Below are 55481 nucleotides of genomic sequence, written 5' to 3' on the forward strand. Positions count from 1 at the left end.
CCACGTTTCCGAGCACCGGCAGGTAGAAGAACACCAGCAGGAACAGCACGCCGGGGATCATCAGCAGCACCATCTGCCAGTCCCGGGCCCACTTCGCCTTCAGCGGCAGGCCGTTCTTGGCCTGCCGCTTCGGGGTACTCGACTTCAGCATCACGAGCCGGTGACCGGAACGCTCGCCGGCAGTACGGCCGCGAACTCGTCGCGCATCTTGTCACCGCCGCCGGACTTCCAGCGCTTCAGCGCCTCGTCGTACGCGTCGATCTTCTGCCGGCCGGTGACGATGTCCACGATCGTGTCCCGGAACGCCGCGGTCAGCTTCGGACCGACCTTGCTGCTGGTGTCGGAGTACGTGCCCGCGGTCGGGTTGCGCATCGCGAACTTCAGCAGCTGCTGCTCGGTCGCGTAGATCTTCTTGGTGTCCTCGGGGAACGCCGGGTTGAAGATCACGCTCTCCGGCGAGTTCATGATCTGCAGCGCGCTGACCAGACCGGGCGCCTGCTGCTGGCCGGCCTTCGTCAGCACCGGGTTGCCCTGCCCGTCGAGCTGGTACTGCTGCCCCTCGACGCCGAAGTTCTTGACCAGGTACTCCTTGGTGCCGAACGGCGCGGACAGGTAGTCCATCAGCGCGAGCAGCTCGCGGATCCGGCCCTCGTCGGTCTTCTTGAACGGCGTGAACCCGACCGTGCCGTAGCCCATGTCGTAGACCGGCTTGGCCTTGCCGTCGTGGCCGAACGGGATCATCGTGTCGACGAACAGCGTCGGGTCCAGGTTGCGGAAGTCGGCGGTCGCCCGCGGGCCGACCGTGACCTGCGCGGCGATCTGGCCGTTCACGGTCTTCGGCGTGGCGTCGGCCAGGTTCAGGTCCGGGTAGAACACCTTGGCGGCCCAGAGCTTGGCGGCGTACTCGACGGCGGCCTTGTAGTTGTCGGTCTCGTACAGGTGGGTCAGCGACCGGTCCTGGTTGACCCGCCAGCCGTTCGGGGCGCCGAACCACTCGCCGAACATGTGCAGCATGTTGATGATCGCCGGCTCGAGCGCGTAGTTCGTGCCGTTGGTCAGCTCCTTGCACTTGGCGAAGAACTCGTCGGCGGTCGAGCACTGCAGGCCGCCGACCTTCGCCCAGGTCTTCGGGTTGCCCATCATCACCTGGCCGAACGGCGTCGACGGGATCGGGGCGCCCCAGATCTTCCCGTTCACCACCGCGGTCCGCCAGGAGGCCGGCTTCAGCGCGGCCAGGTTCGGGTACTCCAGCACGGCGTCCCCGGACAGGTACTTGGTCAGGTCCTGGAACTTCGCCTCGAGCATCGGGCCGATGTTCGGGATGCCCTGGTTCGGCGGCAGCCACATCAGGTCCGGCAGCGAGTCGCTGGCCAGCAGCGTGGCGAACTTCTCCGGGTAGCCCGGGTCGGTGCCGATGGTCAGCCGGAGCTCACCACCGAGCGCGGAGTTCAGCGCCTGCCACATCGGGTTGCTGCCCATCGGCGGCGGCGGCGTCGCGAACGTCTCGGTCAGCGCGGTGACCGGGCCTTTCAGCGGCGGCGCCTTGACGCTGGCGACCGCGTCCGCCGGGAACTTCAGGAACCCGGGCTCGAGACCGGACTCGGCACCCGGCAGCTCCGGGTGCAGCCCCTCGAACGGCTTGTACGTCGGCAGCTTGAGCTCGCCCGACGCCTTCGCACCACCGTTCGACGCTCCGCCGTCACCACAGGCCGCGAGCGAGGAGGTGGCAATCGCCGCACCGGTCACCTGCAGGAACCGCCGCCGACTGATCATAGTTGCTCCAAGTTTCGAAGAAGTGCTCACTAACACTCACTTAAACGTTAACCCGGACCGTAAACCTCACCCACCCCTCGATGCAAGACGTGGACAGCAAAAGAGCCGGCGGCCGCGGGGACTCGAGAACCCGCGGCCGCCGGCCGTCGCAGAAACCTCAGTGCTGTGTCAGCAGCGGACGATCAGCCCCGTCACGGCGCTGCAGCTGCGCGTCGCCTTGTCGTTGGCCGCCACCGGGTCGGTCGGCGAGCTCGCCGTACGCTGCGCCGTCGCGGTCAGCGTGCCGGCCGTGAGCATCCCGGTGTTCGCCGTCAGCGTCCGGGTCACGGTCTCGCCGCTGGCCAGCGTGGCGAAGTCGCAGTTCACCGACCGGGTGGTGCCGACCCGCGTGCAGGTGCTCGCGTAGTACGCCGTCGCGGCCGGAGCCGTCGCGACCACCCGGACACCGGTCGCCGGGTTCGGCCCGTTGTTCTTGACCGTGATCGTGTACGTGATCCGCGCCGTCCGCACCATCTGCACCGAGGCACTCAGCGCGACGGAGACGTCGGCGAACTGCGGCGCCTCCTTGATCTCGAGCGGCGGCCCGTCGAAGGTCTCGAACGCGTAGTTCTCACCGATGAACTGGTGCTGCAGCGTGATCGTCCCGAGCGGGGCGTCGTCCTTGACCCGCAACGTGAAGACCACGGTCCTGGACTCGCCCGGCGGCACGTCGGCGACGCCGCCGCGGACGCTGCTGCCGAGCGTGTCACACGCGAACGCACCAGGACACGACACCAGCTCGACCATCGCCGGCAGCGATGTCTCCTTCGCGTACAGCCCGGCCTTGCCGCCGGTGATCGTGAAGTCCCGGTCGTTGTAGACGGTCTGCGTGACCGTGAAGGTCGCGCCCCGGGCCACCGACGTCGCGCCGACCTCGATCGCGCTGGTCGGCGGTACAGCATCGGCGGTCGCCGGAACCGCCACCAAGGTTGCGCCGGCGACCGCCGTCACCAGCGCAGCACGAAGTAACTTCCAGGCATGCATAGCAAGCCCCCCATCCCCATGTGAAAAACCCCAGAAAACTGCCCCCAAACCGCCCACGGCGGTGAGAGAAGTATGGAGTTACCACTATCCGTGGTCAACCATTCGAAAGCCGTAGCACCGGGCCCTCAGAGCGACACGCGGGCGAGCAGTTCCTCGACGCGCTGGGTGCGGCCGGACTGCCGGTGGCGGTCCCAGTCCTCGCGCGGCAGCGTGTCGCCGACGAGGTCCAGGGCCTCCGCGAGCTCCTCCTCCCGGTAAGGGTTGGGGATCTCGAGCCGCTCGCTCATCGCCTCCTCCGCGCCGAACAGCTCGGCGGCGCGGACCGGGTCGCCGCGCCGGATCAGGAGGTTCATCACGGTGTTCGAGAACGCCATCGTGAGAGTCGGGCTGCCGAGCGCCACCACGGTAGGAACCAGATCACGGGCCAGCTCGCCGGCCTCGTCGAGACGGCCGGCGAGTGTCAGCAGGTAGGCCAGGTTCTGCCCCACGACGGCGAGCTCGTGCACGTCCCCGTGCGACTCGGTGATCCTCAGCGACTCACGGAGCAGCTCCTCGGCGTGCTCGAAGTTGCCGAGGTCCTCCTCGATCCCGCCCAGGTGGTTGAGCACCCGGGCCAACCGCCACTGGTCGTCCAAGGGGCGGAGCCGCTCCACGGCCTCGGTCAGCGTCGCCCGCGCCGCGCGTGTGTCCCCTCGCTGGCCTTGCATCGAGCCGAGCACGGTCATTCCGTACGCGATGCCGGCCGGATCGCCGAGGCTCCGGGCCATCTCGACGCTGCGGGCCGCCACCTCTTCGGCGTGCTCCGCCTCCCCCTGGATGAGCAAGACGTTGCTGAGTCCGCGCAGACAGGCAGCCAGCTCCGGCGAGGGCGTCGTACCGGCGGCGGCGACGACCTGCTCGTGCCACGCGCGGCTCTCGGCCAGGTAGCCGCCGACGATCCAGACCCAGGCCAGGGCCGAACAGAGCCGGAGAGCGGTCCGTACGTCGTGGCCGGTCGCCCAGGTGAGCGCGGCACGGAAGTTGTCGAGGTCGATCTCGGCACGATCGCGCGGCAGGTCGGACGTGGTCTTCTTGGTGTCCTCGATGATCTCGGCAAGGTCGGCGTAGTAGCCGGCGTGGATACCGCGGACGCCGGCATCCTCGTCCGCGGCTCGCAGCTCGTCGGCGGCGTACCGGCGGATCGTCTCCAGCATCCGTACGCGGGTCCCCTCCGGTCCGTCGTACACCGTGATCAGGTTGGCGTCGTGCAGCTCGGCGACCGCATCGAGCAGGTCGATGCCGGTAGCAACTTTCTCGACCGCGGCCAGGTCGGCGCCGCCGGAGAACACCGCGAGCCGGCGGAACGTACGGCGATGCTCGGGGCCGAGCAGCTCGTACGACCAGGCGATGGTGTCGCGCAGCGTCCGCTGGCGCTCCGGGGTCGTCGTACTGGTGGACGCGATGTCGAGCGACTGGTCGATCCGGGCGAGCAGCTCCTTGACGTTGAGCAGCCGGATCCGCGGTGCGCACAGCTCGATCGCCAGCGGGAGCCCGTCGAGCCGGCGGCAGATCGCGACCACATCCGCGGTGTTCTCGGCGGTCAGCGTGAAGGCCGGCCGGACGGCCTGGGCTCGTTGCACGAAGAGCTGGACGGCGGCCGAGTCCGCGTCGTCCGCGACCGGCAGCGGCAGCACCGGATGCTGGTACTCGCCGGTGAGTCCCAGCGCTCGTCTCGAGGTGGCGATCAGCTGGACGTGCGGCGCGCCCTCGATAATCTCGGCGACGACCTTCCCGGCGTCGGGCAACTGCTCGAGGTTGTCGAGGACGAGCAGCAGCGTCCGCTGCGCCAGGTAGGCGACGACCCGGCCGCGCTCCCGCGGCGGGATGTCGAGAACCTCGGCGATCGTCGTCCACAGCACCGGCGCGGACGTGACCGCCGCGAGCGGGACGAAATACACCCCGCCCGGGAACCTGGTGGTCAGCTCCGCGGCCGCACCGATCGCCAGGCGGGTCTTGCCCGCTCCGCCCGGTCCGGTCAGCGTGACCAGCCGTACGTCGGGCCGGCCGAGCAGCTCGGCGATGCGGCCGAGATCCGGCTCGCGCCCGAGCAGCGGCGTGGCCGGCGACGGCAGGCTCGTCGACGTACCGAGCGTGCGGGGCGGCGGGAACTCGGGCTGCAGGCCGTCGACGGTGACCTGGAAGAGGTGCTCAGGCTCCGGGATGTCCTTCAGGTGATGCGTGCCGAGATCGCGCAGCGTGACGCCGTCGGGCAGTTGGGTGAGCTGACCGGTGACCGCCGACACCACGATCTGCCCGCCGTGCGCGGCCGCCCCGATCCGCGCGGCGAGATGGACGTCCATCCCCCAGAAGTCGCCGTCGTACACGCCCGGCGCACCGGTGTGGATGCCCATCCGCACGCGGAGCCGCTCGTTGTCCGGCCACTGGTGCTCGTCGAGCTGTCGCTGCCCGTCGACCGCGGCCCGGATCGCGTCCCCGGCGGTGCCGAACACAACGAAGAAGCTGTCGCCCTCGGTCCCCATCTCGGTTCCGCCGTACGCCGTCCACACGGCGCGCAGGATCCGCCGATGGTCCTCCAGCGCATCGAGGTACCGGTCCCCCAACCGGCGCAGCAGCAGCGTCGATCCTTCGATGTCCGAGAACAGCATGGCCACCATTCCCCCACCCATGCCGCCAGTCTCGGGTGCGCGCGGGAGATGCGCCAGTGTCAACCGATGCCGGTGGTGCTCTCCCGGACGACGAGACTGAACGGAGCCTGGCGGCGGACGGGTTCGGCGTCGGGGCGCTGGTCCTTGAGCGCCTGCAGGGCCAGCCGCGCGATGGCGACCCGGTCGGGCGCGACCGTGGTCAGGGTCGGCAGCGTCGCGAGGTCGTACGGGATGTCGTCGAAGCCGACCACGGCCACGTCCTGCGGCACCCGCAGTCCGCGCAGGACGAGCGCGCGGATCGCGCCCATCGCCAGCCAGTCGGTGGCCGCGAAGACCGCGTCCGGCGGTGCGTGTCCGGAGTCGAGCCACTCGCCGAGGGTGCGCTCGGCGTCCTGGCCGCGCAGGCCCCCGGTCGGGAGCACGACGTCCTCGTCGACCGGCAGCCCGGCGGCGGTCAGCGCGTCGCGGTAGCCGTTGATCCGCTCGTCGTCCATCCGCGGCCCCGGCGCGAGCGCCATCACCTGCCGGCGGCCGAGCTCGAGCAGATGCTCGGTCGCGACCTTGCCGGCCTCGCGGTTGTCGATGCCGACGTGGTCCGCGTGGTGCTCGACGCCGGCCTTCTCGCCGAGCAGGACGAGCGGCAGCGCCGGGTCCCGGCCCTGCACGTCCTCCGGGGTGAGACCGAGCGGACTCATCACGATCCCGTCGAGCCGGGCCGGGTGCCGCTCGGTCAGCAGCGCGAGCTCGGCCTCGCGTCGGCCGCCGGTCTGGTGGAACTGGACGATCCAGCCGAACGACTCCGCCTCGTCGAGCATCCGGGCCGCGAGCGAGGCGAAGTACGGCCGGTCGAGCTGCGGTACGGCGAGCGCGATCACGCCGCTGCGGCCCTGGGCCAGGTTGCGGGCCGCGATGTTCGGCCGGTACCCGAGCTTGTCGATCGCGGCGAGCACCCGTTGCCGGGTCTCCTCGCGGACGTGCTCGGCGCCGTTGACGACGTTCGACACCGTCTTCATCGACACACCGGCCGCCTCGGCGACGTCGGTCAGGCGCGGCCTCATAGCTGGCAGGATCTCATTTGAGGCCGGTGTGGGCCATTCCGGCCAGGATCCGCCGCTGGAACACCACGAACACCACGACCACCGGCACCAGCGTGACCACGCTCATCGCGAACAACGCTCCCCACTCCGAGCTGCCGGTGGCGTCCAGGAACCCGCGCAACGCGACCGGCACGGTCAGCCGGGTCCTGGTCGACAGGTAGATCAGCTGGCTGAAGAAGTTGTTCCAGGTCCAGATGAACGAGAAGATCGCCGTCGTCACCAGCGCCGGCGACAGCAGCGGCAGGATGATCCGCCGGTAGATGCCCCAGGCGCCGCAGCCGTCGATCCGGGCCGCGTCGTCGAGCTCGACCGGGATCGAGCGGATGAACTGCACCATCAGGAACACGAAGAACGCGTCGGTGGCCAGGAAACTCGGCACGATCATCGGCCAGAACGTGTCGATCCAGTTCAGGTTCCGGAAAATCGAGTACTGCGCGATCAGCGTCACGTGACCGGGCAGCATGATCGTTGCCAGCATCAACCCGAACAACGTTTTCCGGCCCACGAAGGTGAGCCGCGCGAACGCGTACGCGGTCAGCGAGCAGGTCAGCACGTTGCCGATCACGACCGCCGCGCAGATGATCAGCGAGTTCATCAGGTAGATGCCGAAACTGGTCCCGGTCGAGGACCAGCCGAGCGCGTAGTTCCCGAGCGTCGGGTGCTCGGGGATCAGCCCGGGACGCTCGAAGATCTCGGTGTTCGGCCGCAGCGAGGCGCTGATCATCCACAGCAGCGGGTAGAGCATCACCAGTGCCCCGGCCGCCAGCCCCGCGTGCGCCAGTACGCGTTTCATCGCCGTACCCCTTCGTCTCCGTAGAACACCCAGGTGCGGCCGAGGACGAAGTTCAGCCCGGTGAAGACCGCGATGATCAGCAGCAGCACCCAGGCCATCGCGGCGGCGTAGCCCATCCGGAAGTTCCCGAACGCCTGCTGGTACAGGTAGAGCGTGTAGAATAGCGTCGAGTCCGACGGGCCGCCCTTGCCGCCGCTGATCACGAACGCCGGCGTGAACGCCTGGAACGCGCCGATGATCTGCAGCACCAGGTTGAAGAACACCACCGGCGAGAGCAGCGGCAGCGTCACCCGCCAGAATCGTTGCCAGCGGCCCGCACCGTCCACCTCGGCGGCCTCGAGCACCTCGTCCGGGATCTGCCGCAGACCGGCCAGGAAGATCACCATCGGGGCGCCGAACTGCCAGACCCGCAGCACGATCAGGGTCCACAACGCGGTGCCGGGCTCGGAGATCCAGCCGCGGCCGTGGATGCCGAAGACGCCGAGGATGTCGTTCAGCAGGCCGTCGCTGCCGAAGATCTGCTGCCACAGCAGCGCGATCGCGACACTTCCGCCGAGCAGGCTGGGGACGTAGTACAGCGCCCGGTAGACGGCCAGGCCCTTGAGTCCGCGATTCAGGAGTACGGCGACCGCCAGCGCGAACGCCATCTCGAGCGGCACCGAGACGCCGACGTAGATGAAGGTGACCTTGAGCGACTGCAGGTACCGCGAGTCCTGGAACAGGGCCGTGTAGTTGTGCAGCCCCGTCCACTCGGGGGTGTTGAGCAGCGCATAGTCGGTGAACGAGTAGTACAGCGACAGCACCATCGGGCCGATCGTCAGCCCGAGCAACCCGATCAGCCAGGGCAGCAGGAACAGGTACGCCGGAACGCTCTGCCGGAGCCGGGCGATCACTGCCCGAGCGTCTTTCCGGCCAGGTCCACGAACTCCTGGGCACCGGCGGCGGGCGTGGTCTTTCCGAAACCGATGTTCTCCGCGATCCGGCCGAACCCGGTCAGCAGCTCGCCGTACCCCTTGGGCCACGGCTTCGGGGACGGACCGACCTTGCCCGTCAGGCTCTCGACGTACTTGATCGCCCGGGCACCGGCCGACCCGGCGTCCGCGGACACGAGATCACGCGCTTTCTTCGACGGCGGGACCCCCAGCAGGATGCCGATCGCCTTGATCGCCTGCTCGTCGTTGAGCAGGAACCCGATCAGTTTCGCGGCGTCCTCGGGGTGCTTGCTCGCGGCCGAGACGCACCACAGGTCGAGCCCCTTGACGAACTGGCCGGACAGGTCGCCGGCCTTGCCCTGCGGAACCGGCAGCACGCTCAGCGGGCCCTTCACCAGCGGCTGGTAGAACGTGACCTGCTGGACCCAGCCGAACTGGAGCGGCGCCTTGCCCTTGGCCACCAGCGACTTCTCGATCGCGGTCGTCTCCGCGCTGACGTTCTGCGGCGGGGCGGCCTTCGCGGTCCGCAGCCCGGACCAGTACTGGAACCATTCCTCGACGGTGTCCTTGCTGGCGGCAAGCTTTCCGCCGTCGTCGGAGAACAGGTCCGTGCCGTGCTGGCGCGCGTACACCTCGAACAGCTGGAAGTTTCCGGCCTGGTCGGTGGAGCCGTACGAGCCCTGGACCGATCCGCTGTAGTCCCGGGCGAACTCGGCGAACGCGTCCCACGTCCAGCCCTGCGCCGGAACCGTGCCGCCGGCGCGCTTGATCGCGGCCTCGTCGACGTACATCGCGTAGCTGATCGAGCTCTGCCCGATCCCGTAGTCCTTGCCGTCCTTCTCGCCGCTGCTCGCGACGTCCTTGTCCAGGCTCGAGGTATCGATGTTTGCCGATCCGAGGTCCTTCAGCGCTCCCCGGCCCGCGTAGTCGCTGAAGTAGCTCATCGACATCCGCAGGACGTCGGGTGCGTTGTTGCCGGAGGTCTGCGTGGCCAGCTTGTCCCAGTAGTCGTCGAACGGGGCGCTCTCCGCGGCGTACTCCGCGCCGCCGCTCGACTTCCAGGCGTCGAGCGCCTTGTTCAGTGCCTTGGTGACCGGGTCGGGGCCGTACCAGGAAACTCGCATCGGACCGGATTTCCCGGAGCAGCCGGGGAGCGTGATCGCGGCGGCGGTGGCGGCGCCGAGGCCGAACAGGGTGCGGCGGCTAAACGTGTTCATGGTGGTTCTCCTTGGGAGCCCAGCGCCAGTTGTGGGGCAGGCGGAGGGAGGTGTAGTTGCCGTTCGGGAGGTCGTCGGTCAGCCGTGCCTGCCAGCGGGCGAGCTGGTGCAGGAGGCGTGCCCGGACGGCCAGGTGGGCGTCGTCGTCGAAGAGGTTGGCGAGCTCGGCCGGGTCGGTGTCCAGGTCGTAGAGCTCGCCTCGGAGATCCGCGTGCACGACGAGCTTCCAGTTGCCGCTGCGCAGCATCCGGGCGGCGCCGGACTGCGTGACGGTGTTGAGTTCGTCGAACGTCGGGCCGTCGTACCCGAAGTGCAGCGGTGGCCGGGCCGTCACGTCGTACGCGCGGCCGCCGAAGCCCTGCTCGGCGACGATGCTCTGGAACTCTTCGGGCGGCGCCTCCTCGCCGTGGGCGAGTGGAAGCAGGCTGCGGCCCTGGACGCCGTCGGGGATGGGACGGCCGACGGCTTCGCAGACGGTGGGGAGGACGTCGACGATCGACACCGGTTCGTCGCGCCGCTGTCCCTCGATGCCGTCGCCGGTGACGATCAGCGGGATCCGCATCAGGAACTCCGACAGGCCGGCGCCCTTGCGCTGCAGTCCGTACTCGCCGACGTAGTCGCCGTGGTCGGCGAGCACGATCGTCAGCCGCGGCCGGTTCCGCCGGGCCAGCCCGTCGTGCAGACGGCGGATCTGGTCGTCGAGCAGGCGGAGCATGCCGAGGTAGTTGGCGGTGTAGCGGCGCCAGTTGTCGTCGTACCCGGGGCGTTTGTCTTCCTGGAGCCTGCGCAGCCAGGCGTAGCTGCCGCCCTTGATCTCGGTTGCCTCCGGCCCCGTTGTACGGTCCGGGACGTCCTCGGGTCTCACCAGGTCGAAGTACGGCTGCGGGACCTGGTACGGGTTGTGGGGCTCGGGGTAGGAGACCCAGAACAGGCCCGGCCGGTCCGGGTCCGCGTCGTGCACGGCTCGCAGCGCGTCGGTGGTGATCCGGTACGGCAGCTGCGTCTCCACCGGGTGCGGTGTCGGCTCGTCGGCGACCCCGTGGTCGAGGCGCTCGAGCCAGTCGTCGAAAGCGTGTTCCGCCGCGTTCCGCTCCGGTCCTTGGGTGTGGAAGTACGGTCCGGCGAAGGTGTCGAAGTCCTGCGCGCCGCGATGCATGTGCGGCTTGCCCGCGAAGTGCAGCTGGTAGTCGGCGGCCCGGAGGACGTCGAGCAGGTCCTGCTGGTAGCTGGCGTGCTGCGCGTTGCTGTTCTGCCGGACCTGGTGGACGCTCGGGAACCGCCCGGTCAGCAGGCTGGTCCGCGCCGGAACGCAGGCCGGCGCGGCCGTGTACGCGTTCCGGAAATCCGTTCCGCGTTCGGCCAGGCCGTCGACGAACGGCATGGTGTCCACCGGGTACCCGCTGCGCCGCGTCAGCCCCACGCGTTGCTGATCGGTCATCACGATGACGATGTCGGGACGCATCGACCTGCTCTCTGCTCGACGGATTTACAGCGCTGTACTACAGCGCTGTAAACAGTGCCGCAGGCGGCCGCGTGCCGTCAAGAGGTGAACTTGCGGCGCGATAGCCTCGCGGTCGTGATCTACGAGCCGATGAGCCGCCGCCTGGTCGTGACCTTCGCAGTGACCGGCGGCGTCCTGTTCGTCGCCGGACTGATCGCGCGACCGGCGAACATCACCGTCGCGGTGGTGCTGTTCCTGGTGGCCGTCGCCGTCCTCGGCCTCGCCGGCTACGGCGTGCTGGACCGCTTCGTCGACGCTCGCAAGCGGTCCCGGCGCGCTTCCTGACTACAGGAGGTTCTCCGCCAGCCGGCGGACGCCGCGTTCGGGGCTGGTGAGGATCGGGACGGGGAGGGCGAGACCCTCGGCCGCCGACGCCATCGACGCCTGCGCGAGCACCACCACGTCGCCGGTCGCCGCCGTGATCGCGTCCGCCACCAGCGTGTCGTGGCGAGCGCGGTCACCCGCGACGGCAGCCTCGAAGGCGCCCGGTACGACGACCTCGTCGATCTGGACGTCACGGCCGTGGAGCTCGGCGCGCTCCCGCAGGAGCGCCGCGGTCGGCTGCACCGTGGTGGGCAGGGTCGCGATGACGCTGATGCGATCGCCGGCGCGCACCGCCTCGTCCGCCATCGCCTCGTCGACGCGATACACCGGCACGCCGAGACGATCGGCGAGCGGTCCGGCGTACTGCGAGATCGACGAGCAGGTGAACAGCACTGCGTCAGCCCCGGCAGCCACTGCGGCGTCGCCCAGGTCGGCCAGGCGCTGCGCGACCTGCTCGGTCGGCACGCCCCGCCCCAGGTCGGCCACGATCTTGTCGTCGAGCAGGTTCTGCACCTCGACGCCGGGCAGATGCTCCGCGGCGAGGGCGGCGAACGTGGGGATGACGACGGCCCCGGTGTGCAGGAAAGCGATGCGCGCCACTGCTACTCCTTACGTTTCAATGCAGGATCCTGCTCTGGCAGCGGCAGTTTGATCACCGGCTGGCGATCCAGATTGACACGTTTCATTCCACCCGGCAACCGCGCTGGGTGTCGGGTTCCGCCGGACCGCGGTTACGCGGTCAGGCGGAGGTAGTCGAGGTTGAAGCCACCGGTCTCGCAGTACACCGTGATCGTCTGGTCTCCGGCGGGAAGCGTGACCTGGGTGCTGATCGACTGGTAGTTGCCCCATCCACCGGTGTCGGGGACGGTGACCTTGGCGAGGACGGTGCCGTCGGCGTCGCGGATCGAGATCGCGTCCGGGGCGGGCGCGCCGGTGCCGTTCGCGACCCGGAGTTCGAGGTTGTAGACGCCCTGGGCCACGTCGACGCGGTACTGGAGCCAGTTCCCCGCCGCGGTCCAGCCGACGTTCTTCCCTCCACTCGCCGCGGGGTTGCTCTCGACGAAGTTCGCGCCGCCGTCGGTCCAGCCGTGCTGAGCGACGTACGACTCCGCTTCGACCTTCGCGCCGACCGGTGCGCCGTGCGGCCGTACGGTGACGTGCACCGTGACCTCGTCGTGCGCGGCGCCGTCGGTGACGCGGAACTTGAGGTCCTGCTCCCCTACGACGGTCGGTTGCAGGCTGACCGTCCCGGTGTTCGCGTCGAGGCTGACGCCGGCCGGTAGGTCCGTCGCGTAGTACGCGAGCCGGTCCTTGTCACCGTCGGTCGCCTGCAACTGGAACTGCGTGGTCCGGTACTGATCAGCGACGACATTCGGTACGTCGCCGAACTGCGGCGCGTGGTTGTGGCGCGCCGGCGGCACGTCGCCGTGCCAGCGGTACGTCGCGTACGCGTTGGCCGGCACCGTCACGGTGAACGACTTGCCCGCCAGCGTGACGCGTACCGCGCTCGGCGTGGCGTTGGCGTTCCCAACGATCGCGACGAAGTTGTCGCCACGGTCCTTGTAGACCACGTTGCTGATCCCGTTCGCGGCGCCGCTCGACTCGACGCGGGTGTGCTCCGGTCCGAGGTACTTCGCGAACTGGCCCATCGCGTAGAGCTCGGAGCGCACCGAAAACGTTTTCGTCGTCGTGTCGACCTTCACCAGCCGGTTCGGCCATTTGGTCGTCCGGCCGACTTCCTCCCAGTCGACGTTGTTGTCACGCGCCGGCGTCCAGTGCAGGGTGCCGCCGTCCTGGTCGGTGGTCTGCGCCCAGAGGACGTACGACGCCGCGTCGAGCCGGAAATAGTTCAGGATCGTGGCCGGGTCGAGGTCGCTCGTTTCCGTCATGTGCACGGGTTTTCCGAACTCCTCGTACGCGTCCCGCATCACCGCCGGGTCGCCCCAGTACGGGTGGAACGCGATCGCGTCCGCCGCTTTCCGGGTCGCCGGATCGTTGAAGATCCGGTAGTAGTTCTTCGTTTCCGTGCTGTTCGGGTCGCGCCAGTCCCAGAAGTTGAAGTCGTGCACGTACAGCTCGGTCCGCAGCCCGGCCCGCCGTACCTCGCGCTTGATCGCGACGGCGAGTTTCTGCTGCTGTTCGACGCTGATGTCCATCGCCGGGTACACCACGTCGATCCCGGGCTCGTTGAGCAGCGTCAGCGCGTCGACCGTGATGCCGTGCTTCGCATACGCCTGCAGGTACTTGACGTAGTACCGCGCGAACACGTCGATGCGGTCGTCGCGGAGCTTGCCGACCTGGTGGTACGACGTCGTGCTGCCCGGCTTCAGCGCGACCTCGCCGGTGAACCGGTTGTTGGTCTTCATCCAGGCCGGTGCGCTCCACGCGGAGGCGAAGAACGTCGCGCGCGGGTTGTACTTCTGGATCAGCTTCACCGTGTCGACGATGTGCGCGTCGACGTCGCGCTTGATCGAGAAGTACTTCAGCGCCGGGTCCTCGGTGACCCCGGCCGGCAACTCGTCGTACGACCAGAACGGCAGGTGCTCGATCAGGTCCGGGCTGCCGATCGTCAACCGGAACCGGTCGAACCCGGCGCCGGTCCGCGGATCCACCAGCAGCCGGATCGCTCGCTCGCGCTCCGCCGGTGTCAGCTTCCACAGGTTCGACACGCTGGTCTCGTCGAGCGAGAAGCCGACACCCGTGTACTGCTGGCGGCTGACGCTCGGGTCGATGACCACCGTCGCGTCCGCGGCACCGGTGTCGTTCCCGACGTACGTCGGGGGCAGCGACTGCCAGGCGTGCTCCGGTCCGCTCGAGTACGTGCCGCTGACCACCGCCCCGCGCTGCGCCGCGGCCGGTCCACCGCCGGCCGCGAGCCCCGCCGCCACAATCCCCACCGTCACCGCGAGCCCAAGTGTGCGCCTCACAAACCCTCCACCGTCGACCGGAAAGCCCTTTCAAGCAGGCCGACTCTAAGTTCGGAAACACCCCTGCCAACACCCCCTGCCGGTTCCGGAACTGGTTCCGGAACTTTCCGGAGCGTTCCGCGCGACACTTGACCAGTACTCGACGAGAGGACAGGCGATGGACGCCGACGCGAAGTTGCGGGTCAGGGAGGCTCTGCTGGCGCATCTCGAGGCGCAGCAACGGGTGACGGGGACGGCGGTGGGGCGCGAGGACTCGGCGGCGAGGCTCGACCAGGACTCGTCGTTCTCGGTCGACGACCAGTCGCAGGCGGCCGTGGCCGGTGATCTGGGCGGACTGTACGCGCAGGTCGAAGAGCGGCAGCACAGCACCGTGGCCAACGCGGAGAGCATCGACTTCACCCCCACCAGCGAGGTCCGGCCGGGCGCGATCGTCGTCCTCGACGGCGACCACTACGTCGTCGGGGTGGTCAGCTCGCCGTTCGAGTGCGACGGTGTCACGTACGAGGGGATGACCACCGGCGCGCCGCTCTTCGCCGCGATCAAGGGCCTGCACGCGGGCGGCACCTTCACGTTCGCGGGGGCGGAGCATCGCGTCGACTCGGTGGCCTAGAGTCGGCGCATGCGGCGGAGGACGGGACTGGCGATCGCCGGGGCTGCGGTGCTCGCGTGGGGCGAGTGGTTGAACTGGCGCTGGTCACGCACCCTCGTGGGCAACGGCGACGGCGCCACCGAGGCGGTGGTCGTGCTGGGCTTCCGCAACCCCCAGCCGACGGCGAACTTCATCAACCGCTGGCGGGTCCGAGCCGCTTTGCGCTCCGTCGCGGCTGACCGTGAGCACGACGCCTGCGTGATCTTCAGCGGCGGTACGACGACTCGCGCGGCGTCGGAGGCCAGCGTGATGGCCGACTATGCGCGCTCGGTGTCCGGGTTCGGCGGCGCCGTCCTGCTGGAGGAGAAGAGCGCGACGACCTGGGAGAACGTCACCAACGTGATCCCGCTGCTCGAGGACGTCGATCGGATCAAGATCGCGTCCCAGCCGGCGCATGCGCTGAAGGCACGCGCGTACCTGCGCCGGCAGCGCCCCGATCTCGCCGGGAAACTGGTCCGGGCCGGCGACTACCGGCCGGGCGAGTGGATCGTCGCGAAGCCTCTCCTGGCGCTGTACGGGCTCTGGACGCTCCGCAACCTCCGGCCGGACGAACGCAGGTCGTGACCGCCTCAGTGCAACGCGACCGACAGCAACAGCACTGACGCGGCCCGCGCGTGTACGTCGTGACGCTGCGGCGGCACCGCGACCAGATCGCCCGTCCGCAGCTCGACCTCGTCCTCACCCGCCCGAAGCACCACGTCGCCCTCCAGGCACATCAGCGACGCATCGCCCGGGCTCTGGTGCTCGCCGAGCGTCTGCCCGGCTTCCAGGGCGATCAACGTCTGCCGCAGGCGGGCCCCGGCCCGGCCGTACAACGTCGTCGCACTCCGCCCGCTGCCGTTCTCGCCCGCCAGCCCCAGGTGGACCGCCGCCAACTCCTCGACTCGCAAGACGTCCATCACCCGATCGTCGCACCGGGCCGCCGAAGACTCCACCCCCGGCGTACGACCGTGGTCGGAGACGCCGTCAGGGTGCCGGCCCGGCTCGTCCCCGATGCGGAGGGCAACAGTGCGTCGGTAGGTTCGCCGGCGTGATGACGTTCGAGATCCGCATCGAAGGCTTCGCCGGGACCGACGAGGCGCTGGCGATGCAAGAGCCGGTGGCGCGCCTGCTGTGCCCGGAGCCGGAGCATGACGGCCCGTGCCGGGTTCCGTGGGGCTTCTCGCTGACCGACGACAACGCGCTTGTCCTCGGGGTCTACACGACCCGGGAGACCGCCGCCGACCTGACGGCCGAGGTGCGCCGGCTCACCGCTCGCCCCGCGACGCTGGCCGAAGCATCCCCCGGGCACTTCGAGGAACTGGCCGAGCAGTACCGGATCGAGCACCCGGCGCGCTAGCTGACGCTCACGGGTGGGAGGAAGCGACGGCGGCTGGTGAACGGGCCCACGCCGGAGCGCCACCAGCGCAGCCAGGTTCGCGGGCGGCGGAGAAGCGCCGTGGCCGGGAGGACCGGGTCGAAGAAGGACTCCCGGAACAGCAGCCGGCCTTCCGGGGAGAGCTTCAACAGGTCGACTGCCTCCCAGGTCAGCGGTCGTCCGCCTGCGGTCGCCGAGAAGCGGATGTGGACGAACACGTTTTCCCCGGCTCCGGCCCAGCGCAGCACCTCGACCCGCAGGTCGGGCAGCAGGGCCTGGATCCTGGCGAACTCCTCCCACCACAGCGCCGGACCGACCCCGTCCCGCACCAGCGGCTGCACGAACCGCACAGAATCGTCGAGGAATCCGTCCCACGCATGCGGCTCAGGCTCTTCCCACGCCACCCGAAACTGCCGGACAACGCTTTCGTGAATTTCCGCCCAGTCCGTCATCCGAACCGCTCCTCGGCTCTGCGGATCGCGCGTTCCATGCCGAGGCGCCACAGCAGACCGGCCCGGGAGGATCGCCGTAGGTCGGCTTCCTCGCGCATCGAAGCGCAGAAGTGGTCGGCGAATCCCGCCCGGGGTGCCTGCGCCAACACGTCGGCGACCGTGCTCGGTGCCATCTCCAGCAACCGCTGCCCGACAACGTCAGCATGCGTACCCGCGTGCAGAAGATGCGCTTCGGCACCCCACGACAGCGGTACGGCGACGTTGAAATGCGCCGCGATCGCAGCAGCCACGTCGTCGGCGAAGGCACCACCCGCGCCCGCGGCGATCACGACACCACGAGCGACCTGCGCCCCATGGACGGCGAAGCACGCCGCATCCGGCCCCGGCCGGTGCGGATCGACGAGCGCGACGTCGTGCAGCAGCGCAGCGACGTAAAGCCGCTCGTCGTCGTACGAGATCTGGTCGAGGTCGGCGAGCATGCATGCCCACAGCCAGGACCGCACGCTGTGCTGGAGCAACGGCGCAGGCAGAGCGTCCCGCGCGAACTCGGTGACCTGTTGAGCAAGAGCAGTAGCCGGTGGAGTCCGATCGACAACCAGCACCGCTCCGTCGCCGCGATGACGCCGGGGCGCGAGCTCCCGAAGGATCGCCTGCGCAACGAACCGCACCTGATCCCGAAAACCCAAGGCGCCGTTGGTCTCCGCGACCCAGGCCCGCGAACCTATGGCTGCCATCGCGCCAGCTCCTGCTCATCTCGCGATCCGCTCTTATAATCATTGCAAGAAGTGCTCGCACACTAACACCGCCCACCGGCACCCGCAATCGAGCAGGGTCAGTCGGACCTGACCAGCAGACCGTGCGCGAAGGCGTCCGTCGCCGCCCGCAGCAGGCGCTTGAGCTGTCGCGGATCACGCCGCAGACGATCCTGCCGCCACGCCAGGCTGATGATCCCGTTCCACGAGGACCACAGCACCGTCGCCATCTCCTGCGCGTTGACCTTGCGGATCGTGCCGGCCTTGATCCCACGCTTGATCGCGTCGACCATCCGCCGGTTCTGCTCGTCCACCGAGTCCGCCAGCCGCTCGGCGAGCTCCTGCCCCGCGGCGTAGCTCCCGGGTTCGGCCGGAAACGCGAGCATCCGGAAGTACTCCGGATTCGCGAGGTAGAACGCCAGATACTCGTCGGCCGCCGCGTACAGCTGCTCGATCGGCCCGCGCCCCTCGACGTACGCGAGATCCATGAACTGCCGGTCCACCACGAGCGCCCGCTCGACCAGCGCGGCGTACAACCCGCTCTTCGAGCCGAAATGGTTGTAGACCGACCCGACCGCGACCCCCGCGGTGGCGGCGATCTCCTCGACCGTCACGTCGGCAACGGACCGGGCAGCGAACAACTGCTCAGCAGCCGTCAGCAATGCCTCGACAGTCCGCTGCGCCCGGGGATCCACCCCCCGACCCTACTTCCTGCAACCGTTACAGGAAGACCCCAGGACGGCTCAGGTCGGCTCGTGCTGGGCCTTCCGGACGATCTTGCGCGCCTGGCGTTCCGGAATGAGCAGGGTCGTCAGAACGGTGAGCAGGAAAGCGTCACGGCCGTCGGGCGTGTCCGGCGCCGGATGACTGATCTCCGGCACCATGCGACCCCCGACGCGGACGAACCCGACGCTGCGGAAACACGCTCCGGTCACGTCGTACTCGTACATCAACGGAAGGGCGGTCGATCGGTCGATGGTCAGTACCACTGCGCGGAACATTCCCATCCGCCAATTGTTCCCTGTCCGCGCCGACCGCGCAGGGACACGCTGCCGGCCTCAACGGCGCCGGCGGCCGAACAGCGAGCGCCGGCCGGACAGCGCGCGGATCACCTGGCTGAGGTCCATCGCATCCGTCAACGGACCGCTGAACGCCCGCGGCTGCCGCGCAGCCAATCGGCGGTAGCGCCAGGCCGACTCGTCAACGGCACGCCGAGCTTCCTTCCACCGATCCACCGCACCGAGCCGCACACACAACGCCGCGAACCCGAACAACGAGCGCGCAAGATCGGCATCGTGCGCAGAACGCCGCCGCAGCTCCACCGACCGGGCGATCGCGTCGAGCGCCTCGTCCGCCCGCTCCACAGCGGCGTACCGGAAGGCCAGGTTGAACAGCGCTCTGGCCAGATCCGCGCGGAAGACGTCCGGATCGTTCGTCGCCAGTTCCTCGAAGATCTCCACGGCCGAGGCGCAGGCCCCGAGTGCCTCCGACGGCCGGTCGACGGCGGCCAGCCGGATGCCGAGGTTGTCGAGGGCCTTGGCCAGATCCACGTCGTGCCGCGCCGGATTGTCCGCGACGAGTCGCCGGAAGACCTCGACGGCCTCCCGTCCTGCGGCGAGGGCTTCGTCCGGGCGGTCCACCAGGGCGAGCTGATCGCCGAGGTGATCGAGCGCCGCGGCCAGCTCGACCTGGTGGGCTGACAGGTTGCCCGCCGAGAGACGCCGCAGGATCGCCACGCATTCGGTCGTGACGATCACCGCTTCGTCCGGCTCACCGAGCTGACGATGGCAGACGCCGAGGTGGTTGAGGCTCTTCGCCAGTTCCGGTTCGAAGGCCACCGGGTTCAGATCGACCAACTCTCGCCACAGTGTCACCACGCGCGCGGCGACCGTCGCGGCCTCTTCCCAGCGGCCGACGCCGATCAGTCGAAGATGCAGATTGCCCAAGCGTCTGGCGGCGTCGGGCCGATGCTTCGCCGGATCGCTCAGGTCGACAGCGCGGCGCGCGGCAGCGAGCGCTTCGTCCGCCCGGCCGACGTCTGCCAATCGGCTGCCCAGGTTGTCCACTGCGAACGCAAGATCCTCCGGAAGCGACCCGTGCAGCGCGACCGCCTCCTGCGCGGTCGCGAGTGCCCGCTCCCGTTCACCCGCTGCGGCGAGGTTCATGCTCAGATTGGTGAGCGCTTCGGCGAGCAGACGCCCGAAGCGCGGGCTCGTGCCGGCCAACCGACGGAACATCCCCGCCGTACGCTCGCTCGCCGACAGCGCCTCGCGTCGACGCCCCAGCCGCGACAACGGCCGCGTCAAACTCCCGAGTGCACCGGCCAGCAACACCTCGTAACTCGCTGGATCGTCGCCGGCCAGACGCTCGCACAACGAGGCAGCCTGCTCGCCCGCCTCCAGCGCTTCCCCATGCCGTCCCGCGTTGTCGAGCCTGGCGCCGAGCCCCAGCAGCAACACGACCCGATCAGCGTCGGTCGCCGCGCCGGCCAGCCGCAGTTCCGTCAGCCGTACGGCGATATCGGCGATCCCCACGTCGAGGTCAGGCTGCGAATCCGCGGGCAGCTGCGGCTCGATCGCCTCCAGCACCTCCAGGCCTACCCCCGGAACCGCGGCGAGCGCGGACAACGCGGCGCTCCCCGCGCGCACCGCCGTACGAGGTCGCTCGAGCAACATCGGGAAGAGGTGATCGGGCCCCACATGCGACCAGCGCGCGGCGGCCGACGCGAGAAAGATGACGGCCCGCGACGGATCCGAGGCGTTGTCCAGTACGGCGCTCGCGGTGCCGCCGGACCAGTCCTGCGCGGGATAGTCGGCCTGATGACCGGCCATGCTCAAGGCCAGGAAGTCTTCGGCCAGCCGGTCCGGGTACAACGGCTCCAGCACGGTTCCCGGCGCCGGCGGATAGCAGACCGCGTGGTCGCTCAAGACCTGTGCCGTCGGCAACGAAAGGGCCAGCTCGTCCAGCACCGCAGTCCCGGTCGCGGGCGGTACGGCGCCGGTCAGCGCGGCGGTGAACACGGCGCGATTCATGACGTCCGGCGGCGTCCGGTAGTTCGATGCGGCCGGCCCGAGGCGGTGCGCCCGGTCGCCGTATCGCCGTGTCCAGTGCAACTGCTCGCGATCCAGCAGGTAACACGTCAGACCGGCGACGCCGGTCGGCGCGCGCTGCCGACCCGCATGGGCGTCCACGGCAACGAGCGCCGCCATGTGGAGTGCGAGCGGCAGACCGAAATCGTCGTGATCCACGGGTGGAAGAACGACGGAGTCCGGCTCGTCGATCTCGTAGACGGTCGCGTACCCGTCACGCGCGGACCGGAGCATCTCCGACCGGGACCCGTCGTTCACCGGCGGCAGGAGCTGCGCGGACGTCTCCGCCTGATAGTCGACCAGCGCCGCACGGACCGGCGGCCAACTGTCCAACGTGCGCCCGAGCAGCAGGACCCGCACCGGCACGCCAGGCCTGTGCAGCAAGGCGTTGCTGAACAGCCAGGTCAGATGCGTCAGCGGCCATCGGTCGGCGTAATCGACCACAAGCAGCAGCCCCTCAGCGCCGTCGAGCCGCAGGTCTTCCTGACGGTCCGAGGGCAACACAGCACCCGGACCGTGGACGGCGACGACGACCTTCCAGCCTGCCGCACGCGACTCGTCCGCGAACCGCGCCGCCAGGCGGGACTTCCCCTGCCCGGCCGGACCGTGCAGCCAGCGCACCGCCATCCGAGGGTTGCTCTCCCGCCATCGATGCAGCTCGGCCAGCTCGTCGGCGCGACCGGTGAACTCCGACACCGCGAAGCGGGCGTTGAGCATCCGGCTCGGCATCTCGCGCAACCAGCCCGGATCCGGCGCCGGGCCAGGTTCCCAGCCGAGCAGGAGATACAGCGGTACGCCGTCGCCGAAGACGTGCAGATCCGCGCCGACAACGCCGTACCCGACGCCGCTCTCGACGCGGACGACCTGGCGATCCACGATCAGCTCTCGCGGTCGGTCGCCGGCCGGTGCTCGTGGTAGTGCATATCCCCGCCCTGGACGCCGAACGCCCGACCGCCGTCCCGTGCGACGACGTTCTGCACGTACTTCGGCTCGTCGAGCACGCGCTGCAGCTCGTCGGCGGCGGACGGATCCGCGCCGAGCAACTCGTCGAGCCTGAGCCGCCACCGCTCGATCAGCTCCCGCTGCACCTGCTCGCGATCGTCCTCGCCGGCATCCTCGAGCTGCTGGGCGTCCGCCTCGAGCTCCGCGAGGACGGCGTCCCGCTCACCGCGCCGGCCGAACAGCTTGGCGATGCCGTCGCGCGTGACGCGCCAGGCATCGGTCGCCATCGCGCCGACCACCGCGGCCCCGCCGGCGGCTGCCAACTCGACCAAACCCACCATCGACCCCTCTCGCCGGCCCGAATCACCACCCCAAGCTCAGCACGTCCTGGGGTGCACGGCTCAGCGTTCCGGCAGGTTGAGGCGTTTCAGTCGCTCGTATGCCCCGAGGATGTGCTTGTCGATGCCGTCCTGGGCGGCCTGCGGGTCACCGAGGGCCAAGGCGTCGCGCAGCTCCTTGTGCTCGCTGTAGCCGACCTCGAGGAAGTCGGGGAAGCTCGCGTTCCGGGCGCGCAGGAAGACCGTGACCTGCCCGCGGATCGACTCCCAGACGCGCTGCACCCGGCCGTGATCGCAGTACGCGTAGATGATGTCGTGGAACTGCAGGTCCAGCCGGACCGCGTCCTCCGGGGCGATCCGGGTGTCGACGCTCTTCATCTGCTCCAGCACGGCGTCCATCTCGGCGAACCCGGCGCCCTGCATCCGCGTGCAGGCGCGGCCGGCGGCCAGTCGCTCGATGGCGCCGCGCAGGGTGTGCACCTCCTCGACGTCGGTCTTGGTCAGCGTGCTGACGAACGCCCCGCGGTGCCGCCGGAGCTCGACATGGCCTTCCTCCTCGAGCCGGGCCAGCGCCTGCCGGATCGGCCCGCGACTGACCTTCAGCGCCTCGGCCAGCTCGGTCTCCTTGAGATGCTGGCCGGGCTGGAACTTCCCGCCGGTGATCATCTCCCGGAGCACATCGGTGACCAGATCACCGAGGGCGCGCTGCGACGGCAGCGACACGACGTCGTCGGGCATCATGCCGACCACCTCCTCCACGCAGTTTCCACGGATCGAACCTTAACCCGAACCCAGGTCTCTCTGTAGATTGTAAACAGTAAGTCATTGACAGTAAATCAATGGCAAGAGCAGACTCGGAACCTCCCACCCCAGGCAGAGCGGCACCGCGCCGACGCCGCAGTCGGCCGACCGTGAGGCAGCCCGATCCCCCCGGGCAGAGAGAGGTCACGACGACGATGACCACCGAAACTGTGGTTCACACCGGACGCACCGCACTCGGCCCGTTCCCGCCGGCCGCTCCGCACGATCCCGAGGCACCGCACGTCGCCACCGCCGCGATCGACGTCGACGCCGGACAGGTCCAGGGCCCGCTGGCCAGGGTCTGGGAGAGCTTCGGCTACGACGAGTTCAACTGGACCTACACCCCGACCGGCAAGCGGCTGCTGCAGACCTTCACCGACTTCTCCGGCGGCGGCTACTTCGTCCGGCCGCACTACATGTACTGCTCCGGCAGCGGTTTCGGCATCCCGCACTGGAGCTCCGGCAACGTCTACCACGAGGACGCCGACGGCACTCCGTACTACGACTTCACGCTGCTCGACCAGGCGTACGACGCGATCGTGGGCGCCGGCCATCACCTCCTGGTGGAGCTCGGCTTCACGCCGCGGGACCTGCTGCCGCCCGAGGCCGCCGAGCTGACCGTCGTACCGAGCCCCACGGCGTACACCAGCTACGAGGCGGGCGCCTGGGGATACCCGCCCAGCGACTACGCGAAGTGGGGCGGGCTGATCAGTGCGACCGTCCAGCACTGCATCGACCGGTACGGCGTTGCGGAGGTGAAGACCTGGCTCTGGGAGCTGTGGAACGAGCCGGACATCTTCTACTGGCGCGGCACGCTCGAGCAGTACAACGAGCTCTACACCGCGACCGTCGAGGCGATCCGGGCCGTGCTGCCGGAGGCCAAGGTCGGCGGGCCCGCGGTCACCAGTGGCGGCCTGAACTTCCTGCGCGGCTTCCTGGACTACACGTCGCGGCGGGGTGAGCCGCTGGACTTCATCTCGTACCACACCAAGGGCTGCCACTTCCCGACCCGCGACTACAAGCCGTTCGACGAGGCGCCGGCCGAGCTGCTCAGCCCGTCGTCGACGAAGATGCTGTACGACCTGCGCGAGTTCAACCGGCTGATCGGTTCGTACGAGGCGTACGCCGACCTGCCGGTGATCGTCGACGAGTGCGACGCTGCCGTACCGGCGCATTTCGGGCGCTACGACAACCGGAACTACAGCTTCCAGAACACCGAGTACTACCCGGTCTTCCAGGCGAAGCTGATGAAGAAGATCCTCGACCTGAACGCCACGGAGACGGCACAGGTCGCCTACGCGACGTCGTGGAGCTTCTACTTCGAGGCCGAACGCTACTTCGAAGGCACGCGATCCTTCCTGACCGCCGGTGGCGTCGAGAAGCCGTTCCTGAACGCGTACCGGATGCTGTCGCTGCTCGGCCGCGACCGGCTGCAGGTGACGTCGGACGCTGCCTGGGAGGTCGGCGACCTCGAGAACACCGACGGCAGCAGCATGCCCGAGGAAGTCGACGCACTCGCATCGCGTGCCGAGGACGGAAGCGTCGCCGTGCTGATCTGGCGGCACATCGACGACCAGTGGCAGACCAGCGAAGAGCTGACGCCGACCACGGTGACCGTACGCAACCTGCCGGCCGGGTCGTACCGGCTGCGACACCTGCGGATCGACGGCGACCACAGCAACGCGTTCACCGTCTGGCAGAAGCTCGGCTCGCCGCAGGACCCGACGGCCGAGCAGCTTGCCGAGATCACCAGCCGGCAAGGGCTGGAGGAGTTCGAACCGGAGCGGACCGTCACCGTCGACGGCGACCTCGCCCTGGAGACCGCTCTGCCGTTGCCCTCGGCATCGTTGCTGATTCTGACGCCGAGCAGCTGATGACTGTGCTCACGCTCAACAACGGCGTACGGATTCCGCAGCGCGGCTTCGGTGTCTTCCAGGTGCCGCCGGGCGACACCCAGGCCGCGGTCGAGCAGGCGCTCGAGATCGGCTACCGGCACATCGACACCGCCGCGGCGTACAACAACGAGGCCGGCGTGGGTGCCGCCGTCCGGGCGAGTGGGCTGCCCCGCGAGGAGCTGTTCGTCACGACCAAGCTGCGCAACGGCGAACACGGGTACGAGTCGGCGCTGACGGCGTACGGCGAAACCCTGCAGCGCCTCGGCCTGGACTACGCCGACCTGTATCTCGTGCACTGGCCCAACCCGACCGTCGACCTGTACGTCGACAGCTGGCGCGCGCTGGAGCGGATCTACACCGACGGGCGGGTGCGGGCCATCGGGGTGTCCAACTTCCTCGCCGAGCACCTGGACCGGTTGGCGAAGGAGACCGACGTCGTTCCGGCGGTCAACCAGATCGAGCTGCACCCGACGTACCAGCAGCACGAGCTGACCGAGCTGTGTGCCGAGCGGTCGATCGCGGTCACGGCGTACTCGCCGCTCGGCCAGGGCGGTGACCTCGGCCATCCCGTGCCGGCGGCGATCGCCGACGCTCATCAGGTGACGCCGGCGCAAGCGATTCTCCGGTGGCACCTGCAGCGCGGGCACATCGTCATCCCCAAGTCGGTGAACCCGGAGCGGATCCGGGCCAACTTCGCGCTCGACGGCTTCGAGCTGACCGACGACGAGGTCGCCGCCGTCACGGCGCTGGACAGCGGCAACCGGCTCGGCAGCGATCCGCGCACGTTCGCGATCAGCCAGATCAGGTAGGCCGATCATGTCGATCAGATCCGTCCAACTCACCCGGCGCCGGACCCGCCGGATCGAAGCCCTCGACCACCCCCGGTCCGGCTGGAAGAAGACCACCTGGATCTGGATCTTCCTGCTGCCGACCGTGGTGCTGTACGGGCTCTACACGATCTACCCGATCATCGCGAGCTACTGGTACTCGCTGGTCGAGTGGAACGGGTTCGACGCCGACCAGCGCTTCGTTGGCCTGAGCAACTACCGGGCCGTCTTCGCGGATCCGCTGTTCTGGAACTCGTTCAAGGTCACGCTGCTCTTCATGCTGCTCGTGGTGCCGGCCCGGGTCCTGCTGACGCTGCTGCTCGCGATCGTCCTCAACTCACCGAAACTGCCGCTGATCGGCGTACTGCGCTCGGCGTTCTTCATCCCGGTGGTGACCACGACGGCGATCATCGGCGTGGTGATGCGCTTCGTCCTCGATCCGTCGAGCGGGCCGATCACTTCGCTGCTGTCCAAGGTCGGCATCAGCGGCGTCGACTTCCTGGGCGATCAGCACCTGGCGCTGCCGACGGCGGCCGTCCTGTACATCTGGAAGTTCTTCGGCGTCACGATGATCTACTGGCTCGCGGCGCTGCAGACCATCCCGTACGAGCTGTACGAGGCGGCGCGGATCGACGGCGCCGGCACCTGGCAGGTCGTCCGTCACATCACCGTGCCGATGCTCCGGCCGTTCCTGATCATCATCACCGTGCTGACGGTCGAGGAGACGTTCCACAACTTCGACCTGATGTACACGCTGACCGGCGGCGGTCCGTACTTCCACACCGAGATCATCGAGATCTACATCTACCGCTGGGCCTTCGGCGCGTCGATCCCGCAGCTCGGGCAGGCGTCCGCGGCCGCGGTGTTCTTCGGGCTGCTGGTCGCGGTCGTCGGCGCGCTCCAGTTGTGGGGCGTGTACGCCGGGCGCCGGCTGAGAGGAGAACAGCGATGACGACCGTCGTCGAACGTTCCGAGCGGCACCGGCGGATGCTGCGCCGGCTGCCCTGGTGGACCGCCGCGATCTGCCTGGTGGGCATCGCGGTGCTGTGGATCTTCCCGTTCCTGTGGATGCTGTCGGCGTCGCTCAAGGACAACATGGAGATGTTCACCGGAGGCCTCAAGCTGTGGCCCTCGGAGTTCGTCTGGGACAACTACGCGCGGGCGTGGAACGACGCGCACTTCGGCCGGTACCTGATCAACACCGTCGTGGTCACGCTGATCACCGTCGTCCTCGTCACCATCCGCTGCGCGACCGCCGGGTACGTCCTGGCCCGCTACAAGTTCCGTGGGTCCAAGATCTTCCTGGGCGTCCTGGTCGCGACGCTGTTCGTCCCGACCGGCTACACGATCATCCCGGTGGTCAAGATCTCGATGCAGCTGGGCCTGATCGACTCGCTCGGCGGGATGATCCTGGCGCTCAGCGGCGGCGCCTACGTGTCCGCGATCCTCATCTACTACGGGTATTTCCGGCAGATTCCGCGCGAGCTCGAGGAGGCCGCGGTCGTCGACGGCGCCGGCTTCGTCCGGACGTTCTTCTCGGTGATGCTGCCGCTCGCGATGCCCGTCACGGCGACGGTCGCCGTACTCACCTTCATCACCACCTGGAACGCCTTCTTCCTGCCGCTGGTGTTCACCTTCAGCCGGCCCGACCTGCGGACGGTGAGCGTCGGCATGCAGGCGTTCGTCGGCGAGACCGCCACCGACTGGTCCGGGATGGCCGCGGCCGGCGTGATCTCGATCGTCCCGGTCGTGGTCCTTTTCATCTTCCTGCAGCGCTACTTCGTCGAGGGAATCTCCGGAGCAGTCAAGTCGTAACCCGTGAGGAGCAGAAACATGCCTGGTATGACACGTCGCAGCCTGCTCGGCGCATCGGTACTCGCCGTCGCCGGCGCCGCGACCGGATGCAGCAGCAACTCCAGCTCCCAGACCGGAAGCGCGAGCGGCGGCGCCACCGGATCCTTGGACTGGTGGGACCACTTCAGCTCGTTCAAGCGCCTCAACGACGACTGGGCCAAGTCGCAGTCCTCGCCGTTGAAGACCAATGTCGCCCATACGTACTACGACGCGTCCAAGGCGACGCAGGCGTTCCAGCTGGCGCATCAGGCCAACAAGATGCCGGACGTGTACTCCAACGTGATCGGGTTGCCGCTGCCCGCTTTGGTCACCGGGAAATGGGTCCACGAGATGGTGATCCCGGCCGACATCAAGGCCAAGCTGCCGAAGGACGCCTTCACCGAAGGCATCACCCAGCTGGACGGCAAGCTGTACGGGTTCCCGATGCTCAGCTTCCGGCAGAGCTCGACGCTGGTGTGGGTGAACAAGGACCACTGGTCCAAGGCCGGGCTCGACCCGGACAACGTGCCGTCGGACTACATGGCGTTCAAAGATGCCCTGGGCAAGCTGAAGTCGGCCGGGATCCAGCCGCTCACCTTGGCGATCGGCGCGGACGGCGGCCGGATCCGCGACCAGGTGGACGACATGGCGCAGGCGGCGGGCTTCCCCGGGTACCAGGGGCTGCGGTTCGACACCGGTGAGTACGCCTACCATCACGACAGCTATGTCGGCGTGATCGAGTTCCTGAAGCAGTTGAACGACGACAAGCTGATCATGCCGGGCTCGAACAACTTCGGCGTCGTCGACGCCCGCACCCGGTACGCCTCCGGCGCGGTCGGGACGTTCATCGACGGCATCTGGTGCGCCGGCGGGTCGAAGTCGCTGGCGCCGACGATCGTCGACAAGCTCGCGTCCGGGCGCATCCTGACGCCGACGTCCGGTATGAACCCCTGGTGCTACCGGGGCCGGCCGTCGTCGACGTACTTCGTCTCCGCGGACAGCAAGAACCCCGACGCCGCCGGGAAGCTGATCGCGTCCTTCATGTCCGACGAGTACCAGACCGGCATGATCGAGGCGATGGACCAGCCGCCGCTGAACCTCGACCTCGTCGCGTCCTCGAAGGCGGTCGACGCCTACAAGAAGGGCGTCGAGTTCTGCAAGACCAACGTCTTCCTGATGCCGCAGGCGATCGTGAAGAACCCCGCCATCGCGCGCGTCGACGCTCTGCGCAAGCCCGTCACACCGCATGTCGGCAATATCGTCCAGGGCTACCTGGGCGGATCGATCAAGGACCTCAAGGCCGAGCTGAAGAAGCTCAGCGACGCTGTCAGCGCTGACCGCGCCCAGGCCCTGCAGAAGGCGAAGACGGCCGGGGCGAAGGTGTCCGAGTCCGACTACGTCTTCAGCGACTGGAAGCCCGGCCAGGACTACGGAGCCGCCAAATGAACCGCACCGCCGTCGTGACCGGCGCCGCGTCCCCCCGCGGCATCGGCCGCGCCACCGCCCTCCTCCTCGCGTCCCAGGGCTGGAACATCGGCCTCCTCGACATCGACCCGTGCGACACCCTCGCCGCGGAGATCGTCGCCACCCACGGCGTCAAAGCCTTCGCCGTCACCGCCGACGTCACTGACGAGCCGGCCGTACGCACCGCGATCGACGACCTCGAATCCGCCCTCCCACCCCTGGCCGCCCTCGCCAACATCGCCGGCGTCAGCTCCCCCGTCCCCTACCTCGACCTCACCGCGGACGAGTGGCACCGAGTCATCAACACCAACCTGAACGGCGTCCACTACGTCACCCGCCGCGTCGCCGAAACCATGGTCGCCCACGGTTACGGCCGAATAGTCAGCATCTCCTCCACCTCGGCCCAACGAGGCGGCGGCACCTACAGCAAAACCCCCTACTCCGTAGCCAAAGCCGGCGTAATAGGCCTGACCCGAGCCCTGGCCCGAGAACTGGGCCCCTTCGGCATCACGGTCAACGCAGTAGCCCCCGGCCCCATAGACACCGACATCATGGGCGGCCCCCTAACCCCCGCCCGCCGAACCACCATGGCCGCCGACCTCCTGGTCAACCGAATCGGCGACCCCCACGACGTCGCCGCCGCCATCGCCTTCCTCATGTCCGAGGAAAGCGGCTACATCTCCGGCCACACTCTGAACGTCGACGGCGGCCTATACATGCACTGACTCCACGACCAGGTTCGCGGAGCGCCGGGCCGAGCTCCTTGGTGTGCGGAGCACGTCGCGGGTTTCGGTCCGGCGCTACATCAGCTGCCGCTTGGTCAGGCGACCTGCTCCGGCAGCCCGGTGCCTCCGGCGCCGCTGTACCGTGCTTGTCACTTTGATGCCCCAAGGCGGGGATCAAGCTCGGACCCAGCAGACTCGCGGGCCCCCGACCAGCCGGGCCGGTCTCCGCAGATGCGGGCGACCAAGCATTCACCGCGAGCGCCAGCTCGCCGCTCGCCGGCGGCAGCCGGCAACAAATGCTCCGGGCGCTAGCCCCGGGGGTGGGTGGGAGCGCGCGGAGCAGGCGCGGGAGGAGCGGAGCGACGGAGTGCCTGCGTAGCGTGCGTGGGGCTGTTTCAGTCCTCCGCGCACGACGTTCAGTTGGAGCCGGTGAGGGGACTCGAACCCCTAACCACCGCTTTACAAGAGCGGTGCGCTGCCAATTGCGCCACACCGGCGTGGTGTCGGTACATAGTAGTGGATTGTGTGGGGAGTGCTGCGGGGGTCGGGTGGGTTTCGGGGGCTGTGGGTCGCTCGGGTGGTGTCTGTGTTGGGGGACTCGCTCGGGCTGGTGGCCCTGCTGTTGTATGTGCAGCGGGAGACGGGGGCGGCGCTGGCGGTGGCTCTGTTGTTGTTGGCGGGGGACTTTGTGCCGGGGTTGTTCGGGGCGGTCGCGGGGGCGGTGGGTGATCGGTTCGATCTTCGGCGGGTGATGGTGGGGTGTGATGTCATCCAGGGGGTCTTGACTGTTGTGATGGCGGTTGCGCTTCCGCCGTTGCCGGTGTTGCTCGGGTTGGTGGCGGTGCGGAGCGTTACGGCTCAGGTGTTTCTGGCTGGGTCGCGGAGTGCGATGCCGCGGCTCGTGCGGGACGATCAGTTGGAGGCTGCCAACTCGGCGCTGGGCGCGGGGACGAACGGGTTGGAGGCCGTCGGGCCGCTGATCGCGGCGGGGCTGTTCCTGGTGACCGACGTGCGGGGGATTCTGTACATCGATGCGGCGACGTTCTTCGTGTCGGCGGTCGTGCTGAGCCGGTTGCCCAGCATCCAGGCGGAGCGGTCGGGGCACAGTCTGTTGAAGGATGCGCGGGACGGGTTGGGGTACATCCTCAGGACCCGTCCGATCCGGGTGATCGGGATGGGGTTCTTCGCGGTCGTCGCGTTCAACGGGGTGGATGACGTGGCGATGGTGTTCCTCGCGAAGGACGAGCTGCGCGGTAGTGACTCGGCTGCGGCGGCGCTGTACGCCGGGGTGGGGATCGGGCTGATCGTCGGGTTCGCGCTCCTCGCGCAGTACGCCCCGCGCTTCAAGATGATCACCCTCATGCTCGTGGGCTTCGCGGTGAGCAGCGTGGGGAACCTGGTCACGGGCCTCGCGTGGGCGATCTGGGCGGCGCTCGCGTTGCAGGTGATTCGCGGGCTGGGGATCGCGGGGATCGATGTCGGCGTCAACACGCATCTGCAGCGGGTCGTACCGCCGCAGCTGCTGGGTCGCGTGTTCGGGAACCTGTACGGCGCCATCGGGCTGGCGGCCGGGATCTCGTACGTCGGGGGTGGTCTGCTGCTGCAGCACACCGATGCCCGTACGACGTTCGTGGCGGCCGGTGCGGGTGGATTGATCGCTACAGCTGCGACTGCGATCGCATGGCGGCGATCGGGCGACGGAGGGAGCGAGCCCCCGGTACGGCGATGAGGGCGATCGCGGCCATCACCAGGAAGGCCGCCGATGGGTGGTCGACGAGCAGGCCGACGACCACGGCCACGATCAGGCCGCCGAGGTTGCCGGCCATCCAGATCAGGCCGGCGGCGGTGCCTTCGGCTTCGCCGGTGCGGCGCTCGACGAGCTCGAGCACGATCGGGAGGGCCGGGAGCAGCAGGAGGCCGATCAGGGTGATCGCGACGAAGCCGGTGACGACGCCTGGGGCGAGCGCGAGCAGGATGCAGGCGGCGGCTGTGATGGTCAGGCTGATGGCCAGGTGGGTGGATTCGGCGCGGTGCCGGGCGACCAGGATCGGGATGGTGGCGCTGCCGAGGACGCCGGCGACGACCTGGATCAGGAGGATCGTGCTCGCGGTGCCGCCGCTGACGCCTGCCGGTTGCAGGAGCGCCTGGGCGAAGGTGCTCATGGCAACGAAGACGCCGAAGGGGAAGATCGCGAGTACGCACAGCCGGCGGATCAGCGGGTCGCCCCAGGAGACGGCGAGGTTACCCCTGCCGGGGCGGTCCGGCGGAGCGCCCGAAGCGGCGTGGGGCGGGGTGGATGAGCCGGCGACGGTCGGAGGTGCGTCGGACGGGGTGACGGCGGTCGACGGGTTGGCCGCGTCGGCCAGGCCGGCGTCTTGAGACGCGGTGTACGACGGAGTGGCGGCGTCGGGCCGGATGGCGGTGTCAGGCGTGATGGCTCGCGCGGCGAGGGGCGAGGTCTGCGGGGCGGCCGGCAAGCCCGCGGCCGAGTCCGGGCCGGCGGTGGGGGCCGTCGAGGCGGTGGGGGTTGTGGTGGGGTGGAGGGCGGCGGGGTGGAAGGGGGCCTTGGAGCGGAGGGTTGCCATCAGGATCAGGGCTGATGCGGTGCAGAAGATGGCTGTGAGTACGAGCATCGTGGGGAGGGATGACTCGGTGGTGAAGATCGCGGAGAGGAGGAAGGCGATGACCATGCCGGCGAAGATGCTGGCGGTGCCGATCGCGATGCCGGTGGGGCGGTGTTTCGGGGACAGGTAGCGGCCGGTGATGCCGGTGACGGCGTTCAGGACGAGGGGTTGGGCTATGGAGGCGAGGATCTGGCCGGCGAGGAGCCAGGCGAAGTCGTCGCCGATCAGCCGGACTGCCGCCCCTGCCGCTGTCAGTACGGCGCCCGCGAGCAAAGCGGCGCGGAACCAGCGGTCCAGTGCCAGGCCGCACGGGATCGCGAGGACGACGTACAGCAGGGGGAAGACCTGGGCCAGCCAGCCGATCGCGCTCTCGGAGACGCCGTAGCGCGCGGCGGCCACAGTGGTGACGCCGGCGAAGTTGAGCCAGACGAGCTGGGTGGCCGCGCCGACCAGGGAATAGCCGACGATCGCGGACCACCGGCTGCTGCTTTGCATGGGCGAAGCGTACAAAGGAGACATGGTCGATTGGGAGGGACCGCTCACAGAGGCCTATGAGCGGGCGACGGCATATCTGGACGGTCTACCGGAGCGGCGGGTCGGGCCGCGCGCGAGTGCCAGTGAGCTCCGCGAAGCGCTCGGCGGGCCGCTACCGGCCGGGCCGACGGATCCGCGGAAGGTTGTGGCGCGGCTGGCGGAGGGGGTCGAGGACGGGCTATTGCCGAGCGGTAGCGGACGGTTCTTCGGCTTCGTGTTCGGCGGCGCGACGCCCGCGTCGCTCGCGGCGGACTGGCTGACGGCGACCTGGGACCAGAACGCCGGGCTGTACGCCGCCTCGCCGGCCGCCGCGGTGGTCGAGGAGGTCGCGGCCGCCTGGCTGGTCGAGCTGTACGGGCTGCCGACGGGTACGTCGGTGGGCTTCGTGACCGGCGCGCAGATGGCGAACTTCACCGGGCTCGCCGCCGCGCGCCACGAAGTACTGCGCAGGGCCGGCTGGGACGTCGAGCGGGACGGGCTGGTCGGCGCCCCGCCGATCCGGGTGCTGGCCGGAGCGGAACGGCACGACACGATCGATCGGGCGCTGCGCTTCCTGGGCCTGGGAACGAACTGCATCGTCCCGATCGCGGTGGACGACCAGGGCCGGATGCGCGTCGATGCGCTCGATGAAGCCCTTACCGACGACGTGCCGCAGATCGTGTGCGCACAGGTCGGCAACGTGAACACCGGCGCGATCGACCCGCTCCCGCAGATCTGTGCACGCGCACACGAGCATGGGGCCTGGGTCCACGTCGACGGCGCGTTCGGTCTCTGGGCCGCGGTCAGCGAGCAGTTGAGCCCCCTCGTCGACGGGATCGAGCTGGCCGACTCGTGGGCGTCCGACGCGCACAAGTGGCTCAACGTGCCGTACGACTCCGGCCTGGTCCTCTGCGCCCATCCCGAGCCGCACCGCGCGGCGATGTCGATCCGCGCCGCCTACCTGATCCAGGACGAGAACGGCGAGCGGGACCCGCTGGACTACAACCCGGAGTTCTCGCGGCGCGCTCGCGGGATCCCGGTGTACGCCGCCATCCGGGCGCTCGGGCGGTCCGGGATCGCGGAGATCGTCGACCGCAGTCACGCGATGGCGCTCCGGTTCGCCGGCGCGCTCCGTACCGAGGGCGTCGAGGTCCTCAACGAGGTCGTCCTCAACCAGGTCCTGGTGCGGTTCGGCGACGACGAGCTCACCCGGCGGGTGGTGACCGCGGTCCAGCGGGAAGGGACCTGCTGGATGTCCGGCACCACGTGGCAGGGCCGCGCCGCGATGCGGATCTCGGTCACGAACTGGACCACCGACGAGGCGGACATCGACCGTTCCGCCGCGGCGGTGATCCGGTGCCTGCGCGATCAGTGACGGAAATGTTCGGCCGCGTGTCGATTTCCGCGGTGGCCGTCCGACGCAGTGGTGTACGACGACCACTCAGGAGGAAACCATGTCGTTCCAGGCGTACTTGGACAAGATCGAGGAGAAGACCGGAAAGACCCCGCGGGCGCTGGTCGACGAGGCGAAGAGCCACGGGTACGACGCGCCGCAGGTGAAGACCGGGACCATCCTCGACTGGCTCAAGGCCGACTACGACCTCGGCCGCGGCCACGGGATGGCGCTGGTGCACGTGATCAAGAACGGGCCGCAGATCAGCGACAAGCACGTCGGCCGCCCGGGCCCGCACGGCGACCCGAGCAACATGCTCTGGCTGGACGGGAAGGCCACCAACCCGGCGCTACGGTAGGCGGGTGGAATCGAAGAAGTCGCCGCGCGACCGATGGATCACGGTCTACGGGCGCAAGCCTGTCCTGGAGGCGTTGCACGATCCGAAGCTCTCCGTCGCGAAGGTGGTCCTCGCGGACAACGCGACCGGGAACTCCATGCAGGAGATCCTGCGAGCGGCGGAAAAGTACGGAACGCCGGTCGAGCGGGCGACCGCGAGCCGGGTGAAGTGGCTGGCCGGCAACGGCAAGCACGACCAGGGCGTGGTCGCGGACGTGGACGCGCCGCGGATGACGCCGCTGGAGGAGTTCGTGCGGGCCCGCGGAAAGCGGCCGACCAACGTCTTCCTGCTCGATGGCGTGACCAACCCCGGAAACGTCGGAATGATTCTGCGGACCGCGACCGGCGCCGGGTTCGACGGGGTGATCCTCCCCCGGGCCGGGACGCCGCACGTCGGGCCGCTCGTCATCAAGGCGTCGGCGGGCGTCGCGTTCCAGGCGCCGATCGTGAACACCTCGACGGCGAAGGCCGCGGTCGACGTCCTGCGGACCGCCGGGTACCACGTGTACGGGTTGTCGGCGCGGTCGCAGGACTCGCTGTTCAAGGCCGAGCTCGCGCCGCGCGCGGTGTACGTGCTCGGCGGCGAGACCAACGGCGTCACGGTGGCCACCGACTCGGACCTGCAGATCCCGCTGCACTCCGGCGTCGAGTCGCTGAACGTCGCCGTCGCCGCCGCGATCGTCGCGTTCGAGGTCACGAACCGCTGATGCAACCGAATCCCGCGCCGGCGCGTTCATTGCGCAGCGCGAGATGAGGAGGCCGGGTTGGACAGCGACGCAGAGGCGGACTACACCGCCTTCGTGACCCATCACGCCAACGCCATGTGGCGCACGGCGTACCTGCTCTGCGGTGACCGGCGGCGTGCGGAGGACGCGACCCAGGAGGCGCTGCTGCGGCTCTACCGGCGCTGGCCGAAGATCCGCAAGGGCGGCGTGGTCGCGTACGCACGGAAAGTGGTCGTTTCCGCGACCCTCGACGCGCTCCGCCGCCGGTCGAGCACCGAACTCGTCGGCGGCGACACCTACTTCGCGGCCGAGGCGGATCCGACCGATCACGTCCGGCGGGCCGAGCACCGGCTGGTGATCACGCAGGCGCTCGCCGAGCTCCCCGACCGGCAGCGGGCGTGCGTCGTGCTGCGGTACTTCGACGACCTGTCCGTCGACGAGACCGCCGACGTCCTGGGCTGCCGGCCCGGGACCGTGAAGAGCCAGACGATGCGCGCGCTCGACAAGCTTCGGCAGCACCCCGCCCTCGCCGGGCTGGACCTCGCGGAACTGGGAGGCTGATATGACGACCCACCTCAAGGAACTGATGACCGAGGCCGTCGACGCCCAGACGGCGTACGTCCCCGATCTGGACGCCCTGGTACGGACGGGCCGGCGGCAGGTACGCCGACGCCGTACGGCCGGTGTGCTGGCGACGATCGCCGCCGTCGCGGTGGTGGCGGGTGCGACCACGGTCGCGGTCGACACGATCCACCGGTCGAGCGAGGTCCCCGTCGCGCCGAGCACGACCGGACCGTCCGTCGGCCCCGACGGCAGTACCGGCCTGTGCACGACGGCCGACGGCACGCCGGTCCCCGCGTGGAACCGCTGGACGCTCGTCGTCTACGCCGAGGACGACTTCGGGATGTCGATGGTCTACCGGTCGCCCGACGACCCGAAGGTCGTGGCGTTCTGCACGACCCAGCGCGGCGACGGCGCCGCACGGTCGGTCGTGCCGGGTGGGGCGGTGCACGGCATCATCCTGCGCAAGAACGCGACGCAGGAGCTGACCGGATCGAGCGTGACGAGCGTGTTCGGCAGTGTGGAGCGCGAGCCCATCGGGTATCCGGTGGTCAGGGTCGAGACCGCCGACGGTCACGTCGGCCTCGCCGAGGTCAAGGACGGCTACTATGTGTACCGCCGCTTGGAGCACTCGCAGTGGCCCGGACCAGTTCCGCCCGTGACCGTCCGGTTCAAATACCCCCACCAAGCGGTGACCTGGAAGATCAGCCGGTGATCCTGCCGGCGAGCTCCTGGGCGGTGTCGCGGGTGTAGGAGCCGGAGATCTCGATCTTGCCGCCGGCGATGGCGGATTGGACGGACGGTGCGGCGACGACCTGGCCGTGGACCACGATCGCGAGCTGGTTCGCTGGTGGTTGCTGCTGGGCTACGGCGGCGGTGAGCTGCTCGAAGAGCTTGGCGCCTTCCGTATCGAGCGTCAGGCCGACGTACCAGCCGCCGGCGCCGTTCTCCTGGATCGCCGCCTTCACCTCGGACACGTTGCTGCCGTCGAGTTCGACCTTGCCGAGCGTGTAGCGGGTGCCCTTGTCGTCGCAGGCCGTTCCCGAAGGCGCCGGGGTCGGGCAGGTGCCGGGCTTCGCGGTGAGTACGCGGCGGAACTCGACCGCCGCGGGATCGGACGGCTTGGTCCGCGCCGTCGGGGTGGACGAGTGCGCTGCCGGCTTCCCGTCGTCGCGGTTCAGGAACAGCACGAGGCCGGTCGCGACCACGGCGACGAGCACCAGGAGGAGGCCGCCGACGACCACCAGAGGCACCCAGGTGCGACGAGGAGCAGGCGGCGGAAAGCCTTGGTACTGCGGCGGGACCGGCGGCTGGGTCATGGGACCCAATGCTAGGTAATCAGGAAGTCACCGTGAGCAGGCGAGCAGCCAGCTCGGCGTTGCGCAGGGCAAAGGTTCGCCACAACTCCGGCGTCTCGGCGACCCGTTTCCGCGCCGCCGCCTCGCCGGCCGCGCGCTGCGTCCACGTGCACATCCGCCCACCGCGCAGCTCGAACCGCACCAGTACGCCGTCCGCCCACCCGTACACGTCCGCGTCCCGCGGCTCGAGCCACGCGACCTTCTGCTCGGCACAGATCCAGTCGAGCGCCTCGATCTCGCCCTGCACCTTGGCCGCGAACTCGTACCGCAGTTCCGCCGACGCCCGGTCACGCCGCCGTACCAGCTCGTCCCGCAACGCCGCGACCGCGGCCGGATCGCGTGACAGGACGGCGATCGCGGTCCGCGCCAACCCGTCGCGATCCGACGGGCCGATCCCGAACAACCGCCCGAACTCCTCGGCCGAGCCGTCACCCGCGACGGTGTACTGCAAGGGCAGGACCCGGTGTAACCCGGAGATCGCCTGCCGGATCCGCAAGCCGCCGAGGTACGGACCGAAGTGCGGCGCGGTCCCGCTGACCGTGTGCTCGAAGCGCAAGCCTGGCTTGGATCCGTCGTCGAGCCGGATGTAGCCGACCACCTCCGCGCCGCCCTCGACCCGGTTCCAGCGCGGCTTGGTGTGTTCGAGCAGATTGCGTTCGAGCCATGCCGCTTCGTGGTCGGAGTCGCACCAGACACCTTCCACGCGGGCGATCCGCCGGACCATCCGCCGCAGATGCGGGCGGTCGCCGAGGTTCACCCAGTACGACTGCACGCGCCGCCGCAGGTTGCGCGCCCGCCCGATGTACAGGACCTTCCCGGCGTCGTCCCGGAAACGGTAGACGCCAGGGCCTGTCGGCAACTCCCGGACGGTGCGGATCATCAGCCCAGTGTGCCCGGTCCGACCGGCCGAGTGACCATCCGGTGGATTGTTTGAAACGAATGCAGGCCGGGGCTTGCGCGGGATCTCTGCTGGACGTCATCCTGACGCGATCCGAGTGCCCGCAGGGGGTTGTGGGGACGGGCGCCGGACCGTGGGCCTGGGGGCTTCTGTGAGGATTTCTGCCCAGTGGCTGCGCCGTGCGCTGTCCACTTTGTGCGTCGTACTGCTGCTACCGGTCGTCGCCATCACGCCGGCACGGGCTGCAGTCACGCCCACCGGTTTCAGTGAGCAAGTGGTGTTCACCGGGCTGAACAGTCCGACGAACGTCGCGTTCTCGCCGGACGGCCGGGTGTTCGTCGCGGAGAAGAGCGGCCTGATCAAGGTCTTCGACTCGCTCGACGATCCGACGCCGAGTGTCTACGCCGACCTGCGCACCGAGGTCCACAACTACTGGGACCGCGGGCTGCTCGGTCTCGCGCTGCATCCCGGTTTCCCCACGGATCCACGGATCTACGTGCTGTACACGCATGACGGCCTGATCGGCGGGACGACGCCGAAGTGGGGTACGCCGGACACCGACGCGGATCCGTGCCCGTCGCCGCCCGGTCCGACCGCGGACGGCTGCCAGGTCAGCGCGCGGCTCTCGGTGCTCAACGCGAACGGCGCCGAGCAGGTGCTCGTCGAGGACTGGTGCCAGCAGTACCCGAGCCACTCGATCGGCTCGATCGAGTTCGGCCCGGACGGCTACCTGTACGCCGGCGGCGGTGACGGCGCGAGCTTCAACTACGTCGACTACGGCCAGGACGGCTACACCGCGACCGACGTGACACCCGACAACCCTTGTGGCGACGGGCCGGCGCCGGTCGGCGCGACCCTCACACCGCCGACCGCCGAAGGTGGCGCGCTGCGCGCCCAGGACCTGCGGACCTCGGGCGATCCGGCCACCCTCGACGGCTCGATCATCCGCATCGACCCCGAGACCGGCCAGGCCGCGCCGAACAACCCGTTGATCGGCAGCGCCGACCTGAACGCGCGTCGGATCGTTGCGCAGGGCCTGCGCAACCCGATGCGGTTCACGTTCCGGCCGGGCACGAACGAGCTGTGGATCGGCGATGTCGGGTACTCGACATGGGAGGAGATCGACCGCATCGTCGCACCGGCCGCCGGCGTCACGAACTTCGGCTGGCCGTGCTACGAAGGCGCCGCCCGCCAGCCCGGGTACGACGGCGCGAACGTGAACATCTGCGAGAACCTGTACGCCGCCGGCTCGTCTGCGGTCGCGGCGCCGTACTACGCCTACAAGCACAGCGAACAGATCGCCGGAACCTGTTCGACCGGCAGCTCGTCGATCTCCGGACTGTCCTTCTACAAGGGCGGGAACTACCCGACGGCGTACGACGGAGCGCTGTTCTTCAGCGACTACAGCCGCAAGTGCGTGTGGGCGATGATGCCGGGCAGCAACGGCCTGCCCGATCCCGCGAACATCCAGCTTTTCGCGTCCGGGTACGGCATGACGCGGCTGCAGACCGGCCCCGGCGGCGACCTGTTCACGGTCGACTACGACAACGGCCGGATCGTCCGCTACGTGTACAACGGCACGAACAACCCGCCGACCGCGGTGATCCAGGCCGACCCGTCGAGCGGGCCGACGCCGTTGACGGTGACGTTCGACGGGACCGCGTCGAACGACGCCGACGGCGACGCGCTCACGTACGCGTGGGATCTCGACGGCGACGGCGCGTACGACGACTCGACGGCCGCGACCGTGCAGCACACATATACGACCACCGGCACCGTGACCGCGCGGCTCCGGGTGTCCGACGGGACGGCGAGCAGTACGACGTCGGCGCAGATCAACGTCGCCAACACCGCGCCGACCGCGACGATCACGTCCCCCGGCCCGGCGATGACCTGGAAGGTTGGCGACCCCATCAACTTCTCGGGCTCGGCGACGGATCCCGAGCAGGGCACGTTGCCGGCGTCCGCATTGACGTGGTCGCTGATCATGCACCACTGCCCGAGTGACTGCCACACGCACACGATCACGTCGCTGACCGGGAGCGCCGGTTCGTTCACGGCGCCGGACCACGAGTATCCGTCGTACCTGGAACTGAAGCTGACGGCGCGGGACGCTCAGGGGCTGACCGACTCGAAGAGCGTGCGGCTCGATCCCAAGACCGTGGCGACGACGTTCACGACCACGCCGGCCGGGTTGCCGGTGACGGTCCAGGACAAGAGCGGCGCGAGTCCGCTCGGTGCCACGACGATCATCGGTTCGAGCGTGTCGGTCGCGACGGATCCCGTGCAGAACGTGGCGAACCAGCTCTACCGGTTCGGCCTCTGGTCCGACGGCGGGGCGCGCGACCACAACCTGATCGCGCCGGCGACGCCCGCGACGTACCGGGCCGCCTTCGCCACCAAGCGGAACCTCGCCCGCGGCCGGCCGGCTGTTGCCTCGAGCGTCTATCTCGCCGGGCGCGAGGCGTCGAAGGCCGTGGACGGTTCGATGAGCACCGCCTGGTCGAGCGCGCGGACGGACCCGCAGTGGTACCAGGTCGATCTCGGCTCGGTGCAGGTGGTCAACCGGGTGATGATGAACTGGCTGTCGACGGCGTACGCGAAGGCGTACCAGATCCAGGTGTCCGGCAGCGGGCGCACGTGGAAAACGGTGGCGTCGACGGTCGGCGGCGACGGCGGGACGGACAACCTCAAGTTCGCCGCGAACTACGCGCGGTACGTCCGGATCGTCGCGACGAAGCGGGCCGTTGCCGGGAGCTACTACTCGTTCTGGGAGTTCGGGGTGTTCCAGGACACCGGTCCCGCGACCGGGATCGGCGGCAAGTGCGTCGACGTCTACCAGGCGCTGACCGCGGACGGTACGCCGACGACGCTCTACACCTGCAAGGGCTCGGCGAACCAGCAATGGACTCCGTCGACCGACGACGGCACCATCCGCACGATGGGCAAATGCCTGTCCGCGCGCGCGACCGCCGTCAACACGCCGGCGGTGTTGTGGACGTGCGACAACTCGGCCGGTCAACGGTGGATCCCGCAAACCAACGGCGCGTTCGTCAACGCCGCCTCGGGTCTGTGTCTCGACGCCGCGGACGGGTCCAGCGCGAACGGCACGAAGCTGATCCTCAACACCTGCAACAGCGCACTGAACCAGAAGTGGGTGCTGCCGTAATTCGATCGTCGGCACGGCCGTTCCGGATCTATCGTCGTGCCCATGAGTCAGGGTTGGGCGGATGACGGGTTCGGCGCGGTCGCGGACGCGTTCACGGAGAACTTCTCGCGGTTCCCGGAGCTGGGTGCGGCGGTCAGCGTGTACGCCGGCGGGCGCCGGGTGGTCGATCTCTGGGGCGGCGACGCGGCGCCGGGGCGGCCGTGGACGCGCGACACCGTCGTACCGGTGTTCTCCTGCGCGAAAGGCCCGGTGAGCATCGTCGTCCACCTGCTGGCGCAGGAGGGGCGGCTCGACCTGGACGCGCCGATCGGGACGTACTGGCCGGAGTTCGTTGCGGAGGGCAAGGACGCGGTCACGTGCCGGATGGTGCTCGGGCACCGGGCCGGGATCCCGGTGCTGGACAAGACGCTGACGTTCGACGAGATCGCCGCCTGGACGCCGGTGATCGCGGCGATCGAGGAGCAGAAGCCGCTGTGGGAGCCGGGGACGACGTTCGAGTACCACGGGCACGTGTTCGGGTTCGTGCTCGGTGAGGTCGTCCGGCGGATCACCGGGCAACTGCCCGGCGCGTACTTCCGGACCGTCATCGGCGATCCGCTCGGGCTGCGGGCGTGGATCGGGCTGCCGGCCGCGGAGCTGCCGACGCTGGCGCGCCTGGAGGAGGCCGCGGGACGACCGCCGGGGCTCGACCCGGAGCACCTGTTGATGCGGATCGTCACGATGAACGGGGCACTCGAGTTCCCCGGTCTCGACGTACCTCATGGGTGGAACGATCCCGATCTGCTGGGGATGGAGCTTCCCGGAGCGGGCGCCGTCGCGTCCGCGAGCGGTCTGGCCGGCGCCTACGCCACCGCCGTAACAGGCATCGACGGCTCGCCGCGGTTGCTGTCGCCGGAAACCATCACCGACGCGGTGCGCGAGGTGTCGTCCGGCACCGGCTTCCTCGGCTTCGACGGCGGCGCGCGCTGGGGCTCAGGTTTCCTCCTGAACTCCCCCTTCCGCCCGACCCTCGGCCCCCGCAGCTTCGGCAACGACGGCGCCGGCGGCCAGTTCGCCTTCGGCGACGACGAGCACGGCATCGCCTTCGCCTACACCGCCAACCGCATGCTCGGCCACGGCGACCCCCGAGCCACCCACCTCATCAACGCCCTCCGCACCTGCCTGAGCTAGCGCTTGTCGAGGGTGATTGTGGTGAGCCAGGTCCAGCCGAGGATGACCGCGAGGTCGAAGGCGATGATGGTGGGGCGGCTGCCGGCGCCGGCGTTGAGGCCTGCGAAGGCGGCGAAGAAGAGGATGCCGGTGGCGGTGGAGAAGCGGGCGAGGGTCCGGCGGCCGAGGGCGCGGTAGTGCGCGGCGAAGACCAGGCAGGCGGCGATCAGGCCGGAGAAACCGATGGTGCCGGCCACGAAATGGCCCATGCCGCGGGTGCTGATCTCGGCGTAGTCGGCCGGCGTGCCGACCGGGAAGCCGGCGCCCGGGTCGGCCGGGAACGCGGCGGCCAGCAGCAGCCCGACTCCGTACGCACCGACAAGCCGCGGACCCCAGACACGCCCGCGTCCGGACGTCGTACGCCGGAGGCCGACCGCCGCCCCGATGCACAGCAGGCCGCTGACGATGAAGTTCGCGGTCTGGATCCAGCCGGGACCGCCGTTCGCGAGCAGGCTGGCCGGGTGCCGGGTGATGTCGAAACCTTCCCGGGTGAACGCCTGGATGAGCCAGGTCGCGACGTACAGCGGTCCGGCGACGGCACCGCCGGTGAGCAGCGCGCGGGTGGAGATCCGGGCGGCCGGGAGCGTCACAGTAGTCATGGCAGAAGTCCTTTCACAGGGGCTGACTCTCACCCCTGCGTCGACCGGCCCGCGCGGAAATCGACACCCCTGACGAAATAGGCCCCCGGTGTGTGATGTCTGGTTGGTCACGTCACATCCGGGCGGCGGCGAGCGTCAGGTGTTTGTTCGATGAGGGCAAACGCAAAGGGAACGTCATGAGCGCTGTAGTCGAAGGATTCGCCGGCGAGATCGTCGGGCCGCAGGACGAGGGGTACGACGCCGCGAGCCGGACCGTGCTGGTCGGGGGCAGCCCGGCGTACGTCCTCAGGCCTGCGAGCGTCGAGGACGTACAGAAGGCCGTCCGGTACGCCGCTGCCGGCGGGCTGCCGCTCGCGGTGCGCGGCGGTGGACACTCCTTCCCAGGATTCGGGACGAACGACGGCGGGGTGGTGATCGATCTCGGCCGGCTGGCGGGGATCGAGCTGGTCGACAAGGAGCGGCACGTCGTCCGGATCGGCGGCGGCGCCACCTGGGGACAGGTCGCGGCCGCGCTGACGCCGCACGGGCTGGCGATCTCGTCGGGTGACACCAAGAGCGTCGGCGTCGGCGGGCTGACGCTGAGCGGCGGCATCGGCTGGAAGGTCCGCAAGTACGGCCTGGCGCTGGACAGCCTCGTCGCGGTGGAGCTCGTGACCGCGGCGGGCGACGTCGTCCGGGCATCCGCGGACGAGAACCCCGAGCTGTTCTGGGCGGTTCGCGGTGGCGGCGGGAACTTCGGGGTCGTGACCGCGTTCGAGTTCGCGGCGCACCCGACGACGGACATCTTCTTCGGCAAGCTGAGTTTCCCGGCCGCCGAGATCGCGGACGTGCTGCCGCGGTGGGCGGAGTACCTGCGGACGGCGCCCGCGGAGCTGAGCTCGATCGCGGCGTTCGCGAACCCGTTCCTCGGCGGCCCGGAAGCCCCCTTGGAGATCCAGGTCGCGTACGACGGTGACGACGCGGAGCTCGCCGCGCGGGCGATCGACCCGATCCGCGCGCTCGGTACCGTGATCGCCGACGACGTCGCGCTGACGCCGTACGCCGAGGTGCTGGTCGACGGCCTGGTGCCGCCGCCCGGCATCCAGCTCGTCACCCGGAGTGCCTTTGTCGACAAGGATTCCGTGCCGGAGGTCCTGCGGATCCTCGCCGAGACCGGCACGTCGCAGGGCTCCCCGGTCATCGCCGTGCGCAGCGTCGGCGGCGCGGTGGCGCAGGTCGCGGACGACGCGACGGCGTACGCGCACCGTCAGGCGGAGCTGATGTTCATCACCACCACGATCGGTCCGCCGCCGGTGATCGAGGCGACGCGTCCGGCCCGGCAGCAGTTGTGGGACCGCCTCAGTCCGCACCTCCGCGGCGCGTACGCGAACTTCCTGTCCGGCGCCGAGGACGCCGACGTCGCCGCGGTCTACCCGGCCGCGACGTACGACCGGCTGGCGGCGGTGAAGCGCGAGTACGACCCGGAAAACGTGTTCTCCGGCAACCACAACGTGCGACCGGCCGCCGGGCAGGGCTAGGCAGCTTCGCGATGCAGCCCGATCGCGGCGACGACGATCGCGACCGCCAGGACCTCGGCGGGCCGTGGGATCTGTCGCAGGACGACGGCACCGATCACCGTCGCCGTGGCGGGCAGCAACGCCAGCATCAACGCGAACGTCGACCGCTGCAACCGCGCCATCGCCAACTGGTCCGCGACGTACGGAATCACCGACGAGCAGACGCCGACTCCGACCGCCGCGGCCAGCAGGCCGATGTCGGCGAAGGCCGGAACCGCAGCCCAGGCACCGACCGGTAGCGCGAGCACCGTCGCCGTGCCCATCGCGAGCGCGAGTCCGTCGATCCTTCGCAGGCTCGCCGCCCGCGACACCCGATGCCCGAGGACGACGTACGCCGCGAACAGGATCGCGTTCGACGCCGTGAAGACCAGCCCGGCCCAGTCGTCGGACAGACGGATGTCGGTCAGCAGGTAGACGCCGACCGCGGCGAGCAGGACCGCGAGCACGTTCCGCGCGCTGCGCACCGCGATCGCCGCCAGCACGATCACCGGCGCGAACTCCGCTGCCGCGACCGTGCCGAGCGGGATCCGGTCGATCGCCAGGTAGAAGCAGCTGTTCATCAACGCGAGCACCGCACCCCACGCGACGACCAATCCCCGGGTCCGCATGTCCAGCGCCCGCCAGGCCCGCCATGGACGCCGCCAGATCGCGAAGATCAGACCGGCCGCGGCGATCCGCAGCCAGGCGACGCCGAGCGGTTCGATGCGCGCGAACAGCAGCACCGCCAGCGCCGGGCCGAGGTAGTGGAAGGTCGCGCTGACGACAAAATAGGCCTGCGGCGGAACGGTTCTTCGCACCCGGCTCACGCTAGGAAACGGCCTGCCGGACGACCATGCCGTTCCGGAAAGCCCGCGGCCGTGGAGCTTTCCGTTCCGGAAAATGACCCGGTACTCGGAAATACTGCGCGTATGCGTCGATCGGGGATGTTTGCCGCGCTGGCCGGGTGTCTACTTCTTGTCGTGTCACCGTTGACCGCGCACGCGAAGGTGGAGGCCACGACCGTGAAGACCCTGACGTTCAACATCCACCACGGCGCGGGTGTCGACGGCAAGCTCGATCTGGAGCGGGTCGCGAAGACGATCGAGGCGTCGGGCGCCGCGGTCGTCGGGCTGCAGGAGGTCGACAAGTTCTTCGACGCGCGCAGCAACTGGGTGGACCAGCCGGCCTGGCTGGCGGCGCGGCTGAAGATGAACTACGTCTTCGCCGCCAACCTGGACTGGGATCCCGCGGAGCCGGGCAAGCCGCGCCGGCAGTACGGGACGCTCGTGCTGTCGAAGCACCCGATCGTCGACTCCCGCAACAGCCTGCTGCCGCTGCACGCGGGCAGTGAGCAGCGCGGTCTGCTCGAGGCCTTGATCGACGTGAACGGTACGCCGCTGCGCTTCGCCGACACGCACCTCACGACGATCAACGACGGCGAGCGCCTGGAGCAGGTGAACGCGATCGTCGCGCTGCTGAAGGACGCCGCGGAGGCGACGCTGCTGGTCGGCGACTTCAACGCCGTACCGACGTCGACCGAGGTCAGGACGCTGACGACGCACTGGACCGACACCTGGCCGGAGAAGGGCTTCGGACTCGGGCTCACCAGTCCCGTGCCGTTGCCGACCAAGCGGATCGACTACCAGCTGCACAGTTCGCAGCTGGTGACGACCGCGGTCACGGTCCCGGTGAGCTTCGCGTCCGACCACCTTCCGGTCGCGGCGACCTATTCGCTCAGCTGACGCTCGTACGCCTCCGGGCTCCAGCCGGCCACGGTCTTCGTGACCAGCTTGGCGCCCAGGCGTTCGTAGAAGCGGTATCCGGCCGTGTTCTCCAGACGCAGCCCCCAGCCGATCGGCAGCCGGTCGGGCAGCGCCAACCGGGCCAGCCCCAGCATCAGCTGCCGTCCGACACCCGCGTCGCGGAACTGCTCCCGGACATAGAGGTCGTCCAACGCCAACTGGTCACCGCCCACCCACAGGTACGGCCGGCGCAGCGCGGAAACGTAGCCTGCCACGTCGCCGTCGACCTCCGCGATCAGCACGACCACCTCCTCGCGCCCGAGGAACCCTTGCCAGTCCGCGACACTCGCGGTCATGTACGCGCCCTGGTCCTGGTAGTCGGCCAGCTCCCCCAGCATCGTGTGCACGGCTTCCGCATCCGCGACGGCAGCGCGGCGGATCTCAATGGACATGAACCCCTCCGGTCGAAGGCTTGAACGCCGGTACGACGACCAGCGCGAGGACTGCAGCGACCGCCGCGGTGACCGCGGCGAACGTGAACCCACGGGTGAAACCGGTCGACACCGTCCCCGCGAGACTCGCCGCCGCGACACTCGACACGACAGCGACGCCGAGCGACGCGCCGAACTCGTGGAACGTGCTGAGGATCCCGGACGCCAGCCCGGCCTCACGATGGTCGATCTGCGCGAAGGTCGTGGTCGACGCCGCCACGAACGTGGCACCGAGCCCGACCGTCCCGACGGTCATCCCGATCACGACCACGGCAGTACCCTCCCAGATCGCGGGGACAGCCACCCCGGCCGCGGTGATCAGGAACCCGGCGATCGCGACCGGCCGCGCACCGGTCCGGCCGACGAGGTGCCCGGCCACCTGGGCGCCGACGATCGCCGCGACCGCCACCGGCAGGAACAGCAGGCCGGTGCGCAGGGCGCCGTACTGCTGGAAGTGCTGCAGGTAGAACGACCCGAGGAAGAACATCGAGATCATCAGCGCGGTCGCGACCAGGATCATGAACGTGCCGGCGGTGACAGGGCGACGGCTGAAGATCCGCAGGTCCATCAGCGGCGACCGCACGGTGCGCTGGACCCAGGCGAACACGCCGTACAGCACGAGGGCTCCGGCCAGCGTGCCGAGCGTCGCGGCCGACAGCCAGCCGTGGTCGCCGGCGTTGATCAGCGCGTAGATCGCCGTACCCGTGCCGGCGGTGACCAGCAGCGCACCCGGTACGTCGAGGCGTCCCGGCTGCTCGCTCGGACGGTCGACGGGCAGCATCCGGAGCAGCAGGGCGAACACGACCAGCCCGATCGGCAGGTTGATGTAGAACACCCATTGCCAGCCGGGACCCGCGGTGAGCAGACCGCCGAGCAGTACCCCGATCGCGGAGCCGCCACCGCCCATCGCCGACCAGATACCGAGGGCCTTGTTGCGCTCCTCCGCGTCGAACGTTTTCGTGACGACGGCCAACGCCGCCGGCGAGAGCATCGCGGCACCGATGCCTTGCGCGACCCGGCCGCCCAGCAGGACTCCCGGCCCGGTGGCGAGCCCGGTGACGAGCGAGGCGAGCGTGAACACCATCAGGCCGGTCAGGACGACGCGACGGGAGCCGAACAGGTCGGCGGCGCGACCGCCGAGCAGCATCAGGCCGCCGAACATCAGTGTGTAGGCGCTGACCACCCAGGTCAGGGTCTCGCGCTGGAGGTGCAGGTCGGTCTCGATGTTCGGCAGCGCGATCGCCACCACGGTGACGTCGAGGATCAGCATGAACTGCGCGACGGCGAGCAGCCCCAGCAGTCGCCACCGCCGGGGGTCGGGTTGAGTCATGGTCTCGTCCTTAAGTTGAACATGTGTGTACGGGTTATGCGGGTACGGTAACTCGTACACTGGTGTTCGACAAGAGGAATTCGTACAGTGGTGTTCAAGATCAGGGAGGTCCCGGATGGTTGTCACCACCAGACGCGCGGACGCGCAGCGCAACATCACGGCGATCCTGACCGCCGCGGCCGAGTGCCTGAGCCGCGATCCGGCGGTCAGCACGTCGGAGATCGCAAAGGCGGCCGGCGTCGGGCGCGTGACCCTGTACGGGCACTTCCCGTCCCGGGCCGAGCTGGTCGACGCGGTGTTCGTGCAGGCGATCGCGACCGGCGAGGAGACGTTGGGGCAGGTCGATCTGAGCGGGGACCCGCGGGCGGCGCTGACCCGGTTGATCGAGTCGAGCTGGCACCTGGTCGACCAGTACCGGGCGCTGCTGATGGCGGCTCAGGACGCGCTGCCGCCCGGCCGCGTGCGTGAATTGCACGCCGATCCGATGGCCCGCGTGGAGCGGCTGCTCGAACGCGGCCGCACCGAAGGAGCGTTCCGCACCGACCTGCCGACGTCATGGCTGGTCAGCGTCATGCACAACGTGATGCACGGCGCCGCCACCGAGATCCAGGCCGGCCGGATCACCTCCGACGACGCCGCGCCGTACATCACCGCGACCCTGCTGGCCGCGTTCACTCCCCCGGAGTAGCTACTCCAGCCAGGTGGTTTCGAAGGTCGGGTTGGCGTGGATGTGCACCGCTTCGTAGCCGCCGGGGCCGGTCCGGAACTTGTGCGGCGTCTCGGCCGGGACCACCAGGATCTGGCCGGCCTTGCCGACGATCTCCTCGGTGTCGACGGTGAATGTCGCCGAACCACGCCGGATGATGAACGTCTCGGCGTACGGGTGCAGGTGCAGCCGTGGCCCGACACCCTCCTGCGTGGTCGACTCGAGAATCAGCGAGACTCCGGCACCACCCGGCAGCTCGGTGTAGTTCTCGGTCCACTCCTCGCCGTCGTCCCGCCCGTCGGCCCGGCTGATCACCGCGGCACCCGATTTCGCGATCTCCGTCATGCCACCCTCCTCGATCGATCCTGTCACCGTAGCCTCGTACCAGGCTCTTTCACATCCCTTTCACCGTCGGGCGAATCCGGCTCCCGACCAGCCGCCCCGCGACCGGGGCGAGGGCAGCAACGACCACCGCGAGTACGGCGACGCTCGCCAGCGCGGCCGGCAGCGACCAGGCCGACGAGAGCGCGCCGACGGCCGCCGGGCCGACCAGGAAGCCGAGGTAGGCGATCGTGGTCACCACCGCGATCGCCCCCGCGCGACGCTCCGGCCCGGCCCAGGCGCCCGCCATTCCGATGATGGTCGGCGCGCACACCGACGTACCGAGGCCGGCGATTCCGATACCGGTCAGTGCCGCCCACGGGGTGCCAGCCGAAGCCGCGACGAGCGATCCGATCGCGGCCACAGCGGCGCCGATGACCAGGAGCGGTACCGGCTGGATGCGCTTCAGGAACGCGTTGCCGGCAAAGCGGCCGGTGGCGGCTGCCGCGGCGAAGACCGCCGGTGCGATCGACGCGAGGCCTGCCGGGGCGTTGAGTGAGGTGTCGAGGTGGACGGCGCTCCAGCTCTGCCAGGCGTTCTCGACCAGGTAGGCGAGTGCGCACAGCGCGCCGAGGACGAGGAGCACGGGCTGCAGTCCGGCGCGCTCCGGCTTCTCGCTGGTGGCCGTCCGGACGGTCTTCGTTGCTCCGGGCGCGAGGGCGACGATCGTGGTGATCATGATCAGCGCCGCCGCGCCACCGAGCACCGGCAGCGCGCCGGCACCGGCGGCCCGGAGCCCCGCCGTACCGAGGCTGGCCACCACGACCGCGACCGAGAACATGCCGTGGGCGAGGTTCATCACCGGGCGTTGCGTGACTGCCTCGGCATGCGATCCGGCCGCGTTGATCGCCACGTCCGTCGCGCCAGAGGTTGCTCCCAGCAACAACAGCGCGGCGCTCAGCGAGACGACGGATCCGGCCAGCGCCGGCAGTACGCCGCAGAGCGCGAACAGCACCATCACGACCGGCAGCACGACACCGCCGTACCGGTCGATCAGGTAGCCGGTCAGCCGCATCGACACCAGCGCCCCGAGCCCGATCATCAGCAGCGCCACACCGAGCTCACCGTCGCTCACCCCGGCGCCCGCCCGGATCGCGGGCAGGATCGCGCCCCACGCGCCCCAGAACAGACCGAACGCTGCGAAGCCCGCGACTGGTTTACGCATCCGCACACCCTAGTTGGGGCCGGAGGCCTCGGCGGCGAGCGGGACCACGCTCACCTAGGCTGTGCTGCATGCCGCTGTACTCGTTCGAAGGTAAGCGTCCGACCGTTCACCCCGACGCGTGGATCGCGCCGACCGCCACCCTCGTCGGCGACGTCGTCGTCGAGGCCGGGGTGTCGATCTGGTACGGCGCCGTGATCCGCGCCGACCTCGGCACGATCACGATCCGCGCCGGGGCGAACATCCAGGACAACACCGTCATCCACGTCGGCCACAACGGCTGCGAGATCGGCCCGAACGCGACCGTCGGCCACCAGTGCCTCGTCCACGACTGCACCATCGGTGAACAGGCCCTCGTCGGCAACGGCGCGATCGTCCTGGACGGAGCGGTGGTCGGCGAGCGCTCACTGGTCGCCGCCGGCTCCACCGTCACACCCGGCTCGGTGATCCCACCCGAGTCGGTCGCCATGGGCAGCCCCGCCAAGAAGATCATCCCGCTGGACGGCACCGCCAAGCTCTTCGTGGACCACAACGCCACCGTCTACCACGCCCTGGCCGAACGCCACGCCGCCTCCGTAGAACTGGTCGAGGACTAGCCGGGCAGCATGATCGACGAGTTCGCGAAGGGCTACCTGCACGACAGTCTCCGCTGGGTGCGCCAGTCCCTGGTGTCCAAGGTCGACGGCCTGTCCGAGTACGACGTACGGCGGCCGCTCACCCACACCGGCACCAACCTCCTCGGCCTGATCAAGCACCTGACGATCACCGAGGCGCGCTACCTGGGCGAGATCTTCGACCGCCCGTACGCCGACCCGCTCCCGAGCTTCACCGACCCCGGCTACGCGAGCCACGACCACCTCTGGGTCACCGAGCACGAGACGCGCGCGCAGATCCTCACCAACTACGACCGCGCCTGCGCGCACGCCGACGCGACCATCACCGCACTCCCGATCGACGCCCGGGCCACCGTCCCTTGGTGGCCGCGGCCTGAGGTGATGCTCTTCAACGTCATGGTCCACGTCCTCACCGAAACCAACCGTCACGCCGGGCACGCCGACATCCTCCGCGAACAACTCGACAACACCGCGGACACCGACCCCGACATCGACTGGCCGGCCCACCGCGCCCAGATCGAACAAGCCGCCCGCGCCGCCGACTCCTCCCACTGAAGCCGTCAGGCTCTCCAGGTGTAGCGGCGTTCGGGGCGGCCGGTGGTGCCGTAGCGGAGGGTTACGTCGGTTCGGCCTTGGGCGGCGTAGAACTCGAGGTAGCGGCGGGCGCTGACGCGCGAGATGCCTACTTTTTCGGCGCATTCGGCGGCCGACAGGCTGTCGGGGGTGGCGCGGAGGGCGGACGTGACCAGGTCGGCGGTCTCCTGGCTGAGGCCCTTCGGGAGGCGGTTGACCAACTGGCGGGTGGGAGCGAGGACGCGGTCGACGTCGGCCTGGGAGGTGACCTGGTCGGGGACGCTGGCGCGGCGGCGCTCGTACTCCTGGAGCCGGGTCCGGAGGTCCTCGAAACCGAAGGGTTTCAGCAGGTAGTTGACGACCCCTTGCCGGACGGCGCCGCGCACCGCGTCGGCCTCGCGGGCGGCGGTGATGACGAGGATGTCGACGTCGGGCCGGACGGCGCGCAGCCGGGCGATCAGGTCGAGGCCGAAGACGTCGGGGAGGTAGAGGTCGAGCAGGACGAGATCGGGAGTCAGGTCGGCGAGCGCGGCGACCGCCTGGTCGCCCGAGTTCGCCGTGCCGACGACCTCGAAACCGTCGACCCGGTCGACGAACCCGCGGTGGATGCGGGCGACCATGAAGTCGTCGTCGACGACCAGGACCGTGATCATCGGGCTCCTTCCGGGGTCCGCTGGGTCGACATCCGCGCCACGAACGCGGCGCCGCCCTCGGACAGGTTGGTGACCGCGACCTCGCCGCCGCGGCGCCGGCAGATCAGGCGCGTCATCGCCAGGCCGATCCCGCGCTCGCCCTCGGCCGCGGCCTTGGTGGTGAAGCCGTGCGCGAACACCTCCTGCGCCAGCTCCGGTGCGATGCCGGGGCCGGAGTCGCGGACCACGATCTCCACGCTCGTCGCGTCCTGCCGGAGCTCGACCTCGACCCACGCGGGCGACAGCGGCGTACCGGACTGGGCCGCAGCGTCGACGGCGTTGTCGACCAGGTTCCCGAGCACGGTCGCGATATCGGCGGAAAGCTCCGGATCAAGACGCAGCAGCGTGGTCCGCTCGGACACCCGGAGCTCGACCCGGCGCTCGGCCGCGAGGGAGGACTTGGCCATCAGCAGAGCCGCGACCGTCGTGTCGTGGACCCGCCGCGTCACGGTCAGGTCGAGCGATTCCCGGTACCGGTTGAGCGCGCCGACGTACGTGACCACCTCGTCGTACTCCCCGATCTGGATCAGCCCCGAGATCGTGTGCAGCTGGTTCGCGAACTCGTGCGTCTGCGCCCGCAACAGCTCGGCGGACGAACGGAAGGAGCCCAGCTCCCGCTCGAGTTGCGCGAGCTCGGTCCGGTCCCGCAGCGTGGTCACGGATCCGAGCGACCGCCCGTCCTTCAGCACCTCCATCCGGTTCATCACCAGCACCCGTCCACGCCGTACGACGACCGCGTCGCGCGCCTCGTCGTCGCCGGCCAGTACCTCGCGCAGCCGCCCCTCGATCCCCAGGTCACGCAGCGACTTGCCCACCGCGCCGGACGGCAGGTCGAGCAGCCGCCGGCCGACATCGTTCACCAGCGTGACGCGCAGATGGGGGTCCAGGGCAACGACCCCTTCGGCGAGCCCGTACAGCATGGCTTCGCGGTGCTCGGCCAGGCCGGCGATCTCCCGCGGTTCGAGTCCGAGCGTCTGCCGCTTGATCCGGCGCGCGAGCAGCCACGACCCGAGCAGCCCGAGCACGCAGGCGATCCCGAGATAGATCGCCAGGTACGACGACGCGCCCCGCAACCGCTGCAGGACCGACGGAGAACGCTCGCCGACCATCACGGTGCCGATGTGGTCACCGAGCGTCCCGTCCGGATTGCCGAACTTGTCCTTGCCCTCGCTCAGCACCGGGACCTGAGCGACCAACTCCATCCCGTCGTCGCCCCGCAGCTGTCCGGACCAGCCCTTCCGCACGTCAGGATCACCCAATGTGAGCTTGGTCCCGATCAACGTCACATTGGTTGCCGCGATCACCTTTCCTGCGGCGTCGGCGACCGTGATCGAGGTGACGCCGGACTGCGCGATGCTGGTCTGCAGGGCCGGCGCGAGCATCTCCGCGGGCGCCGGGTTGCGGATACTGAACCGCAGGGCGGGGCTCGCCGACAGCTGCTCCGCGAGCAGTGTCACCCGGCGGCCCTCGACCCGGTTGAACGTGGCGGCCGACTGGGCGAGCGAGACCGCGGCGACGGCGACGAGCACGACCACCACGATCGCCAACTGCAGCACGAGCAGCTGCCCGGCCAGGGTTGGCCGTCCCCGCAGTCTGATCGCCATGGTCACCTCCTCTGTCACCTCGTCGCCTTCCGCACCGCATGATCACCGCTCGAGCGCCCGAGTGCCACACTTCACTCAGGTTCCCCTCGTGACCACAATGAACTCAACCACCGCTGCGGCCACAATGCAGACGCCCGTACCCCCGGAGGTCCACGATCGTCGCCACCTGATCCCCTCTTGAAAGGACTCAGCCGATGAGGTCTAGGCCGATGCTCTGGGTCACCACCGCGCTGGTCGCCCTGGTCAGCGCGACCGCCTGCGGAGCCACCGCGAACAAGTCCGGCACCGGGAACGACGACAGCGGCAAGCCCGCGACCGGGCTGCGGCTGATGGTGCCGAACACCGCCGGCGGCGGGTACGACACCACCGCGCGGACCGCCGCGAAGGTGATGGAGGACGCGAAGATCGCGACCGGTACGCAGGTGTTCAACCTGCCGGGCGCCGGCGGCACGGTCGGCCTGCAGCGGATCGTGAACGAGAAGGGCAACGGCAAGCTCGCGATGCAGATGGGGCTCGGCGTGGTCGGCGCGACGTACACGTCGAAGTCGAAGGCGACCCTCACCCAGACCACCCCGATCGCCAAGATGATCGAGGAGGCCGGCGCGATCGTGGTGCCGAAGAACTCGCCGTACAAGACCATCCAGGACCTCGTCACCGCGTGGAAGGCGAACCCGAAGGGGCTCGCGGTCGGCGGCGGCTCGTCGCCGGGCGGCCCGGACCACCTGCTGCCGATGCAGCTCGCGCAGGCGGTCGGCATCAACCCGAAGGACGTCAACTTCGTCTCCTACGACGGCGGCGGCGAGCTGCTGCCCGCCCTGCTCGGCAGCAAGATCGCCTTCGGAGCCAGCGGTTTCGGCGAGTTCCTCGACCAGGTCGAGAGCGGCCAGGTCCGCGTCCTCGCGGTGACCAGCGAGCAGCCGATCGACGCGCTCAAGGACGTGCCGACGCTGAAGGGCTCCGGGATCGACCTGGTGTTCACGAACTGGCGCGGCATCGTGGCGCCGCCGGAGATCAGCGACGCGGACAAGAAGGTCTGGATCGACGCGCTGACGAAGATGCACGACTCGGCGGAGTGGAAGGCCGAGCTGCAGAAGCACGGCTGGACCGACGCGTTCGTGACCGGTGACCAGTTCGGCACGTTCCTGACCGAGCAGGACAAGGCCGTCGCCGACATCCTGACCAAGCTGGGGCTGGCAGCGTGAAGGAGCGAAGCGAGTTCACCATCAAGCACAGCCCGCATCGTGCCTCATCCGCGCCCGGAGCGAAGCGAGGACGCGGATGAGCTGGGCCGCTACCCGGCGGCCGGATCGTGCGCAGTACGGAGTGTGCGGCTTCCTGGCGGTCGTCGGCGCCCTGGTGATCGCCGACGCCGCCCGGATCCAGCACATTGCCAACAGCAACGATCCGATCGGCCCGAAGCCGGTCCCGATCGTGCTCGGCGTCCTGCTCCTGGTGGTGGCCGCGCTGTACGCCGTGGACGTCGCGCGCGGCGGCACCGGCGAGGCCGAGGAGGGCGAGGACGTCGACGTCACGTCGCCCGTCGACTGGCGCACCGTCCTGCTGCTGATCGCCGCGTTCGTGGTGAACCTGGTGCTGATCGAGCCGCTGGGCTGGGTGATCAGCGGGACCGTGCTGTTCTGGGGCTCGGCGTTCGCGCTCGGCAGCCGGCACCACGTCCGCAACCTGGTGATCGCCGTCGCGCTGGCGCTGATCACGTTCTACGCCTTCGCGATCGGGCTCGGCGTCAACCTGCCGGCCGGCGTACTGCAAGGGATTCTCTGATGGACAACCTGACGAACCTGCTGAACGGGTTCGGCGACGTGCTGACGCCGCTCAACCTGTTACTGGCC

The 55481-nt window shown here is 69.4% G+C and carries 56 protein-coding genes and 1 tRNA gene (2 of these 57 only partly in view); 26 read left to right on the top strand and 31 right to left on the bottom strand.

Annotation, left to right across the window (positions count from 1 at the left end):
• From ABZW60_RS04835 to ABZW60_RS04875, 9 genes are all read right to left on the bottom strand, one after another.
• On the bottom strand, nt 1-151 hold the start of the coding sequence (locus ABZW60_RS04835) for an ABC transporter permease subunit (protein ID WP_355474081.1). The gene continues 809 nt to the left of window position 1, outside the view; the window shows 151 of its 960 coding nt (coding positions 1-151); it begins with the start codon at nt 149-151; its stop codon lies off the left edge, out of view.
• Complete coding sequence (locus tag ABZW60_RS04840; RefSeq protein ID WP_355474083.1) at nt 151-1773, bottom strand: sugar ABC transporter substrate-binding protein; 1623 nt, start codon at nt 1771-1773, stop codon at nt 151-153. Before ABZW60_RS04840 ends, ABZW60_RS04835 begins: the two co-directional genes overlap by 1 nt.
• A 168-nt stretch (nt 1774-1941) precedes the next feature.
• Nucleotides 1942-2796 carry a hypothetical protein gene (locus ABZW60_RS04845; protein WP_355474085.1) on the bottom strand — a complete coding sequence of 285 codons (855 nt, stop codon included), beginning with the start codon at nt 2794-2796 and terminating at the stop codon, nt 1942-1944.
• A 125-nt stretch (nt 2797-2921) separates the two neighbouring features.
• A complete protein-coding gene (locus tag ABZW60_RS04850) occupies nt 2922-5462 on the bottom strand; it encodes an adenylate/guanylate cyclase domain-containing protein (protein ID WP_355474087.1) in 2541 nt (846 codons plus the stop codon).
• Nucleotides 5463-5500: 38 nt separating this feature from the next.
• Nucleotides 5501-6499, bottom strand: coding sequence for a LacI family DNA-binding transcriptional regulator (locus ABZW60_RS04855; protein ID WP_355474089.1), 999 nt, complete (start codon nt 6497-6499; stop codon nt 5501-5503).
• A 13-nt stretch (nt 6500-6512) separates the two neighbouring features.
• On the bottom strand, nt 6513-7331 hold the full coding sequence (locus tag ABZW60_RS04860) for a carbohydrate ABC transporter permease (RefSeq protein WP_355474091.1): 819 nt from the start codon (nt 7329-7331) through the stop codon (nt 6513-6515).
• The gene (locus ABZW60_RS04865) at nt 7328-8224 is read right to left on the bottom strand and encodes a sugar ABC transporter permease (RefSeq protein ID WP_355474092.1); all 897 of its coding nucleotides are present in this window, start codon (nt 8222-8224) and stop codon (nt 7328-7330) included. The genes ABZW60_RS04860 and ABZW60_RS04865 overlap by 4 nt, the downstream gene beginning before the upstream one ends.
• Entirely contained in the window at nt 8221-9480 is a 1260-nt protein-coding gene (locus tag ABZW60_RS04870) for an extracellular solute-binding protein (RefSeq protein WP_355474094.1), read from the bottom strand. The genes ABZW60_RS04865 and ABZW60_RS04870 overlap by 4 nt, the downstream gene beginning before the upstream one ends.
• Entirely contained in the window at nt 9467-10942 is a 1476-nt protein-coding gene (locus tag ABZW60_RS04875) for a sulfatase-like hydrolase/transferase (protein ID WP_355474096.1), read from the bottom strand. The genes ABZW60_RS04870 and ABZW60_RS04875 overlap by 14 nt, the downstream gene beginning before the upstream one ends.
• Nucleotides 10943-11056: 114 nt before the next feature.
• Between ABZW60_RS04875 and ABZW60_RS04880 the strand changes: the two genes are divergently transcribed.
• Nucleotides 11057-11266: a hypothetical protein gene (locus ABZW60_RS04880; protein ID WP_355474097.1), complete on the top strand. Its 210-nt coding sequence runs from the start codon at nt 11057-11059 to the stop codon at nt 11264-11266.
• Here the strand turns inward: ABZW60_RS04880 and ABZW60_RS04885 are convergent, their stop codons facing one another.
• Both ABZW60_RS04885 and ABZW60_RS04890 read right to left on the bottom strand, forming a co-directional pair.
• Nucleotides 11267-11905 carry an aspartate/glutamate racemase family protein gene (locus ABZW60_RS04885; RefSeq protein WP_355474099.1) on the bottom strand — a complete coding sequence of 213 codons (639 nt, stop codon included), beginning with the start codon at nt 11903-11905 and terminating at the stop codon, nt 11267-11269.
• A 131-nt stretch (nt 11906-12036) separates the two neighbouring features.
• Complete coding sequence (locus ABZW60_RS04890) at nt 12037-14232, bottom strand: carbohydrate-binding protein (RefSeq protein WP_355474101.1); 2196 nt, start codon at nt 14230-14232, stop codon at nt 12037-12039.
• 157 nt (nt 14233-14389) lie between these two features.
• On the opposite strand from ABZW60_RS04890, the gene ABZW60_RS04895 reads away from it, so the two are divergent.
• Both ABZW60_RS04895 and ABZW60_RS04900 read left to right on the top strand, forming a co-directional pair.
• The gene (locus ABZW60_RS04895) at nt 14390-14842 is read left to right on the top strand and encodes a hypothetical protein (protein ID WP_355474103.1); all 453 of its coding nucleotides are present in this window, start codon (nt 14390-14392) and stop codon (nt 14840-14842) included.
• A gap of 9 nt (nt 14843-14851) precedes the next feature.
• Entirely contained in the window at nt 14852-15445 is a 594-nt protein-coding gene (locus ABZW60_RS04900; protein ID WP_355474105.1) for a YdcF family protein, read from the top strand.
• Between the two features lie 5 nt (nt 15446-15450).
• Here the strand turns inward: ABZW60_RS04900 and ABZW60_RS04905 are convergent, their stop codons facing one another.
• The gene (locus tag ABZW60_RS04905) at nt 15451-15780 is read right to left on the bottom strand and encodes a cupin domain-containing protein (protein ID WP_355474107.1); all 330 of its coding nucleotides are present in this window, start codon (nt 15778-15780) and stop codon (nt 15451-15453) included.
• A gap of 131 nt (nt 15781-15911) precedes the next feature.
• Here ABZW60_RS04905 and ABZW60_RS04910 point away from each other — a divergent pair, with 131 nt between their 5' ends.
• Nucleotides 15912-16220 carry a hypothetical protein gene (locus tag ABZW60_RS04910; RefSeq protein WP_355474108.1) on the top strand — a complete coding sequence of 103 codons (309 nt, stop codon included), beginning with the start codon at nt 15912-15914 and terminating at the stop codon, nt 16218-16220.
• Here the strand turns inward: ABZW60_RS04910 and ABZW60_RS04915 are convergent.
• From ABZW60_RS04915 to ABZW60_RS04945, 7 genes are all read right to left on the bottom strand, one after another.
• Nucleotides 16217-16690, bottom strand: a complete 474-nt coding sequence (locus tag ABZW60_RS04915; RefSeq protein ID WP_355474110.1) for a nuclear transport factor 2 family protein — start codon at nt 16688-16690, stop codon at nt 16217-16219. The two genes, ABZW60_RS04910 and ABZW60_RS04915, sit on opposite strands and share 4 nt — an antisense overlap.
• The gene (locus ABZW60_RS04920) at nt 16687-17424 is read right to left on the bottom strand and encodes an HD domain-containing protein (RefSeq protein ID WP_355474112.1); all 738 of its coding nucleotides are present in this window, start codon (nt 17422-17424) and stop codon (nt 16687-16689) included. The genes ABZW60_RS04915 and ABZW60_RS04920 overlap by 4 nt, the downstream gene beginning before the upstream one ends.
• A 98-nt stretch (nt 17425-17522) precedes the next feature.
• Nucleotides 17523-18137, bottom strand: coding sequence for a TetR/AcrR family transcriptional regulator (locus ABZW60_RS04925; RefSeq protein ID WP_355474114.1), 615 nt, complete (start codon nt 18135-18137; stop codon nt 17523-17525).
• 48 nt (nt 18138-18185) lie between these two features.
• On the bottom strand, nt 18186-18449 hold the full coding sequence (locus tag ABZW60_RS04930; protein WP_355474116.1) for a hypothetical protein: 264 nt from the start codon (nt 18447-18449) through the stop codon (nt 18186-18188).
• Nucleotides 18450-18500: 51 nt separating this feature from the next.
• Nucleotides 18501-21407 (bottom strand): tetratricopeptide repeat protein, encoded by a 2907-nt coding sequence (locus ABZW60_RS04935; protein WP_355474118.1) that lies wholly within the window; start codon nt 21405-21407, stop codon nt 18501-18503.
• A gap of 2 nt (nt 21408-21409) precedes the next feature.
• Complete coding sequence (locus ABZW60_RS04940) at nt 21410-21814, bottom strand: hypothetical protein (RefSeq protein ID WP_355474119.1); 405 nt, start codon at nt 21812-21814, stop codon at nt 21410-21412.
• A gap of 60 nt (nt 21815-21874) precedes the next feature.
• On the bottom strand, nt 21875-22570 hold the full coding sequence (locus ABZW60_RS04945) for a GntR family transcriptional regulator (protein ID WP_355474121.1): 696 nt from the start codon (nt 22568-22570) through the stop codon (nt 21875-21877).
• A 197-nt stretch (nt 22571-22767) separates the two neighbouring features.
• Here ABZW60_RS04945 and ABZW60_RS04950 point away from each other — a divergent pair, with 197 nt between their 5' ends.
• Genes ABZW60_RS04950 through ABZW60_RS04975 form a run of 6 tightly spaced genes read left to right on the top strand, consistent with a single transcriptional unit; the run spans nt 22768 to nt 29356 of the window.
• Nucleotides 22768-24486: a glycoside hydrolase gene (locus tag ABZW60_RS04950; RefSeq protein WP_355474123.1), complete on the top strand. Its 1719-nt coding sequence runs from the start codon at nt 22768-22770 to the stop codon at nt 24484-24486.
• Nucleotides 24486-25316, top strand: a complete 831-nt coding sequence (locus ABZW60_RS04955) for an aldo/keto reductase (RefSeq protein WP_355474125.1) — start codon at nt 24486-24488, stop codon at nt 25314-25316. Before ABZW60_RS04950 ends, ABZW60_RS04955 begins: the two co-directional genes overlap by 1 nt.
• Before the next feature lie 7 nt (nt 25317-25323).
• Nucleotides 25324-26286 carry a sugar ABC transporter permease gene (locus tag ABZW60_RS04960; RefSeq protein ID WP_355474127.1) on the top strand — a complete coding sequence of 321 codons (963 nt, stop codon included), beginning with the start codon at nt 25324-25326 and terminating at the stop codon, nt 26284-26286.
• Nucleotides 26283-27149 carry a carbohydrate ABC transporter permease gene (locus tag ABZW60_RS04965; protein WP_355474128.1) on the top strand — a complete coding sequence of 289 codons (867 nt, stop codon included), beginning with the start codon at nt 26283-26285 and terminating at the stop codon, nt 27147-27149. Before ABZW60_RS04960 ends, ABZW60_RS04965 begins: the two co-directional genes overlap by 4 nt.
• A 27-nt stretch (nt 27150-27176) precedes the next feature.
• Nucleotides 27177-28613: an ABC transporter substrate-binding protein gene (locus ABZW60_RS04970; RefSeq protein WP_355474129.1), complete on the top strand. Its 1437-nt coding sequence runs from the start codon at nt 27177-27179 to the stop codon at nt 28611-28613.
• Nucleotides 28610-29356 (top strand): SDR family NAD(P)-dependent oxidoreductase, encoded by a 747-nt coding sequence (locus tag ABZW60_RS04975; protein ID WP_355474131.1) that lies wholly within the window; start codon nt 28610-28612, stop codon nt 29354-29356. The genes ABZW60_RS04970 and ABZW60_RS04975 overlap by 4 nt, the downstream gene beginning before the upstream one ends.
• Before the next feature lie 421 nt (nt 29357-29777).
• On the opposite strand, the gene ABZW60_RS04980 is transcribed toward ABZW60_RS04975, so the two are convergent.
• Nucleotides 29778-29853 (bottom strand) — tRNA-Thr (locus tag ABZW60_RS04980).
• A 35-nt stretch (nt 29854-29888) separates the two neighbouring features.
• Here ABZW60_RS04980 and ABZW60_RS04985 point away from each other — a divergent pair.
• Nucleotides 29889-31085, top strand: a complete 1197-nt coding sequence (locus tag ABZW60_RS04985) for an MFS transporter (protein WP_355474133.1) — start codon at nt 29889-29891, stop codon at nt 31083-31085.
• Here ABZW60_RS04985 and ABZW60_RS04990 read toward each other — a convergent pair.
• The gene (locus ABZW60_RS04990) at nt 31015-32475 is read right to left on the bottom strand and encodes an MFS transporter (protein WP_355474135.1); all 1461 of its coding nucleotides are present in this window, start codon (nt 32473-32475) and stop codon (nt 31015-31017) included. The genes ABZW60_RS04985 and ABZW60_RS04990 overlap by 71 nt on opposite strands.
• Nucleotides 32476-32497: 22 nt before the next feature.
• Between ABZW60_RS04990 and ABZW60_RS04995 the strand changes: the two genes are divergently transcribed.
• The 5 genes from ABZW60_RS04995 to ABZW60_RS05015 all read left to right on the top strand — a co-directional run bounded on the left by ABZW60_RS04995 (nt 32498) and on the right by ABZW60_RS05015 (nt 36283).
• Nucleotides 32498-33868 (top strand): aminotransferase class V-fold PLP-dependent enzyme, encoded by a 1371-nt coding sequence (locus ABZW60_RS04995; protein WP_355474136.1) that lies wholly within the window; start codon nt 32498-32500, stop codon nt 33866-33868.
• 79 nt (nt 33869-33947) lie between these two features.
• Nucleotides 33948-34244: a DUF4287 domain-containing protein gene (locus tag ABZW60_RS05000; RefSeq protein ID WP_355474138.1), complete on the top strand. Its 297-nt coding sequence runs from the start codon at nt 33948-33950 to the stop codon at nt 34242-34244.
• Between the two features lie 4 nt (nt 34245-34248).
• A complete protein-coding gene (locus tag ABZW60_RS05005) occupies nt 34249-34989 on the top strand; it encodes an RNA methyltransferase (RefSeq protein ID WP_355474140.1) in 741 nt (246 codons plus the stop codon).
• Between the two features lie 57 nt (nt 34990-35046).
• Nucleotides 35047-35568 carry a SigE family RNA polymerase sigma factor gene (locus ABZW60_RS05010; RefSeq protein WP_355474142.1) on the top strand — a complete coding sequence of 174 codons (522 nt, stop codon included), beginning with the start codon at nt 35047-35049 and terminating at the stop codon, nt 35566-35568.
• Nucleotide 35569: 1 nt separating this feature from the next.
• Entirely contained in the window at nt 35570-36283 is a 714-nt protein-coding gene (locus tag ABZW60_RS05015; protein WP_355474144.1) for a hypothetical protein, read from the top strand.
• Here ABZW60_RS05015 and ABZW60_RS05020 read toward each other — a convergent pair.
• The gene (locus ABZW60_RS05020; protein WP_355474146.1) at nt 36273-36887 is read right to left on the bottom strand and encodes a hypothetical protein; all 615 of its coding nucleotides are present in this window, start codon (nt 36885-36887) and stop codon (nt 36273-36275) included. The genes ABZW60_RS05015 and ABZW60_RS05020 overlap by 11 nt on opposite strands.
• Before the next feature lie 19 nt (nt 36888-36906).
• Nucleotides 36907-37806, bottom strand: a complete 900-nt coding sequence (locus ABZW60_RS05025; protein WP_355474148.1) for a GIY-YIG nuclease family protein — start codon at nt 37804-37806, stop codon at nt 36907-36909.
• Nucleotides 37807-37975: 169 nt separating this feature from the next.
• Here ABZW60_RS05025 and ABZW60_RS05030 point away from each other — a divergent pair, with 169 nt between their 5' ends.
• Complete coding sequence (locus tag ABZW60_RS05030; protein WP_355474150.1) at nt 37976-40993, top strand: PQQ-dependent sugar dehydrogenase; 3018 nt, start codon at nt 37976-37978, stop codon at nt 40991-40993.
• Between the two features lie 42 nt (nt 40994-41035).
• On the top strand, nt 41036-42163 hold the full coding sequence (locus ABZW60_RS05035; protein ID WP_355474151.1) for a serine hydrolase domain-containing protein: 1128 nt from the start codon (nt 41036-41038) through the stop codon (nt 42161-42163).
• On the opposite strand, the gene ABZW60_RS05040 is transcribed toward ABZW60_RS05035, so the two are convergent.
• A complete protein-coding gene (locus ABZW60_RS05040) occupies nt 42160-42801 on the bottom strand; it encodes a DUF998 domain-containing protein (protein ID WP_355474153.1) in 642 nt (213 codons plus the stop codon). The two genes, ABZW60_RS05035 and ABZW60_RS05040, sit on opposite strands and share 4 nt — an antisense overlap.
• A gap of 176 nt (nt 42802-42977) precedes the next feature.
• Between ABZW60_RS05040 and ABZW60_RS05045 the strand changes: the two genes are divergently transcribed.
• A complete protein-coding gene (locus tag ABZW60_RS05045; protein WP_355474154.1) occupies nt 42978-44318 on the top strand; it encodes an FAD-binding oxidoreductase in 1341 nt (446 codons plus the stop codon).
• On the opposite strand, the gene ABZW60_RS05050 is transcribed toward ABZW60_RS05045, so the two are convergent.
• Nucleotides 44315-45154, bottom strand: a complete 840-nt coding sequence (locus ABZW60_RS05050; protein ID WP_355474156.1) for a hypothetical protein — start codon at nt 45152-45154, stop codon at nt 44315-44317. The genes ABZW60_RS05045 and ABZW60_RS05050 overlap by 4 nt on opposite strands.
• Nucleotides 45155-45316: 162 nt before the next feature.
• Here ABZW60_RS05050 and ABZW60_RS05055 point away from each other — a divergent pair, with 162 nt between their 5' ends.
• Nucleotides 45317-46078: an endonuclease/exonuclease/phosphatase family protein gene (locus tag ABZW60_RS05055; RefSeq protein WP_355474157.1), complete on the top strand. Its 762-nt coding sequence runs from the start codon at nt 45317-45319 to the stop codon at nt 46076-46078.
• On the opposite strand, the gene ABZW60_RS05060 is transcribed toward ABZW60_RS05055, so the two are convergent.
• Together ABZW60_RS05060 and ABZW60_RS05065 are read right to left on the bottom strand one after the other, a co-directional pair.
• Complete coding sequence (locus ABZW60_RS05060) at nt 46063-46530, bottom strand: GNAT family N-acetyltransferase (RefSeq protein ID WP_355474159.1); 468 nt, start codon at nt 46528-46530, stop codon at nt 46063-46065. The genes ABZW60_RS05055 and ABZW60_RS05060 overlap by 16 nt on opposite strands.
• Nucleotides 46520-47899, bottom strand: a complete 1380-nt coding sequence (locus tag ABZW60_RS05065; protein ID WP_355474161.1) for an MFS transporter — start codon at nt 47897-47899, stop codon at nt 46520-46522. The genes ABZW60_RS05060 and ABZW60_RS05065 overlap by 11 nt, the downstream gene beginning before the upstream one ends.
• A gap of 115 nt (nt 47900-48014) precedes the next feature.
• On the opposite strand from ABZW60_RS05065, the gene ABZW60_RS05070 reads away from it, so the two are divergent.
• Entirely contained in the window at nt 48015-48587 is a 573-nt protein-coding gene (locus ABZW60_RS05070) for a TetR/AcrR family transcriptional regulator (RefSeq protein WP_355474163.1), read from the top strand.
• Here the strand turns inward: ABZW60_RS05070 and ABZW60_RS05075 are convergent, their stop codons facing one another.
• Both ABZW60_RS05075 and ABZW60_RS05080 read right to left on the bottom strand, forming a co-directional pair.
• Nucleotides 48588-48950, bottom strand: a complete 363-nt coding sequence (locus ABZW60_RS05075; RefSeq protein WP_134003445.1) for a cupin domain-containing protein — start codon at nt 48948-48950, stop codon at nt 48588-48590.
• A 49-nt stretch (nt 48951-48999) separates the two neighbouring features.
• Nucleotides 49000-50151: an MFS transporter gene (locus ABZW60_RS05080; RefSeq protein WP_355474165.1), complete on the bottom strand. Its 1152-nt coding sequence runs from the start codon at nt 50149-50151 to the stop codon at nt 49000-49002.
• A gap of 68 nt (nt 50152-50219) precedes the next feature.
• On the opposite strand from ABZW60_RS05080, the gene ABZW60_RS05085 reads away from it, so the two are divergent.
• Nucleotides 50220-50744, top strand: coding sequence for a gamma carbonic anhydrase family protein (locus ABZW60_RS05085; RefSeq protein WP_355474167.1), 525 nt, complete (start codon nt 50220-50222; stop codon nt 50742-50744).
• A gap of 9 nt (nt 50745-50753) precedes the next feature.
• A complete protein-coding gene (locus ABZW60_RS05090; RefSeq protein ID WP_355474169.1) occupies nt 50754-51317 on the top strand; it encodes a DinB family protein in 564 nt (187 codons plus the stop codon).
• 5 nt (nt 51318-51322) lie between these two features.
• Here ABZW60_RS05090 and ABZW60_RS05095 read toward each other — a convergent pair whose 3' ends face one another.
• Both ABZW60_RS05095 and ABZW60_RS05100 read right to left on the bottom strand, forming a co-directional pair.
• Nucleotides 51323-51988 (bottom strand): response regulator, encoded by a 666-nt coding sequence (locus ABZW60_RS05095; RefSeq protein ID WP_355474170.1) that lies wholly within the window; start codon nt 51986-51988, stop codon nt 51323-51325.
• Nucleotides 51985-53631, bottom strand: a complete 1647-nt coding sequence (locus ABZW60_RS05100; protein ID WP_355474171.1) for an ATP-binding protein — start codon at nt 53629-53631, stop codon at nt 51985-51987. Before ABZW60_RS05100 ends, ABZW60_RS05095 begins: the two co-directional genes overlap by 4 nt.
• Nucleotides 53632-53825: 194 nt before the next feature.
• Between ABZW60_RS05100 and ABZW60_RS05105 the strand changes: the two genes are divergently transcribed.
• From ABZW60_RS05105 to ABZW60_RS05115, 3 genes are all read left to right on the top strand, one after another.
• A complete protein-coding gene (locus tag ABZW60_RS05105) occupies nt 53826-54833 on the top strand; it encodes a tripartite tricarboxylate transporter substrate binding protein (RefSeq protein WP_355474173.1) in 1008 nt (335 codons plus the stop codon).
• 76 nt (nt 54834-54909) lie between these two features.
• Complete coding sequence (locus tag ABZW60_RS05110) at nt 54910-55413, top strand: tripartite tricarboxylate transporter TctB family protein (protein WP_355474175.1); 504 nt, start codon at nt 54910-54912, stop codon at nt 55411-55413.
• On the top strand, nt 55413-55481 hold the 5' portion of the coding sequence (locus ABZW60_RS05115; protein ID WP_355474177.1) for a tripartite tricarboxylate transporter permease. 1440 nt of this gene lie beyond the right edge of the window; only the first 69 of its 1509 coding nucleotides appear in the window; its start codon is at nt 55413-55415; its stop codon lies off the right edge, out of view. The genes ABZW60_RS05110 and ABZW60_RS05115 overlap by 1 nt, the downstream gene beginning before the upstream one ends.

Source organism: Kribbella sp. NPDC003557 (genome assembly GCF_040610805.1).
GTDB lineage: Bacteria > Actinomycetota > Actinomycetes > Propionibacteriales > Kribbellaceae > Kribbella.

What these genes read in the sequence shown, in the direction of transcription:
- ABZW60_RS04850 (WP_355474087.1), bottom strand. Translation starts at nt 5,462, where the DNA reads ATGGGTGGGGGAATGGTGGCCATGCTGTTCTCGGACATCGAAGGATCG.
- ABZW60_RS05065 (WP_355474161.1), bottom strand. Translation starts at nt 47,899, where the DNA reads ATGACTCAACCCGACCCCCGGCGGTGGCGACTGCTGGGGCTGCTCGCC.
- ABZW60_RS05045 (WP_355474154.1), top strand. Translation starts at nt 42,978, where the DNA reads ATGAGCGCTGTAGTCGAAGGATTCGCCGGCGAGATCGTCGGGCCGCAG.
- ABZW60_RS05080 (WP_355474165.1), bottom strand. Translation starts at nt 50,151, where the DNA reads ATGCGTAAACCAGTCGCGGGCTTCGCAGCGTTCGGTCTGTTCTGGGGC.
- ABZW60_RS04930 (WP_355474116.1), bottom strand. Translation starts at nt 18,449, where the DNA reads ATGGGAATGTTCCGCGCAGTGGTACTGACCATCGACCGATCGACCGCC.
- ABZW60_RS05015 (WP_355474144.1), top strand. Translation starts at nt 35,570, where the DNA reads ATGACGACCCACCTCAAGGAACTGATGACCGAGGCCGTCGACGCCCAG.
- ABZW60_RS05060 (WP_355474159.1), bottom strand. Translation starts at nt 46,530, where the DNA reads ATGTCCATTGAGATCCGCCGCGCTGCCGTCGCGGATGCGGAAGCCGTG.
- ABZW60_RS05085 (WP_355474167.1), top strand. Translation starts at nt 50,220, where the DNA reads ATGCCGCTGTACTCGTTCGAAGGTAAGCGTCCGACCGTTCACCCCGAC.
- ABZW60_RS05095 (WP_355474170.1), bottom strand. Translation starts at nt 51,988, where the DNA reads ATGATCACGGTCCTGGTCGTCGACGACGACTTCATGGTCGCCCGCATC.
- ABZW60_RS04870 (WP_355474094.1), bottom strand. Translation starts at nt 9,480, where the DNA reads ATGAACACGTTTAGCCGCCGCACCCTGTTCGGCCTCGGCGCCGCCACC.
- ABZW60_RS05040 (WP_355474153.1), bottom strand. Translation starts at nt 42,801, where the DNA reads ATGACTACTGTGACGCTCCCGGCCGCCCGGATCTCCACCCGCGCGCTG.
- ABZW60_RS04860 (WP_355474091.1), bottom strand. Translation starts at nt 7,331, where the DNA reads ATGAAACGCGTACTGGCGCACGCGGGGCTGGCGGCCGGGGCACTGGTG.
- ABZW60_RS05075 (WP_134003445.1), bottom strand. Translation starts at nt 48,950, where the DNA reads ATGACGGAGATCGCGAAATCGGGTGCCGCGGTGATCAGCCGGGCCGAC.
- ABZW60_RS04875 (WP_355474096.1), bottom strand. Translation starts at nt 10,942, where the DNA reads ATGCGTCCCGACATCGTCATCGTGATGACCGATCAGCAACGCGTGGGG.
- ABZW60_RS05035 (WP_355474151.1), top strand. Translation starts at nt 41,036, where the DNA reads ATGAGTCAGGGTTGGGCGGATGACGGGTTCGGCGCGGTCGCGGACGCG.
- ABZW60_RS04955 (WP_355474125.1), top strand. Translation starts at nt 24,486, where the DNA reads ATGACTGTGCTCACGCTCAACAACGGCGTACGGATTCCGCAGCGCGGC.
- ABZW60_RS04975 (WP_355474131.1), top strand. Translation starts at nt 28,610, where the DNA reads ATGAACCGCACCGCCGTCGTGACCGGCGCCGCGTCCCCCCGCGGCATC.
- ABZW60_RS05025 (WP_355474148.1), bottom strand. Translation starts at nt 37,806, where the DNA reads ATGATCCGCACCGTCCGGGAGTTGCCGACAGGCCCTGGCGTCTACCGT.
- ABZW60_RS04950 (WP_355474123.1), top strand. Translation starts at nt 22,768, where the DNA reads ATGACCACCGAAACTGTGGTTCACACCGGACGCACCGCACTCGGCCCG.
- ABZW60_RS05090 (WP_355474169.1), top strand. Translation starts at nt 50,754, where the DNA reads ATGATCGACGAGTTCGCGAAGGGCTACCTGCACGACAGTCTCCGCTGG.
- ABZW60_RS04990 (WP_355474135.1), bottom strand. Translation starts at nt 32,475, where the DNA reads ATGCAAAGCAGCAGCCGGTGGTCCGCGATCGTCGGCTATTCCCTGGTC.
- ABZW60_RS05000 (WP_355474138.1), top strand. Translation starts at nt 33,948, where the DNA reads ATGTCGTTCCAGGCGTACTTGGACAAGATCGAGGAGAAGACCGGAAAG.
- ABZW60_RS05105 (WP_355474173.1), top strand. Translation starts at nt 53,826, where the DNA reads ATGAGGTCTAGGCCGATGCTCTGGGTCACCACCGCGCTGGTCGCCCTG.
- ABZW60_RS04995 (WP_355474136.1), top strand. Translation starts at nt 32,498, where the DNA reads ATGGTCGATTGGGAGGGACCGCTCACAGAGGCCTATGAGCGGGCGACG.
- ABZW60_RS04845 (WP_355474085.1), bottom strand. Translation starts at nt 2,796, where the DNA reads ATGCATGCCTGGAAGTTACTTCGTGCTGCGCTGGTGACGGCGGTCGCC.
- ABZW60_RS05070 (WP_355474163.1), top strand. Translation starts at nt 48,015, where the DNA reads ATGGTTGTCACCACCAGACGCGCGGACGCGCAGCGCAACATCACGGCG.
- ABZW60_RS05110 (WP_355474175.1), top strand. Translation starts at nt 54,910, where the DNA reads ATGAGCTGGGCCGCTACCCGGCGGCCGGATCGTGCGCAGTACGGAGTG.
- ABZW60_RS04940 (WP_355474119.1), bottom strand. Translation starts at nt 21,814, where the DNA reads ATGGTGGGTTTGGTCGAGTTGGCAGCCGCCGGCGGGGCCGCGGTGGTC.
- ABZW60_RS04965 (WP_355474128.1), top strand. Translation starts at nt 26,283, where the DNA reads ATGACGACCGTCGTCGAACGTTCCGAGCGGCACCGGCGGATGCTGCGC.
- ABZW60_RS04855 (WP_355474089.1), bottom strand. Translation starts at nt 6,499, where the DNA reads ATGAGGCCGCGCCTGACCGACGTCGCCGAGGCGGCCGGTGTGTCGATG.
- ABZW60_RS04970 (WP_355474129.1), top strand. Translation starts at nt 27,177, where the DNA reads ATGACACGTCGCAGCCTGCTCGGCGCATCGGTACTCGCCGTCGCCGGC.
- ABZW60_RS04920 (WP_355474112.1), bottom strand. Translation starts at nt 17,424, where the DNA reads ATGGCAGCCATAGGTTCGCGGGCCTGGGTCGCGGAGACCAACGGCGCC.
- ABZW60_RS05100 (WP_355474171.1), bottom strand. Translation starts at nt 53,631, where the DNA reads ATGGCGATCAGACTGCGGGGACGGCCAACCCTGGCCGGGCAGCTGCTC.
- ABZW60_RS04960 (WP_355474127.1), top strand. Translation starts at nt 25,324, where the DNA reads ATGTCGATCAGATCCGTCCAACTCACCCGGCGCCGGACCCGCCGGATC.
- ABZW60_RS04895 (WP_355474103.1), top strand. Translation starts at nt 14,390, where the DNA reads ATGGACGCCGACGCGAAGTTGCGGGTCAGGGAGGCTCTGCTGGCGCAT.
- ABZW60_RS04840 (WP_355474083.1), bottom strand. Translation starts at nt 1,773, where the DNA reads ATGATCAGTCGGCGGCGGTTCCTGCAGGTGACCGGTGCGGCGATTGCC.
- ABZW60_RS04915 (WP_355474110.1), bottom strand. Translation starts at nt 16,690, where the DNA reads ATGACGGACTGGGCGGAAATTCACGAAAGCGTTGTCCGGCAGTTTCGG.
- ABZW60_RS05020 (WP_355474146.1), bottom strand. Translation starts at nt 36,887, where the DNA reads ATGACCCAGCCGCCGGTCCCGCCGCAGTACCAAGGCTTTCCGCCGCCT.
- ABZW60_RS04905 (WP_355474107.1), bottom strand. Translation starts at nt 15,780, where the DNA reads ATGGACGTCTTGCGAGTCGAGGAGTTGGCGGCGGTCCACCTGGGGCTG.
- ABZW60_RS04900 (WP_355474105.1), top strand. Translation starts at nt 14,852, where the DNA reads ATGCGGCGGAGGACGGGACTGGCGATCGCCGGGGCTGCGGTGCTCGCG.